This window comes from Acrocarpospora macrocephala (assembly GCF_009687865.1).
GTDB lineage: Bacteria > Actinomycetota > Actinomycetes > Streptosporangiales > Streptosporangiaceae > Acrocarpospora > Acrocarpospora macrocephala.
In genome coordinates this window covers 1-57268 of sequence record NZ_BLAE01000054.1, presented here as the reverse complement: position 1 = coordinate 57268, position 57268 = coordinate 1, and the positions used below count along the sequence as shown (strand labels likewise).

Annotated in this window: 51 protein-coding genes and 1 pseudogene (1 of these 52 cut by a window edge); 25 read left to right on the top strand and 27 right to left on the bottom strand. The window is 67.8% G+C overall.

Annotation, left to right across the window (positions count from 1 at the left end):
• The 5 genes from Amac_RS38270 to lanKC all read right to left on the bottom strand — a co-directional run.
• Positions 1-1535, bottom strand: the 5' portion of a protein-coding gene (locus tag Amac_RS38270) for an ATP-binding cassette domain-containing protein (RefSeq protein ID WP_155359309.1). 124 nt of this gene lie to the left of the window's left edge; only the first 1535 of its 1659 coding nucleotides appear in the window; it begins with the start codon at positions 1533-1535; the stop codon falls past the left edge of the window.
• Positions 1532-3157 (bottom strand): ATP-binding cassette domain-containing protein, encoded by a 1626-nt coding sequence (locus Amac_RS38265; protein ID WP_155359308.1) that lies wholly within the window; start codon positions 3155-3157, stop codon positions 1532-1534. The genes Amac_RS38270 and Amac_RS38265 overlap by 4 nt, the downstream gene beginning before the upstream one ends.
• 65 nt (positions 3158-3222) lie before the next feature.
• A complete protein-coding gene (locus tag Amac_RS38260; protein WP_155359307.1) occupies positions 3223-3360 on the bottom strand; it encodes a SapB/AmfS family lanthipeptide in 138 nt (45 codons plus the stop codon).
• Between the two features lie 48 nt (positions 3361-3408).
• Entirely contained in the window at positions 3409-3543 is a 135-nt protein-coding gene (locus tag Amac_RS38255) for a SapB/AmfS family lanthipeptide (protein WP_155359306.1), read from the bottom strand.
• 58 nt (positions 3544-3601) lie between these two features.
• Positions 3602-6079, bottom strand: a complete 2478-nt coding sequence (gene lanKC, locus Amac_RS38250) for a class III lanthionine synthetase LanKC (RefSeq protein ID WP_155359305.1) — start codon at positions 6077-6079, stop codon at positions 3602-3604.
• Positions 6080-6545: 466 nt separating this feature from the next.
• On the opposite strand from lanKC, the gene Amac_RS38245 reads away from it, so the two are divergent.
• Complete coding sequence (locus Amac_RS38245; protein ID WP_307729811.1) at positions 6546-7046, top strand: CoA-binding protein; 501 nt, start codon at positions 6546-6548, stop codon at positions 7044-7046.
• On the opposite strand, the gene Amac_RS38240 is transcribed toward Amac_RS38245, so the two are convergent.
• Positions 7043-7645: a DsbA family oxidoreductase gene (locus Amac_RS38240; RefSeq protein ID WP_155359304.1), complete on the bottom strand. Its 603-nt coding sequence runs from the start codon at positions 7643-7645 to the stop codon at positions 7043-7045. The two genes, Amac_RS38245 and Amac_RS38240, sit on opposite strands and share 4 nt — an antisense overlap.
• Before the next feature lie 196 nt (positions 7646-7841).
• A pseudogene (locus Amac_RS38235) lies at positions 7842-8378 on the bottom strand (SDR family NAD(P)-dependent oxidoreductase); the annotation flags it as partial.
• Between the two features lie 102 nt (positions 8379-8480).
• Here Amac_RS38235 and Amac_RS38230 point away from each other — a divergent pair.
• Positions 8481-9329 (top strand): helix-turn-helix transcriptional regulator, encoded by an 849-nt coding sequence (locus Amac_RS38230; protein WP_155359303.1) that lies wholly within the window; start codon positions 8481-8483, stop codon positions 9327-9329.
• A gap of 48 nt (positions 9330-9377) precedes the next feature.
• Here Amac_RS38230 and Amac_RS38225 read toward each other — a convergent pair whose 3' ends face one another.
• From Amac_RS38225 to Amac_RS38195, 7 genes are all read right to left on the bottom strand, one after another.
• Positions 9378-9677: a helix-turn-helix domain-containing protein gene (locus tag Amac_RS38225; RefSeq protein ID WP_155359302.1), complete on the bottom strand. Its 300-nt coding sequence runs from the start codon at positions 9675-9677 to the stop codon at positions 9378-9380.
• A 49-nt stretch (positions 9678-9726) separates the two neighbouring features.
• Entirely contained in the window at positions 9727-11103 is a 1377-nt protein-coding gene (locus tag Amac_RS38220) for an aminotransferase class V-fold PLP-dependent enzyme (RefSeq protein ID WP_246268984.1), read from the bottom strand.
• A gap of 82 nt (positions 11104-11185) precedes the next feature.
• The gene (locus tag Amac_RS38215) at positions 11186-12181 is read right to left on the bottom strand and encodes a LacI family DNA-binding transcriptional regulator (protein ID WP_155359300.1); all 996 of its coding nucleotides are present in this window, start codon (positions 12179-12181) and stop codon (positions 11186-11188) included.
• Positions 12178-13602, bottom strand: coding sequence for a GH1 family beta-glucosidase (locus Amac_RS38210; protein WP_155359299.1), 1425 nt, complete (start codon positions 13600-13602; stop codon positions 12178-12180). The genes Amac_RS38215 and Amac_RS38210 overlap by 4 nt, the downstream gene beginning before the upstream one ends.
• Entirely contained in the window at positions 13599-14420 is an 822-nt protein-coding gene (locus Amac_RS38205) for a carbohydrate ABC transporter permease (protein ID WP_246268983.1), read from the bottom strand. Before Amac_RS38205 ends, Amac_RS38210 begins: the two co-directional genes overlap by 4 nt.
• Entirely contained in the window at positions 14417-15385 is a 969-nt protein-coding gene (locus Amac_RS38200) for a carbohydrate ABC transporter permease (RefSeq protein WP_174900277.1), read from the bottom strand. Before Amac_RS38200 ends, Amac_RS38205 begins: the two co-directional genes overlap by 4 nt.
• A gap of 177 nt (positions 15386-15562) precedes the next feature.
• A complete protein-coding gene (locus Amac_RS38195) occupies positions 15563-16861 on the bottom strand; it encodes an ABC transporter substrate-binding protein (RefSeq protein ID WP_155359297.1) in 1299 nt (432 codons plus the stop codon).
• 344 nt (positions 16862-17205) lie between these two features.
• On the opposite strand from Amac_RS38195, the gene Amac_RS57530 reads away from it, so the two are divergent.
• Complete coding sequence (locus Amac_RS57530; protein WP_155359296.1) at positions 17206-19350, top strand: discoidin domain-containing protein; 2145 nt, start codon at positions 17206-17208, stop codon at positions 19348-19350.
• A 54-nt stretch (positions 19351-19404) separates the two neighbouring features.
• Here the strand turns inward: Amac_RS57530 and Amac_RS38185 are convergent, their stop codons facing one another.
• Positions 19405-19596 carry a hypothetical protein gene (locus Amac_RS38185; protein WP_155359295.1) on the bottom strand — a complete coding sequence of 64 codons (192 nt, stop codon included), beginning with the start codon at positions 19594-19596 and terminating at the stop codon, positions 19405-19407.
• A 42-nt stretch (positions 19597-19638) separates the two neighbouring features.
• On the opposite strand from Amac_RS38185, the gene Amac_RS38180 reads away from it, so the two are divergent.
• From Amac_RS38180 to Amac_RS38160, 5 genes are all read left to right on the top strand, one after another.
• Positions 19639-20016 carry a ribosomal maturation YjgA family protein gene (locus Amac_RS38180; protein WP_155359336.1) on the top strand — a complete coding sequence of 126 codons (378 nt, stop codon included), beginning with the start codon at positions 19639-19641 and terminating at the stop codon, positions 20014-20016.
• Between the two features lie 150 nt (positions 20017-20166).
• Positions 20167-21456 (top strand): BtrH N-terminal domain-containing protein, encoded by a 1290-nt coding sequence (locus Amac_RS38175; protein WP_155359294.1) that lies wholly within the window; start codon positions 20167-20169, stop codon positions 21454-21456.
• A gap of 72 nt (positions 21457-21528) precedes the next feature.
• Positions 21529-21996 (top strand): hypothetical protein, encoded by a 468-nt coding sequence (locus Amac_RS38170; protein ID WP_155359293.1) that lies wholly within the window; start codon positions 21529-21531, stop codon positions 21994-21996.
• Between the two features lie 152 nt (positions 21997-22148).
• Complete coding sequence (locus Amac_RS38165) at positions 22149-22598, top strand: hypothetical protein (protein WP_155359292.1); 450 nt, start codon at positions 22149-22151, stop codon at positions 22596-22598.
• Positions 22599-22609: 11 nt separating this feature from the next.
• Positions 22610-23488 carry a sugar kinase gene (locus Amac_RS38160; protein WP_155359291.1) on the top strand — a complete coding sequence of 293 codons (879 nt, stop codon included), beginning with the start codon at positions 22610-22612 and terminating at the stop codon, positions 23486-23488.
• On the opposite strand, the gene Amac_RS38155 is transcribed toward Amac_RS38160, so the two are convergent.
• Entirely contained in the window at positions 23489-26431 is a 2943-nt protein-coding gene (locus Amac_RS38155; RefSeq protein ID WP_170322864.1) for a GcvT family protein, read from the bottom strand. It abuts the gene before it with no gap.
• A 72-nt stretch (positions 26432-26503) separates the two neighbouring features.
• Between Amac_RS38155 and Amac_RS38150 the strand changes: the two genes are divergently transcribed.
• The gene (locus tag Amac_RS38150) at positions 26504-27403 is read left to right on the top strand and encodes a choline/ethanolamine kinase family protein (RefSeq protein ID WP_170322863.1); all 900 of its coding nucleotides are present in this window, start codon (positions 26504-26506) and stop codon (positions 27401-27403) included.
• Positions 27404-27428: 25 nt separating this feature from the next.
• Positions 27429-28967 carry an amino acid permease gene (locus Amac_RS38145; protein WP_155359288.1) on the top strand — a complete coding sequence of 513 codons (1539 nt, stop codon included), beginning with the start codon at positions 27429-27431 and terminating at the stop codon, positions 28965-28967.
• A 49-nt stretch (positions 28968-29016) separates the two neighbouring features.
• On the opposite strand, the gene lipB is transcribed toward Amac_RS38145, so the two are convergent.
• From lipB to Amac_RS38125, 4 genes are all read right to left on the bottom strand, one after another.
• Positions 29017-29646, bottom strand: coding sequence for a lipoyl(octanoyl) transferase LipB (lipB, locus tag Amac_RS38140; protein ID WP_155359287.1), 630 nt, complete (start codon positions 29644-29646; stop codon positions 29017-29019).
• Between the two features lies 1 nt (position 29647).
• Positions 29648-29833, bottom strand: coding sequence for a PspC domain-containing protein (locus Amac_RS38135; protein ID WP_155359286.1), 186 nt, complete (start codon positions 29831-29833; stop codon positions 29648-29650).
• An 87-nt stretch (positions 29834-29920) separates the two neighbouring features.
• Complete coding sequence (locus tag Amac_RS38130; RefSeq protein WP_170322862.1) at positions 29921-30928, bottom strand: lysylphosphatidylglycerol synthase transmembrane domain-containing protein; 1008 nt, start codon at positions 30926-30928, stop codon at positions 29921-29923.
• A gap of 169 nt (positions 30929-31097) precedes the next feature.
• Positions 31098-32060 (bottom strand): hypothetical protein, encoded by a 963-nt coding sequence (locus tag Amac_RS38125; RefSeq protein ID WP_155359284.1) that lies wholly within the window; start codon positions 32058-32060, stop codon positions 31098-31100.
• A gap of 73 nt (positions 32061-32133) precedes the next feature.
• Between Amac_RS38125 and Amac_RS38120 the strand changes: the two genes are divergently transcribed.
• The 13 genes from Amac_RS38120 to Amac_RS38060 all read left to right on the top strand — a co-directional run bounded on the left by Amac_RS38120 (position 32134) and on the right by Amac_RS38060 (position 45680).
• Entirely contained in the window at positions 32134-32736 is a 603-nt protein-coding gene (locus Amac_RS38120) for a TetR/AcrR family transcriptional regulator (RefSeq protein WP_155359283.1), read from the top strand.
• Positions 32737-32778: 42 nt separating this feature from the next.
• Positions 32779-33357 (top strand): LURP-one-related family protein, encoded by a 579-nt coding sequence (locus tag Amac_RS38115; RefSeq protein ID WP_174900276.1) that lies wholly within the window; start codon positions 32779-32781, stop codon positions 33355-33357.
• A 607-nt stretch (positions 33358-33964) separates the two neighbouring features.
• Entirely contained in the window at positions 33965-35071 is a 1107-nt protein-coding gene (rho, locus tag Amac_RS38110; protein ID WP_373869918.1) for a transcription termination factor Rho, read from the top strand.
• Between the two features lie 423 nt (positions 35072-35494).
• Positions 35495-37954, top strand: a complete 2460-nt coding sequence (gene hrpB / locus Amac_RS38105) for an ATP-dependent helicase HrpB (protein ID WP_155359281.1) — start codon at positions 35495-35497, stop codon at positions 37952-37954.
• An 85-nt stretch (positions 37955-38039) separates the two neighbouring features.
• Complete coding sequence (locus Amac_RS38100) at positions 38040-38423, top strand: VOC family protein (protein ID WP_170322861.1); 384 nt, start codon at positions 38040-38042, stop codon at positions 38421-38423.
• A 210-nt stretch (positions 38424-38633) separates the two neighbouring features.
• Complete coding sequence (locus Amac_RS38095; protein ID WP_155359280.1) at positions 38634-39161, top strand: PadR family transcriptional regulator; 528 nt, start codon at positions 38634-38636, stop codon at positions 39159-39161.
• A 14-nt stretch (positions 39162-39175) separates the two neighbouring features.
• Positions 39176-39904, top strand: a complete 729-nt coding sequence (locus tag Amac_RS38090) for an ABC transporter ATP-binding protein (RefSeq protein WP_218041536.1) — start codon at positions 39176-39178, stop codon at positions 39902-39904.
• 2 nt (positions 39905-39906) lie between these two features.
• Complete coding sequence (locus Amac_RS38085) at positions 39907-41721, top strand: FtsX-like permease family protein (RefSeq protein ID WP_246268982.1); 1815 nt, start codon at positions 39907-39909, stop codon at positions 41719-41721.
• A gap of 315 nt (positions 41722-42036) precedes the next feature.
• Entirely contained in the window at positions 42037-42864 is an 828-nt protein-coding gene (locus tag Amac_RS38080) for an SCO4651 family lipoprotein (protein ID WP_155359278.1), read from the top strand.
• 74 nt (positions 42865-42938) lie between these two features.
• Entirely contained in the window at positions 42939-43229 is a 291-nt protein-coding gene (locus Amac_RS38075) for a hypothetical protein (protein WP_155347450.1), read from the top strand.
• A gap of 38 nt (positions 43230-43267) precedes the next feature.
• Complete coding sequence (locus Amac_RS38070; RefSeq protein WP_155359277.1) at positions 43268-44119, top strand: SPFH domain-containing protein; 852 nt, start codon at positions 43268-43270, stop codon at positions 44117-44119.
• Entirely contained in the window at positions 44112-44291 is a 180-nt protein-coding gene (locus tag Amac_RS38065; RefSeq protein WP_155359276.1) for a type II toxin-antitoxin system antitoxin, read from the top strand. Before Amac_RS38070 ends, Amac_RS38065 begins: the two co-directional genes overlap by 8 nt.
• Before the next feature lie 57 nt (positions 44292-44348).
• A complete protein-coding gene (locus Amac_RS38060) occupies positions 44349-45680 on the top strand; it encodes an amidase (protein ID WP_155359275.1) in 1332 nt (443 codons plus the stop codon).
• Between the two features lie 4 nt (positions 45681-45684).
• On the opposite strand, the gene Amac_RS38055 is transcribed toward Amac_RS38060, so the two are convergent.
• The 4 genes from Amac_RS38055 to Amac_RS38040 form a co-directional block, all read right to left on the bottom strand.
• Entirely contained in the window at positions 45685-46551 is an 867-nt protein-coding gene (locus Amac_RS38055) for an aldehyde dehydrogenase family protein (RefSeq protein ID WP_155359274.1), read from the bottom strand.
• Positions 46548-47963, bottom strand: coding sequence for an aldehyde dehydrogenase family protein (locus Amac_RS38050; RefSeq protein WP_155359273.1), 1416 nt, complete (start codon positions 47961-47963; stop codon positions 46548-46550). The genes Amac_RS38055 and Amac_RS38050 overlap by 4 nt, the downstream gene beginning before the upstream one ends.
• Before the next feature lie 3 nt (positions 47964-47966).
• Positions 47967-48905 (bottom strand): deoxyribose-phosphate aldolase, encoded by a 939-nt coding sequence (gene deoC, locus Amac_RS38045; RefSeq protein ID WP_155359272.1) that lies wholly within the window; start codon positions 48903-48905, stop codon positions 47967-47969.
• A gap of 161 nt (positions 48906-49066) precedes the next feature.
• Positions 49067-50011, bottom strand: coding sequence for a hypothetical protein (locus Amac_RS38040; RefSeq protein WP_155359271.1), 945 nt, complete (start codon positions 50009-50011; stop codon positions 49067-49069).
• A gap of 161 nt (positions 50012-50172) precedes the next feature.
• On the opposite strand from Amac_RS38040, the gene Amac_RS38035 reads away from it, so the two are divergent.
• Positions 50173-50340 (top strand): hypothetical protein, encoded by a 168-nt coding sequence (locus tag Amac_RS38035; protein WP_155359270.1) that lies wholly within the window; start codon positions 50173-50175, stop codon positions 50338-50340.
• Positions 50341-50452: 112 nt separating this feature from the next.
• The gene (locus Amac_RS38030) at positions 50453-53311 is read left to right on the top strand and encodes an ATP-binding protein (RefSeq protein WP_155359269.1); all 2859 of its coding nucleotides are present in this window, start codon (positions 50453-50455) and stop codon (positions 53309-53311) included.
• Here the strand turns inward: Amac_RS38030 and Amac_RS38025 are convergent, their stop codons facing one another.
• From Amac_RS38025 to Amac_RS38015, 3 genes are all read right to left on the bottom strand, one after another.
• On the bottom strand, positions 53312-53878 hold the full coding sequence (locus tag Amac_RS38025) for a TMEM165/GDT1 family protein (protein WP_155359268.1): 567 nt from the start codon (positions 53876-53878) through the stop codon (positions 53312-53314).
• 196 nt (positions 53879-54074) lie between these two features.
• The gene (locus Amac_RS38020) at positions 54075-55115 is read right to left on the bottom strand and encodes a UDP-N-acetylmuramate dehydrogenase (RefSeq protein WP_155359267.1); all 1041 of its coding nucleotides are present in this window, start codon (positions 55113-55115) and stop codon (positions 54075-54077) included.
• An 82-nt stretch (positions 55116-55197) separates the two neighbouring features.
• On the bottom strand, positions 55198-55761 hold the full coding sequence (locus Amac_RS38015; RefSeq protein ID WP_155359266.1) for a hypothetical protein: 564 nt from the start codon (positions 55759-55761) through the stop codon (positions 55198-55200).
• Positions 55762-57268 lie beyond the last annotated feature (1507 nt).

Below are 57268 nucleotides of genomic sequence, written 5' to 3'. Positions count from 1 at the left end.
CGGGCGCGCAGGGCCGAGGTGAGGCGGTGAGCGATGACGATCAGGGTGCCGCCCCGGCGGGCGAACGCCTGCTCGGCGCGGGCTTCGGCGGCCAAGTCGAGATGGCAGGTGGATTCGTCCAGGATGGTGAGCCGCGTCGGCGACAGGTAGGCGCGGACCAGGGCCAGCAGCTGCCGCTCCCCCGGGGTCAACAGCCCCGCATGGATCTCGGCCTGATACCCGCCGAGCCGTCCGACCAGCTCCCGCGCACCGACCGCGTCCACGGCTCCGTCGACCCGGGACGCGGACGCGACTGACAGATAGGTGAGGTTGTCCCAGAGCGTCCCGCGAAAGACGTACGCCTCCTGCGGGATGAGCACGCGCGCGGCGGGATCCACCCGATCCGCGGCCATTCCGCCGACGGTGACCGCACCCTCATCGGGCCGGACCAGCCCGGTGATCAGCGCCGCGAGTGTGGACTTACCAATCCCGCTGGGCCCGACGACCGCGAGATGTTCCCCCTCCGCCACAACCAGATCGAGACCGGCGACAACAGGGTCCGCGTGGGGCCCATACCGAAATGTCACCCCCGACAGCTCAACCCGTACATCCGGCGGCATGACCCGCTGCGGACCCTCCACCGGTCGATTGCCCAAAAGACGCTCCAACGTCACCACAAGCCGCACTCCGCTCACCCCGAGCCCTTCCACTAATCCGCCCAGCGCGGGCGTCAGCGACTGGACAACGGCGGCCAGCACTCCGACGACCACACCCGGGCTCGCCCCCAACCCCGGCGCGAAGCCCAGCACCAGCATCACCGGCAACCAGCCACCCAGTCCGAGCGAGAACGTCCGCACGGCGGTGACCCGCGCGAGCGCCCGGGCCGCCGCCGCCTGCTCGTCGATCCGGCGCCCGACCAGCGCGACCGTACGCTCCTCGTCGCCGCAGGCCACGACATCGCGCAACCCGCCCATCGCCATCGTGACCACCTCGGTGGTCCGCTCATCGGCGATCAGGAACTCCCGCTGCCGCCGGGCCAGCGCGGGCAACGACAGCAGGAACAGCGCCACCCCCGCCGCGATCGGCGGCAGCACCAGCACCAGCACCTCGGGCATCAGCGCCGCCATCCCCAGCACGACGCTGACCAGCGTGAACACGAACGACCGCAGCACCCCGAGCACGGTCGCGAACGCGTCCCTGGCCACCTCCACCTGCAGATTCGACCGCGTCACCGCGGCCGCCTCCACCCGCGCCCCGACCAGGGCGTCCTGCACGACCCCCGCGATCAACCGCTCCCGGAACGGTTCCACAATCCCGGCCAATGCCAGCAAGGCCTGCCTAGCCCCCACCGCCGCGACAACCCACGACAACCCCAGCACTCCAACCCAGATCACCCCGACCTCGGGCCGCCCGCCCCCGAACCCGTCATCGATGGCCCCCGCCAACGCCAGCCCGACCACGAACGACGGCGCCACTTCCGCCACCGACCACGCGGCCAGCCGCCACGCCCGCCCCGGTTCCCGCGCCACAGAACGCCACAACAGCTGAAATGTCATGACGCCTCCGCCTGGAAGACGGATCGGTAGTCCTGGTTGCGCCACAGGCGGGCGTGGTGGTCGTAGCCGCGTACCCGGCCGCGTTCCAGCCAGATGACCAGGTCGGCGCGGGCCGCCATGGCGGTCCGGTGGGTGACGATCAGCCGGGTACGGGAGTCCCCGGCCAGAGCGACCCCCACCTGATGCTCGGTAATGGTGTCCAAACTGGACGTGGCGTCGTCGAGCACCAGCAGCCGATCGCCGTGCGCGAAGGCACGCGCCAGCCCGATGCGCTGCCGTTCGCCGCCGGACATGGGTGCATCGGCCAGCGGGGTGGCGTAGCCGGAGGGGAACCGCCGGATGAACGTGTCCGCTCCCGCCGCGCGGGCGGCTTCCTCCGCCGAGGGTCCGATGGTGTCGGCGACCGTGTCCCCGACCAGGGCGGGGCGCTCGAAGGCGTACCCGATCGCTTGCCGCAGCGCCGTACGGGACAGGAGGGTGAGCGGGACGTCATCGAGCAGGATCTCGCCGCCGACCGGGTCGGTGAGGCGTCCGGCGAGGGCGGCGAGGCGGGATTTGCCGGAGCCGGAACGGCCGACGACGGCGACGGCCGTGCCGCCGGGGATCTTGAGGTCGGGGATGGTGAGGCCGGGGGCCATGACGTTGTGGAAGGTGAGGGCGCCGGGTCCGTCGGGCAGGTGCCGTACGCCATGGAGGGCCGGGCATTCGTCCAGAAGCGCGACCATACGGCGGGCGGCGGCGCGGGCGCGGGCGACCTGGCTGACGTAGCCGAGGGCGGAGCCGAGGCCGGCGCCGAGGACGACATAGCGGGCGGCTGCGTACAGTTCGCCGGTGGTGAGGTCGCCGGCGGCGAGGCGGAATCCGCCGACGCCGAGCACGCAAACCTCCAGCAAGGGGATCACGACGGCGGCCTGCACGCCCGCCTGGGCCCGGACACGCCACAGTTCCAGCGCGTGCGCGCGCACCTGGGGCAGCGCGGACAGCACGCGGCGCGTCTCCTGCGCGGCGGTCCCGGCGGCGGCGATGGTCCTGGCCCCGGCGACGGCGTCGACCAGCCGCGCGGCGATGTCCGCCTGCGCCTCCTGATAGCCCCCCGCGAGCGCGGTCGAAACCCGAAGGAATGTCCGCAACACCAGCACGATGACCGCGAGCCCGGCCACCAGCGTCAACGCCAGCCAAGGATCGATGAGCAAGAGCGCCACCAGGCTGCCCACCGCCGGGATGAGCATCGTGGCGCCGGTGATCGCGGCATCCGGGGCACGGCCGACCTCTTCGGCGTTCATCCCGATCCGGGTCACCAGATCGCCTTCCGGAATCGACCGGGTCAATCCCGGCCCGACGCCTATCACATGCCGTACCAGCCGATGCCGCAGCCAAGCCGACGCCTGCGCCCCGCTCGCGCCCCCGGCCCACACCCCGAACGTGTCACAGACGACCAGCAACGCGACAACCGCGACGCTCACCGCGAGCCAGCCCCCCGAACGGGCGTCAGCGGTCCGGCCCAGCGTGTACGGCAAGGCCAGCGCGAGCACCCCCCCGACCACCGAGGTCACGGCCAGCACCCCGACAGCGGGCCCGCCGCGCCTGATCACCCCGGTCACGAGCTGATCCGCGGTACGCACCCGGGGTTCTCCTTCCAGAAGGGCCGAGCCCTGAGCTGGGGCAGCTCAGGGCTCGGGGACTCGTGCTAGTGGCAGAGCAGGAGGCTCAGGTTGCTCGGCGTGTTCGACTGGCAGCCGAGCAGGGTCAGCGTGCTCCCGCCGCCACCGCCGTGGCCGTGGCCGCCGCCGGGAACTTCCATCGCCTGAAGGTCGAGAAGAACCATGGTCGTGCTCCTTCTTTATCGGGGGGTTCATTGAGTTATGCGTGAGCTCTAGTGACAGAGCAGAAGGCTCAGGTTGCTGGGGGTGTTCGACTGGCAGCCCAGCAGCGTCAGCGTGCTGCCGCCGCCGTGGCCGTGGCCGTAGCCACCCGGCACCTCCATGGCCTGAAGGTCGAGAAGAACCATGTGCGCGTGTTCACCTCCTTCGCGATGCGAGTCGGTACGGGTGCCGCTCGGCGTCCGGTCACAGGGGCGCCCCTGAACCGGTGTGCTCGCCGGGCGGTCGCAGGAAGGGGAGCGGAGCGCCGCTCACGGCGAGCAGCACGCCCGCGGTCCCGGTGGCGAAATCCATCGAGAGGCGGAGCAACTGGTCGCCGGGGAACGCGAGTCCGTCCCGGTAGGGAAGGGCATGCCAGTCCAGGCCGGGGATCAGATCCGGTTCGGCGAGGACGAGTCCGGCCCGGCCGGCGAACAGGCCGGGCTGCACGAAGTAGCCGCATCGGGTGACGAGCAGGAGCGCGTCGAGGTCGGCGCGCAGTTCTTCGTCGGGACGATGGGTGAGGAATCGGTCCAGCACGAGGGCGATCCCGACCGAGCCTTCCTCCAGGTAGGGCAATGTCCGCCAGCCCTGGTTCACTTGGAGGGAACCGTCCTGGGTGCGGATGCATCGCCGCAGGTCCTGTCGGAGTGCGCGTTCGGCCAGGTCGAGCAGGGCGTGGTCGCCGCTGTGCTCGTAGGCGTGCAGGAACAGCAGCGCGGATCCGCTGGAACCGTGCATGAGCCCCGCCCGAGGGTTGGAGCCACCGCTTAGTTCGGGCACGTCGTCGGGTAGCCGGGCGGCGCAGGTCTCGATGACGGCTTGCGCGTCCAGGCCGAGGTGCAGCAGGTTCAGCCCGATTCCGGCCAGGCCGGTGGACAGGCCGGCGTCCAGTCGCCGCCAGTCCTCGCGCATCGCGCGGTCGACCAGGTCGAGCGCGATGTCTCGGTGCCCGAATCGATCGAGCGCGTGGGCGATGCCATGCAATCCGTCATAGAAACCCAGCGGAGTTCCAGGGGCGGGTTGTGATGCCCGGGCCAGCAGCCAGTCCTCGTATTCCGGGTATCGCCCGGCTCCAGCTGCGTCCAGCGCGTACAACACACCGGCGGCGCCGTGCGCGAAGTTGAGGCCGCCTCCTGGGCGGAACTGCGCGATATCTCCAGGGAAGAGCCGATCCCGACGACCGGGCGTGGCAGTGGCCAGAATCGCCCGGACCATCGCATCCGCGCCGGACGGCCACTCGGTCGCCTTGAAGGAGAGCGCATCCGCGTCAGGGTTCGCGCCCTGGATGGTTCGCAGGGCGGTGGTGATGATCTCTGGGGGGACCGGGAAGGTGGTGGTGATCAGGTGGGCCAGTTGGGTGATCTTGTTGTTGGCCAGGGGGAGCATGATGGTGGCTTGGGGGGCGAACAGGCCGAAGCAGAGGCAGGCGAGTGAGTAGAGATCGACCTCTGCGCCGCGGCGGTTCGGGGGTGCCTGGAAGGCGGGGTGAGCGAGCAGGGAACGGCCCTGGTCCTCGACCGGCATGGCCACTTCGAAGTCGATGAGGACCACGCGACCGGTCTCGGTGACCAGGATGTTGTTGGGGTGCAGGTCGCCGAAGACCACGCCGCGCCGGTGCAGCGATTCGACCGCGTCCCGGACTCGGGGCAGCATCTCCAGAACCCACGCGGTGTATTCGGCGAGACTCTCCGCCGAGCAGTTGGCCCTCGTCAGCGGATAGCGGTGAACCAGCTGGCGCTGCAACGGATTCCCGTCGACGAACTCCATGACGAGGAAGTGGTGCTCGCCAAGGGTGAAATAGTCACGATATTCCGGGACAGCGTCCAGGCCCCTCAGGCGCTGGAGCATGTCCCGCTCGTGCTGGAGCCGAGCCACCGCATCCCGCCCGCCGGCGTCCAGCCCCGCATGCGGCCTGGCCTCCTTGAGCACCACTCGCTCGCCGGTACGCCGATCCCACCCCAGATACACCCCGCCACCGTTGGAAAAGTGCATCACCGCCTCGATCTCGTACGGCAACCCGCCGGTCGTGACCGCATTCCGAGCTTCGAGTTGGGGCTTCAGGAATTCGGGCAACTGAACCCACGGCGGAACGACGAACGAGGGACCGCGGACGTCGGGAACGAGCTCGCTGTCGGCGTTCTCGATCGCGGTAACCTGCTCGCCGCTGTCGTCAAGGCAGTAGCGCGGGACGAAGCCCCCGTAGCGGACATACAGCGGCCCGTCCGCGTAGCGAAGGTCGCTGAGGATGTACGGCCCTTCGACGCCACGCAGGAGCGTATCGAGCTCCTTGAGCGCAAGCTCCAGCTCCGATTCATGCGGATAAATCGTGACAAGCTTGCCGCTTGCTCCCCGGGGGGCGGCTTTCGAGTTGAGCATGGTCACAACCGGCGCACTGCGCAGGAACTTGAACGGGATGTCCCTGGGCACGCAGTAGTCCCACACCGCCCCCAGCACCCGATCCGCGTCTTCAAGCCGGGCCGAAACGTGAATCTTCCAGCCCTGCATCGCGATCTGCCGGACACCCGGCGCGTAGTGCATCCACGTGTCGGTCGGCTGATGCTCCCACCCGACCGGCACCTCCCGGCCGGCTACCGGGAAATCAGCATGTTCCGACTGCCGATTATCCGGCGAATCATAAAAAAGCCGATCCGCCAGGCAATAAAGCTCATACTGGTCATTCACGGCCATCTCCCTGCTTTCCTCTACAGAGAGAATTCCGGATAACCCGATGAGTTCCTAGTTACAAATTCAACCAATGACGTATGGGCAAACATCACGGGTGAAGCCATGAACCAGGCCCCGACCTGCGACCCAACCGAAGATGAATGCTACTCACAACCAGGTTGACTCTCGATCAATCTTGCAGTCCACCCACATCGCCATCCATCTATTTGTCCAATTATATGCGAACGAAAGCGCGATCTACGGACAGTCGGGAAAAGTCGAACGAGCCAGCACACAGCCACAAGAAGGACCTGCTGAAACGTTCACGAAATCACCCAACGAGGGAATTGCCACCTTTGACCGCTCAACGTGCACGGAAGGTCCCACCAAGGGCTTCTCCGGACTCGTACCGCTTCGATCGGGTTTGACACGCCGTCAGAGGCGCAGCGACTCGAACGGCCCCCGGAATCCCCGGGGCCGGATCATGACCAACCCCCCAGAGGGGCTGTACCGCACCCAAATAGCCCCGGAAATCCGGATGTTCCGCGACATCCCGCATGTTGCAGAGACCATGGAAGACCGTTTCGCCGACTTGGGTGTCATCCGGCGGCTCCTCCACGACACCCAGACCTGGGCCTTCGTCGGACTAGCCAACAACCCCGACCGAACCGCGTACGACCAGGCCAGACTCCTCCAGCAACGCGGCAAGACCATCATCCCCGTGCACCCCCTCGCCGAGCCCGTCCTCGGCGAAAAGGGCTACCCCACCCTCACCGACATCCCCACCCCCGTAGACGTCGTGGCCGTCTACCGCCGCTCCCTCCACGCCCCCGAAGCCATAACCCAGGCAATCACCATCCACGCCAAAGCCGTCTGGCTCCCCCTCAACGTCATCGACATCCCCGCAGCCCGCCGCGCCCAAGCAGCAGGTTTAGAGGTAGTCATGGACCGCTGCCCCGCCGTCGAATGGGCCCTCCGCCGCTAGGCCTCGAACGCGGCGAAGAAGGCCTCCTCCGGCTGTTCGCCGGAGAGCGTGAGACCGGTGTCGAAGCGGAAGGCGGGGACCGAGTCGGCGGTGAAGCCGAGCCCGCGTACGCGGTCGAGCTCGGCGCGCAGTTCTGTTGCGCCGCCGTCGGACATCCGTACGCCCGTTTCCTCGGCCAGCATCACCAGGATGTCGTGGTCGGCGACGTTGAGCGCGTCGGTGAAGTAGGCGCGGAACAGGCGCTCCGCCATCCGTTCGCCGCGGCCCTGGGCGGCGGCCTGGGCGATGAGGCGGTGGGCGTCGAAGGTGTTGGTCGACACCACGCGCCCGAAGTCCACCTTCAGCCCGTCCTCGGCGCCGAAGGTTGTCATGGTCTGGACCTCGCGCGCGGCGGCCTCACCGCGGTCGCGCTTGTGCGTCTCGAAGAGGGGCTCGCCAGCGGGATCGGCGTCTGGCCGGTGCTGGAACGGGAGAAAGACCGTCTCGACCTCGCCGCCACTCTCGCGGTAGCGCTGCGCGGCCCGGCTGTACCGGGTGAAGACGAGATAGGAAAGCACGCACGCGACATCGAACACGATCTCGACCCGGCGCTTGTTCATCGCGGGATTCCTTTCGTTGCATCGGACTACCAGGGAAGCGGCCGGTCGCGGCGAAGTAACCACCGGTCGGGCCCTCCTTGTCGATCATGGCCATGCGTACGATGATCTCCGCGCCCTCCGCCACGGTCTGCGCGCCGGAGTGGCCGTTGAAGTCGGTGGCTGTGTGCCCGGGGTCGACCGCGTTGATCCGCATGGCCGGGTATGCGTGTGCGTACTGCGCCGTGACCATGTTCAGCGCCGCCTTGGAGGCGCTGTAGACCAGCGCGGGGACCCAGACTGGCACGACCTCCGTGTACGCGTCGGGGTCGGCCGCGACGGCCAGCGAGCCAAGACCGCTGCTGACGTTCACCACGACGGGCGCCGGGCTCCGCTGGAGCAGCGGCAGGAACGCGCGCGTGACCCGGACCACGCCGAACACGTTGGTGTCGAAGCACGCCTGCATGTCCGCGGCGGTGATCTCGCCAGCTGACTCGATGGAGCCGATCACGCCCGCGTTGTTGACCAGGACGTCGAGGTGCCCGGCCGCCACGCGGACCCGGTCCGCCGCCGCTCGCACGGAGTCGTCGCTGGTGACGTCCAGGAGCAGCGGGCGGCCACCGGCCCGCCGTGCGGCCGCCTCTCCCCGCCGGGCGTCGCGGGCCCCGAGAAACACCTCGTGCCCGGCCTGGACCAGGCGGCGGGCGGTCTCCAGGCCCAGCCCCCTGTTCGCCCCGGTGACAAGTGTCGTCGTCATGCCCCCAGCCTGGGCGCCGCCCGTACGAGCAGGAAGTGTCTGCTTCTTCCTGGGAACGGCGGTACCAGGCAGTCGGGTGCGCACCACCCATATGGTGGGCGAATGAGCAACGAGCTGGGCGCCGCGCTACGCCGCTGGCGGGACCGGATCGACCCGGTCGCGGTCGGGCTTCCCGCCGGGCGCGCGCGCCGGGCGGCCGGGCTGCGGCGCGAGGAGGTCGCCCAGCTGGCCGGCATGTCGGTGGACTACATCATCCGCCTCGAGCAGGGCCGGGCGACGGCACCGTCCGAACAGGTCATCACCGCGTTGGCACGCGCACTGCGGCTGTCGGACCAGGAACGTCGGCACCTGTTCCTGCTGGCGGGGCGGCTCGCGCCCGCGAACGATCGCATGCCGTCGCACCTCACGCCCAGCGCGCAGCGGCTGCTCGACCAGATGGAGGGCACCCCGGTCAGCGTGTTTGACGCGGCCTGGACCCTGATCGCGTGGAACCGCTTGTACGCCGCGCTGCTCGGCGACCCCTCCGGCCTGCGCGACCGCGAGCGCAACGTGCTGTGGTGCCACTTCACCGAGGCGCCCACCCGCATCACCCACTCAGCCGAGCAGGGAGCCAGGTTCGAACTCGCCGCAGTCGCCGACCTCAGGGCCGTAACCGCCCGCTACCCCCTGGACCCCGGCCTGACCTCCCTCGTCGCCGACCTGCGGCGCGCCAGCCCCCGCTTCGCCACGCTGTGGACCTCACACGAGGTCGGCACCCACGTGATGAACACCAAGACGATCCACCACCCCGATGTCGGACCGCTCGCGCTCGATTGCGACGTCCTGACCGTGCCGGGCACCGACCTGCGCCTCGTCGTCTACACCGCCCCACCAGTCTCCGACACCGCCGACAAGCTCCGCCTACTCGACGTGATCGGCACCCAGTCGATGGCGTCCGACGGGCACTTCTAGTCCAGTGGTACCGGGGGTTCCGGTAGGGCGGTTGTGGTGCCAGCTCGACTAACTGGCCTCACGAAGCGGGTGGAGTTGCACGCTGAGGCGCAGTTCCAATGCCTCGGCGAGGCGTTCCAGCATAGGGATGGTGGGCATGGTGCCACCCGCCTCGAACCGCGCCACAGCCGGCTGCTTCAACCCCGCCCGCTCGGCCAACTCGGTCTGGGTGAGGCCAAGCTCCTCACGGCGGAGCCGTACGGCTTCGCCCAGTTCGAAACGGACCCGGGCGGCCTCGTAGGCGGCCCCGGCCCCGGGACGGCTCATGATCTCGGCACGTTTCTCGGACCACGCCTTACGCTCGGCCATGCCACTCACTCCTCGTCCACCGTGTGAGCCTCGGCGATACATGGATATCTCAGCAACGCAGGCGAGGGGCGAGATCTGCGTAGTCCGGGACTCGGTCTAGGTATTTCGCTGTTGCGAAGTCGATGAAGCGGTCGATGTCTGCTGCGTTGGAGGCTAGGCCGAGGGATACGCGGACGGCGCCGCCGCTGGGGAGGCCTAGGGCGTGGAGGTAGTCGTCGAGGGTTAGGTCGGCGTGGAAGTAGGGGCCGGCGAGGAGGGATTCGTCGATGGCGAAGGCGCGTTCGCCGGCGCCGGGGTTGCAGAAGCAGCCGGTGCGGAGGGAGATGCCGGCGGCGGCGGAGGAGCGGGCGACGTCGCGTTCGTCGATGATGTCGCCGTCGGGGGTGCGGAAGTTGAAGGTGACGGTGGCGCCGCGGTCGCGGGTGGTGGTGGGGCCGTAGACGCTGACGAAGGGGGCGCCGTTGCGGTGGCGGAGGGTGGTGAGGCGGTCGAGGAGGATGCCGGTCAGGGTGGTGACGTGGGTGTGGATGGCGTCGATGCCGATGCTCGAGATCCAGCTGAGGCCGATTTCGACGTCGGGGATGGAGAGGAAGTTGAGGGTGCCGTCTTCGAAGGCGCTCTCATCCTCGTTGAAGACGTGCCAGTTGCCGTACGCGCTGACGGCTTTGATCGTTCCACCCGCGAACCATGGCCGGATAAGTCGAGACAAAGCCTCGCGGCGGGCGATCAGGCAGCCGACGCCGGTCGGGTAGCCGAAGATTTTGTACCAGCTGACCGGTACGAAGTCGGGATGGATCTCGCTGAGGTCGAGGCGGTTGGCGGGCACGAAGGCGGCGGCGTCGAGCAGCACGTCGTAGCCTCGCGCCCGGGCTTCGGTGACCCACCGAAGCGGATGCTGCACTCCGGTGAAGTTGCTCTGCGCGGGGAAGGCGAGCAGCCCTCGGGTCCCGTCCAGCGCGTAGAGCAGTTCCCCTTCGTCCACTCGCAGCTCAGGGCTGACCATGCCCACGGCCGTGACCTCAGCGCCACGCGCTCGCGCGTACTCCCGAATGCCGTTGACCGAATTGTGGTTATCACTGGTCAGCACGAGCCGGGCGTCCGGCCCGAAAGGGTAAGCCTCCCCCACCAACCGGCAGGCGCCGGTGGCGTTGGAGGTGAAGATCACCGCGTACTCGTCGGGTGCGGCGTTGAAATAGGCGAGGATGGCCGCCCGGGTGCGATCCACCAGCGCGGTCGCCGCGCTGGAGGTGGGATTCTCCGAATGCGGATTCCCGTAGCATCCGCCGATGACACGTTCGGCGTGGGCGCGGATCTGGTGTCGCGAGGGCAGCCCTGACCCCGTGTAATCGAGGTAGACGTGCCCCCGCGCGTCAAGATAGGAGTATTCGGCGTCCCGCAGGTCCACCAATCCGAGCTTTACGGACATATGCTCCCCAAGCGTCCGTGAATGCATCAATACCACTAATATCAGCTCGAATTGGTAGAATTTGCTTACTACAGGGTGAGACCTAGCTGGACTCCCTCACCACCAGTTCCGTCGGCATGATCACCGGATCTGTCGACCCGCCCTCGAACAGGCCGAGCAGCTGGCTGACCACCGCCAGCGCCTGAGCGGCCATCGGACTACGCACCGTCGTCAACGGCGGATCGGTGTAGAGCGCGGCCTCGATGTCGTCATATCCGACCACCGCGACATCGTCCGGCACCCGCCGCCCGGCCTGCCGCAACGCGCGCAACGCCCCGATCGCCATTAAATCGTTGGCCGCGAACACCGCGTCCAGCCCCGGATCATCCTCAAGCAACTGGCACATCGCCTGATCACCGGAAACCCGGGTGAAGTCCCCAACCGCGATGATCGACCGCCGCCCGGTGTCGCGGAGCGTGTCCCGATAGCCGGTCAACCGATCCTGCGCCGCGATCATGTCCAGCGGCCCGGAGATCGTCGCGATCCGCCGCCGCCCGCGCCCCAGCAGGTGCCGGACCGCCTGCGCGGCCCCGTCATAGTTGTCGTTGTCCACATACGGCACCGAAGGCGCCGACACCGGCTTCCCGAAGGACGCGATCGGCAACCCCATCCGCACCAGAGCCGCCGGCAGCGGATCGGCGCCGTAGAAGGACACCAGCATGACCCCGTCCACGTGCCCGGCGGCGATGTACTCCTGGACGCGCAACCGGCTCTCGTCCGAGCCCGCCAGCATCAGAACGACCTGCTTGCTGGCCGCCTCCAGGGCCCGGCTGGCGGACCGGACCACGGCGGAGAACATCGGATCGTCGGAGAACAGCCCGGCGGGCGGGTCGGAGACGATGAGCGCGATCGAGTTGGTCCGCTGGGTGACCAGGCTGCGCGCGACCGAGTTGGGCACGTAGCCCAGCTCGTTGACCGCGCGCAGCACGACCTCGCGAAAATCCGGAGTGACCGTCGTGTCGCCGTTCACGACCCGGGAGACGGTCGACTTGGACACACCGGCCCTGGCGGCGACCGCCTCCAAGGTAGGACGTTTCATGCAATTCCGTTTCGCTGGATGACCCCGCGATACCACAGCGCGCTGTCCTTGAGCAGGCGGCGCTGAGTGCCGTAGTCGACGCGGACGATGCCGAACCTCAGGTGGTAACCCTCGGCCCATTCGAAATTGTCCAGCAATGACCAGACGAGGTAACCCCGCAGATCCGCCCCCGCCTCGATGGCGGCGTGCGCGGCGCGCAGATGGCCGTCCAGGTACGCTACCCGGTCGGCGTCCGGGACCCGGTCGCCCACCACGACGTCGTCGAAGGCGGCGCCGTTCTCGGTGACGATCAGCCCGACTTCGGGGTAGTCCTGGCTTAGCCGTACGAGCAGGGAGGAAAGCCCTGACGGGATGATGGGCCAGCCCATCGCGGTGGACGGCACGTCCAGGCTGGCGAAGCCGATGCCCTCCGAGCCCGGGTATGCCTCGTTGGCCGGAGTGCCCGGGGCCGCCTCGACGATGCACGGGTTGTAGTAGTTGATCCCGAGCAGGTCGATCGGCTGGTTGATGATCGCCAGATCGCCGTCCTTGATGTGGTCGAGGCCGCCGTGCCGGGCCGCGATCTCCAGCACCTCCGGCGGGTACGTCCCGCGCAGGGCCGGGTCGATGAACTGCCGGTTGAGCAGGGCGTCGATCCGGTCGACCGCCTCCCGGTCGACGTCGGAGATCTCCGCCGCGGGGTCGAGCGCCTGCGCGGGCGTCACCACCGGGGCCAGGTTGAGGGTGAGCGCGAGCTCCCCGGTCAGCGCCTGCGCGGCCAGACCGTGCGCGAGCAGCAGGTGGTGCGAGGCCTTGAACGCGTCCGCCTCCGACTGGCGCCCCGGCGCGTGCACCCCGCTGCAGTAGCCGAGGAACGCCGACACCCACGGTTCGTTCAAGGTGGTCCAGGTCCGCACCCGATCCCCAAGCCGCGCATGTACGGCCTGCGCGTAATCACCGAACCGGTAAGCCGTATCCCGATTGGCCCACCCACCCCGATCCTCCAGATTCTGCGGAAGATCCCAGTGATAAAGCGTGACATAGGGCGTGATCCCCGCCCCCAGCAACTCGTCCACAAGCTTGTCGTAGAAGTCCAGGCCGCGCGGATTGACCGGCCCGGACCCGTCCGGCACGATCCGCGGCCACGCGGTGGAGAACCGGTAGACGCCGAGCCCGAGCCCGGCCATCAACCCGACATCCTCCCGGTAGCGGTGGTAGTGATCGCAGGCCACGTCGCCGGTGTGCCCGTCGGCCACCCGTCCGGGCGTGCGCGCGAAGGTGTCCCAGATCGACGGCCCGCGGCCGTCCTCGCGCGCGGCCCCCTCGATCTGGTAGGAGGCGGTGGCCGCGCCCCAGATGAAGCCGTCCGGAAAGACCACGGAATGACCCTGTGTCGAGGGCTCGACCTTCCCGTGCCCCCGAGTCTCGATGGTCGACGTCATCCCTTGACCGCTCCCTGCATGATTCCTCCGATGATGTGTTTGCCGAGCAACGCGAAGACGAGGACCAGCGGCAGCGTGCCGAGTGCCGTACCGGCCAGGCCCATCACGTAGTCGTTGACGTAACCCGCGGCGAGCGTGGACAGGGCCACCTGCACGGTCGGGTTCTCCGGGGTGAGCACGAGCAGCGGCCACATGTAGTCGTTCCACGCGTTCATGAACGTGAGCATGCCGAGCACGGCCGCGGCCGGGCGGGCGGCCGGGAAGACCACGTGCCAGACCAGGCCCCAGGTGGTGCAGCCGTCCACCCGCCCCGCCTCCAGCAGCTCGGTGGGCAGCGCGCGGGACAGGTACTGCGTCATGAAGAACACGCCGAACGCGTTGACCAGGCCCGGCACGATCAGCGCGTAGATGCTGCCGGTCCACTCCAGCTTCACCATCAGCATGTAGAGCGGGATCATGCCGAGCAGCGAAGGCACCATCATGGTGGCCACGGTGATCAGCAGCAGCGCCTGGCGGCCGCGGAACCGCAGCTTGGCGAACGCGAACCCGGCCAGCGTGGAGAGGAACATCACCGCGACCGCGATGGACCCGGACACGATCACCGAGTTGAGCATGGCCAGCGCGAACGGCACGGTCTCGAAGACCCGGCCGATGTTCTCGAAGAAGTTGCCGCCGGGGATCATCGGCGGCGGCACCTGGGCCAGCGCGGCGTTGTCCCGGGAGGCCACCACGACACTGAAATACAGCGGCAGCGCGGTGAAGAAGGCGACGCCCAGCAGGGTGAGATAGGTGAGCCGCATGCCCTTCGCAGCCCTCATCGCAGATCCCCCTTCGTCCTGCTGGTCAGCAGGAAGTTGATCCCGGCGATCACGATGATGAACAGGAACATCATCCAGGAGATGGCCGAGGCGTAGCCGAAGTCCAGGCGGGCGAAGTTCTCGTAGATGAACAGCGCCAGCGTCTGGTATTGCCGGTCCTGACCGCCGGTCACGCTGTAGGCGCCGAACAGCAGCGGCTCGGCGAAGATCTGCATGGCGCCGATGGTCGAGGTGATCACCACGAAGATCATCGTCGGCCGGATCATCGGAATGGTGATCTTGCGCAGCTGGGTGAGATTGCTCGCGCCGTCGATGGTGGCCGCCTCATACAGCTCTCTGGGTACGGCCTGCATGGCCGCCAGCAGAATGAGCGCGTTATACCCCGTCCACCGCCACATGATCATGGTCGAGATGGCGATGTGCGAGGTGCCCGTCCCGGCCCGCCAGTCGATCTCCCCGGCCCCGAACAGCGACAACACCCAGTTGAGCAGCCCGAAGTCGCGCCCGAAGATCTGGCTGAAGATGACCACCACGGCGACCACGCTGGTCACGTTGGGCAGCAGCAACGTGACTCGGAACAGCGTCTGCGCCCGCAGTGGCCGGTTCAGCAGATGTGCCAGCCAGATCGCCAGCAGCAGCTGCGGCGCGGTGGACAGGAACCCGATCGACAGCGTGTTGAAGGTGGCGTTCCAGAAGTAGGAGTCCTGGACGACCGCGATGAAGTTGTCCAGGCCGAGGAACTCGTGCTCGTCCTGGAGCAGCGTCCACTCGTGCAGGCTGACCCAGGCCGTGTAGAGCAGCGGGAACAGCCCGAAGGCGCAGAACAGCAGAAAGAACGGCGCGACGTAGGCATACGGCGAGCCTTTGACGTCGGCCTGGTAGCGCCAGTGGCGCCCGTTGAACCTGCGCCGTTTCCCGGGGGGACGCGGCGGCGCGGCCGGGCGGTCCGGGGCACGCGTGGCCATACCCGCTCCTTTCTGTGACATTGGCCGATCCTTCGGATCGGCGGGCTTGGCCGCCTTCAGCCTGTGTCTTCCCTCGTCACTCCGGGCCGCTTCGCGACCCTGCGTTCCTCAGTCCAGACACAGGCGCGGCCAAGCCGAACTGGGTGGCCGGGGAGAATGACCGGCCACCCTGGACAGTTACTTGATCTTTTCCGCGTCCGCGACCGCCTGGGCCCAGGCCTCTTCCGGCGCCTGGTTCTGCAGTTCGACCCGGCTCAGGCCGTTGCCCATGGCGAGCAGCACGTCACCGGACTTGGGGCCGGTGTGCTGGGGCTTGAGCGCCTTCGCGGCGTCGGTGAAGATCTTGCCGATCGGAGCGTCGCCGAAGTACGGGTTGACGTAGGTGGACACCGCCGGGTCCTCGTACAGGGCGGGCAGGGAGGGCAGCGCGCTGGCGTCCTTCCAGAGGGTGAGCTGGCTCTCCTTGCTGGTCAGGAAGTTGATCAGCTCGGCCGCTTCCTTGGGGTGCTTGCCCTGCTTGGGAGCCATCAGGTGGGTGCCGCCCTGGTTGCCGCCGCCACCGGGCACCGCGGCGATGTCCCAGGTGCCCTCGCCGGGCTTCTGGTCCTTGATCACGCCGGTCTTCCAGGCCGGGCAGACCATGGTGGCGAAGGTGCCCTTGGCGATGCCGGTGGTCCACTCGGGGGTGAACGCGGTGAGCTTGCCGGACAGCTTGTTCTGGATCATCGAGACGCCCATGTCGAAGGCCTTCTTGACGTCCGGGTTGGTGGCCACGACCAGGTTGTTCGAGGCGTCGTAGAAGCCGACCGGAGCCTGCTCGACCATGGCCCGGAAGTGCTCACCGGGGCCGTCGGTGAAGGCGGCGTCCTTCACGCCGCCGGCGACGAACTTCTTGCCGGTCTCGACGTAGGCGTCCCAGGTGGGCCACAGCGCCGAGACCTCGTCGCGGTTGGTGGGCAGGCCGGCCTTCTTGAACAGGTCGGGGCGGTAGCACATGGCCAGGCCGCCGACGTCGGTGCCGAGGCCGAGCAGCGTCTTGCCGTCGGCGGCGAGGCCGAGCTGCCACTTCCAGTCCAGGTATTCCGACTGGCGGGAGGTCAGCCCGTAGTCGGCCAGGTTGTAGAACTTGTCCGGCACCTGCTGGAAGGTGGCGATGAACCCGCCCTCGATCGCGACCACGTCGGCCGCGCCCGCGCCGGTGGCCAGCTGGGTGACCAGGTTGTTGTGGTGGTCGTTGAACTGGGACCGGCGCTCGGTGATCGTGACGTTCGGGTGGGTCTTCTTGAACTCTTCGTACAGCGGCGCGTAGTGGAAGTCGCTGAACAGGGCGACGGTAAGGGTGACCTTCTCAGCCGGCTGGGAGGCGGACGCGCCACCGCTGGGGGCCGGGTCCTCGCCACCGCAGGCGGCCAGGAGGGATGCGGCGATCAGGGGCACGACGAGCCGCGTCACGCGGCGGCGAGGGAGAGTGGACATGCCGTTGGAACCTTCCTATTTATGATCATGAAGAGAACGTTCCCTGGAGTGAGGTTGGTCCTGGCTCCGGAAACTTGTCAATGGGTTCCGAGATAACGATCGTCGTGACCTCTAGGGAACGTTCCCCTGATTTTTCCGACATATCCGCATGTCAGCGGGGTGAAATTGCGATCTTCCGGGCAGGGGAAAGCGTTCTCTCGCACGTCTCGCCGGTTTCTCACATGTTAATTCAACACTTGACAGTAGTACTGAATCGCGAGCACGCTCAGTGTCCGAGAGCGCTTCCCCGCACTCGTCGGCCCGGCGCGGCCTGTCCTGGTTTGGTGCTCCGTCGAGGAGGTTCCATGCATGCACGCGTCCGATTAGGACTGCTTGCCGCGTTCGCGCTGATCGTTACCTACGTTGTGAGCGTCCCCGCAGCCGCGGCCGACACCCTGCTTTCCCAAGGCAAGACCGCCACCGCGTCCTCCTCCGAGGCCGCGTTCACCCCCGCCGCCGCGGTGGACGGCAGCACCGGCACCCGCTGGGGCAGCCTGTTCACCGATCCGCAGTGGATCCAAGTTGACCTCGGCATCCAGGCCACCGTCTCGCAGGTCGTGCTGAACTGGGAGGCCGCGTACGCCCGCGGCTTCGAGCTGCAGATCTCCGCCAACGGCACCACCTGGACGAGCATGTACAGCACGACCACCGGAGCCGGCGGCGTGCAAACCATTAACGTGTCCGGGACTGGGCGCTACGTCCGCATGTACGGCACCCAGCGGGCCACCGCCTGGGGTTACTCCCTCTGGGAATTCCAGGTGTACGGCAGCCCGGTCGGCACCAGTGGCTGCGGCACCGTCAACGCCGCTCAGGGCAAGCCCGCCACCGCCTCCTCGACCGAGAGCGCGGCCTTCCCGGCATCGTCCGCGTTCGACGGCAACCCGGGCACCCGGTGGTCCAGCGCGTTCAGCGACCCGCAGTGGGTTCAGGTGGACTTGGGGTCGTCTGTGGCGATCTGTGGGGTCACGTTGAGTTGGGAGCCCGCGTTCGCGAGGGCGTACCAGATCCAGGTCTCCACCAACGGGACGACCTGGACGAACATCTACTCGACCACCACCGGGCCGGGCGGGACCGAGAACCTGGACGTCACCGGGACCGGGCGTTACCTGCGGGTCAACGGCACCCAGCGGGCCACCGCGTTCGGCTACTCCCTCTGGGAGGTCGCGGTCCGCACCGGCTCAGGCTCGTCCCCCTCGCCTTCCCCATCACCCTCGCCCTCACCTTCTCCGTCCCCCTCACCTTCCCCGGGCACCGAAGTCCTGCTTTCGTATGGCAAGCCCGGCGTCGCCTCCTCGTCACAGAGCGACGGCAACTGCTTCGAGTGCATCCCCGCACGGGCCTTCGACCGTGACCCGGCGAGCCGCTGGGCGACGAGCTCGACGACCGGCTGGGTGGATCCGGGCTGGATTTATGTGGACTTGGGCGCAGTCGCGCAGATCAGACGGGTCGTCCTGCAATGGGACCCGGCCTACGCCCGCGCGTTCCAGATCCAGACCTCCAACGACGCCACCAACTGGACCCCGATCTACACCACCACCACCGGCACCGGCTTCAAGCAGACCCTGAACGTGACCGGCTCCGGACGTTACGTCCGCATGTACGGCACCCAGCGCGCCACCCCCTACGGCTACTCCCTCTGGGAGTTCCAGGTGTACGGCACCGGCGGCGCCCCCATCACCCCGCCCCCGCTGCCCCCAGACCCGCGCAACCCCCCGCTGCTCGTCTGGAGCGACGAGTTCAACGACCCGGCCGGCACCAAGCCCAGCGCCGCCCGCTGGCAGGCCGAAATCGGCCCCGGCGTCAACAACGAGCTGCAGTACTACACCAACCACGACAACGCCTCCACCGACGGCGCCGGCAACCTGGTGATGGAAGCCCGCAGGCAGACCGTCGCCGGCTCGTCCTGCCCCGGCGGCCCGTGCCAGTACACGTCCTCCCGCATCAACACCTACGGCAAGTTCAGCTTCACCTACGGCAAGGTCGAGGCCCGGATCAAGGTGTCCGGCACCACCGGCCTGTGGCCCGCGTTCTGGATGCTCGGCGCCGACTTCTTCGACCAGGGCCGCCCCTGGCCGTACGTCGGGGAGATCGACATCATGGAGCACATCGGCCGCATACCCAACACCACCTACTCGACCATCCACGCGCCCGCGTACTTCGGGGCGGGCGGATTCGGCTCGCCGTACACGATCGCCGGGGACTTCGCCAGCGACTTCCACGTGTACGCGGTGGAGTGGAACAGCACCGGCATGAAGTTCACCATGGACGGCAACACCGTCCACACCGTAGACCGAGCCTCGCTTGAGGCGACCAGAGGGCCCTGGGTCTTCGACCACCCGTTCTTCATCATCCTGAACAACGCGGTGGGCGGCGACTGGCCAGGACCCCCCGACGCGACGACCGTGCTCCCGCAGCGCATGCTCGTGGACTACGTGCGCGTCTACCAGTGACGGCCGGAGGTGCCGGTACGGCCGCGCCGGGCCGTACCGGCACCGAAGGCATAACTACTGCTTGTTGAGCAAGCTCTGGCGGCGGAGCTCCATGTTCTCCGCCAGGGCGTCCAACTGGTCCGCGTTCGCGATCAGCATCGCCACCTCGGCCGGGTCCGTCGGACCTTCGCCGATCTGCTCGCGCAGTTCGCGCGCCTGCCTGCGGAGGCTGGCCAGTTCCTCTTCCACCTGCTGCAACTCGTCCATGGATAGGCCCTACCCAGCGGATGCGGGATCATCTATACCGTGATGAGACCTTGGCTCGCGGTGCCCGTCGTGCTGGTGCTGGGTCTGGGGGTGCGCGCGTTCACCGGCGGTGATTTCGCCAAATACGCCGGAATCGCCCTCTACACGACGCTGATCTACGCGCTGCTGGCCTTCTGGTTGCGGCCTCTTTATGCGGCTTTGGCGGCTACGGGGATCAGCTGGGCGGTCGAGTTCTTCCAGCTCACCGGCATCCCGGCGGATTTGTCCGCACATAGCGTCCTGGCCCGGTTGGTCCTCGGCTCCACCTTCAACGCCCCGGATCTCTTCTGGTACGCCGTTGGCGCGGGCTTGGGCGTGGCGATCGTCAAGGGTCGGATGGTAGAAAAGGGGCAGGGCGACGTCTCGCGCCCAACCTCCTGACCGGTGGTCCACGCCCATCGGCTTTCGCGGAGGCAAAGGGGATCGCTGTCCTTGGGGCGTTTCCTGCCGGCTGCGCAGATGTCAGGCCACAGACGTCCGCGACGGAGCGTGGGCCCGTCGTGAGGTGTCATCAGGCCTGATGGGACGCAGATGACCGAGGGCAAGACTTTCAAGCGCCGGGTTCGCGAGCGCATGGCCAGGACCGGCGAGGCGTACACGACCGCGCGGCGGCACGTGCTCGGCGCGGCCAAGCCGCCGGTGGATCCGGCCATCCTGCGGGGATATCCGGCCACCGGGGGCGGCGTGCACCACGATTCGGCGCTGCTGGGGCGGGTGCTCCGACAGGCGGGCGTGGTCGCGCCGCACAGCGGCGAGCCGTACAGCGAGGCGATGCTGGCCGGGCTGGGCGGCGGCATCGGATTCCTTTACGCGATCTTCGAGTACACCGAGATGACGACGATGACGATCGTCACCCAGCATCATCCGGAGCCGTTCATCCCGGCGGCGCTCACGCGGGCGGGCATCGGCTACGAAATCCGGCAGACCGGCAGCGCCAAGATCGCCGAACGCCACCTGCGCGAGGTTCTCGGCGACGGCCGCGCCGCCATCTGCCGGGTCGACCGCCACGCGCTGCCCTGGCATCCCGGCCTGCCGTTCGGCGACGGCTACGAGATCGCCGTCATCGGCCTCGACGGCGACACCGTCTACGTGGACGACGAGCGCACCACCCCCGAGCGCATCCCGCTGTCCGCGCTGGAAACCGCCTGGGCCCGGCACCGCAAAGGCAAACACCACCTGCTCGCCCTGCAACCCAGCACTCCTTCGTCGATCCAGGATGCGATCCGGGAAGCCATCGCCACCACGATCGCCCACCTCACCGGCCCGGTCCTCAACAACTACTTCGACGTCAACATGGGCCTATCTGGCATGCGCCGCCTGGTCGAACAACTCGGCGACACCACCGGCAAGAAAGGCTGGTCCGCCCGATTCGCCACCCCGGGCGCGCTCTTCTCCGCCCTCGCCCGCCTCCACGTCTGCCTGGAAATCGAGTACGGCTCCCCCGGCGCCACCCGCCCCATCTACGCCGACTTCCTCGACGAAGCGGCCCCCCTCATCGACCCCCGCCTCACCGAAGCCGCCACCCTCTACCGCCAATCCGCCACCGCCTGGTCCACCCTCGCCTCCACCGCCCTCACCCCACTGATCCCCCAACTCCCCCGCTTCGCCGAAATCCTGGAGGAATACATGACCCTCCAAGTAACCCAAGGCTCAACAGCAACTCCCCAACTCGCCGCCCTCGCCACGGAATCCTTCGACCTCGCCACCAAGGCCGAACCCCTCACAAACGAGGAACGCACCGACCTCTTCACCCAGCTAGCCGACCACGCGGCCCAAGCCCTCACCCTGGAAGGCCGCGCGATAACCGTCCTACGCGACTAACCGTTTGGGGCAGTGGTTTCGGGGCAGGCGGGGTTGGCCCACGTCAACCACATCAGTTAGGGGTGAGAGATCATGGTTTTGCTGGGCCTTCTTCTGATCGTGGTCGCGGTGGTGGTCGCGGTCCAGGTGTTCATGCTGGATAGCACGGTCACCACCAGTGTTTCCGTCCTGGATCGGACGTTGAGTTTTACGTCGGTCGAGGTGTTCGTGGCCGGCGCCGCCACCGCGGTGGCACTCCTCCTCGGGCTGGCCCTGGTCGTGGGCGGGATGCACAGGTCCGCGCTGCGACGACGGCGTCGGCGTGAGGCGCACCTGGCCGAGCGTAACCGCGTCTCGCGGCTGGAAAGTGAGAAGCGGGACCTGGAGAAGCGCCTGGACACGGCCGATCGTGACCACACCGGAGTGGACGATCAGCCGGTTCCCGCGCAGACCCGGACAGAGGACGCCACGCTCGACCCCGATGGAACGCGGGTTCCGCCGGATTCGGACAAGCTCGTCGCCGGTGCCCGGCACGCGCACCGGCCCGACGAGAACCACTAGACCGCCAACCGGCCTCCGCCGGGCACGGATGCGGCTCTCGGTGCGGGAGCCGCACCCGTGTTGCGGGAGCCGTGCCCTTGAGGCGGGAGAGCCGTGTTGCGATTTGGGCAATTATCGCCGTTATGCGGGGAAACTTGAGATCATCCTGAGGTATGGAGCCAACAACGGTGGCGGAGAGTTTCGCGGCCTACTTCCGGCCCTGGGCATTGGCCCTGCCGCAGGTGGCGGTGGACACGCGCGCGGACGGAACGCTCCACGCGCGTGGCTGGGCGGTGCGGTGGCGCTGGCTGCCGGAGGGAGCCCTCGAGTTCCGCGCGACCAATCGCATGAGCAACGACCGCTGGCAGACGCTGTTCCCCGACGGCACGAGCCAGCAGGAATCAACCCCGCCCGAGATGTACGCCGATGACGACGTCGAAGCGCGGCGGGCATACCGGCAGGCGTGGAAGGCGTACAAGGCCGCGTTGGACGAGCGGGATATGCACCCGCGCGCGACCACGGACGCGCCCAAGAAGTGGGACTCGGAGAACCAGCTGCTCTGGAGTCTCGACGCTGACTCGTCATGGAAAATCGAGACTCTGCCGCCGCGACCTGAGATCTAGGAAAGCCGTACATGAGCGACGTGTTCACGCTGGGCGAGGTGCTGGGTGTCATCTCGGCCGAGCGGCTCCGACACGATATGACCGCACGATTGGACTTGGAAGGCGCCGAGCTGACCGTCGCCGTCGGGCTGGCGCGGCTCGGGCATTCTGTGGGATTTCTGGGGCGGGTGAGTGATGACGAGATCGGCGTACGGACGCTTACCGTGCTGCGTGGGGAAGGCATCGACACCAGCCATATGCGGGTGGACGAGACCGCGTCGAGTGGGATCGTGTTGCGGCAGCGGCGGATTGGGCGGGTCGCGCACGCGGTGAACTACCGGGATGGGTCCGCGGGGTCGCGCCTGTCTACCGGAGATGTTCCGGCGGAGGCGATCCAATCCGCGCGCATCCTGCATGTCACCGGAATCACTCCGGCGTTGAGCGGGTTCACCTGGAGTGCGGTTCATCACGCCGTCAAGCTGGCCAAAGATGCCGGGGTGCTGGTGTCGGTGGATGTCAATCATCGGGCTTATCTGTGGGAGAGCGTTGAGGAGGCCCGCGAAGGGCTCACCGAACTGGCCGCCTCCGCCGACGTGCTCTTCTCCAACCAGGACGAGCTCGGGCTGGTCGAAACCGCCATTGGATCGCTCCGAGAACTCGTCGTGACCCGCGGATCCAAGGGCGCGAGCGCCACCGTCGACGGTTTCCGCTACGACACCCAGGCGGCTCCGGTGACGGTCGTCGATTCGACGGAGGTCGGCGGAGCGTTCGTGGCCGGGTATCTGAGCGCCTTGCTGGACGATTCGCATCCGTCGGATCGGCTCAAGCGTGGCATCGCGGTGGCCGCTTTCGCGGTGGCCAGTGCGAGCACCTGGCAGGGCCTGCCGAACCGCGACGAACTCCCTCCGTGATCATTTCCAGGGAGTGGCGCGAATACGGTGATGGCGGGGGTCATAAACCGGCCCGAACGTAACGTCCGCGCCGACCCATTTCCCGTTGACGCCCACCTCGACGCGGGTCGTTCCCGGCGGCACATAGGCGTAAGCGATCGACCGATCGACCCGATACCCATATCCGCCGCTGGTCACCCGCGACACAGGCGTGCCATCCAACCGCACCGGCTCGCCGCCGAGCGCGACATCCTTACCGCCGTCCAGCAACAGGCACGCGAGTTCACTCTCCGGCCGCTTCATTCCCGCCCGCCGCTCGGTACGGACCGCAAACCCCAACCCCGCTTCCAACGGAGTGGTCTCCGGAGTGATATCCGACCCCCAAACGCGATACCCCTTCTCCAGCCGCATCGAATCGATCGCCCGATACCCCCCGGGCCGCATCCCCTCCGGCACACCCGCCGCCATCAGCGTGTCCCAAAGCGTCAGCCCATACTCAACGGGACAATACAACTCCCACCCGAACTCCCCCACAAACGTCACCCGCTGCGCCAGCACCGGCACATACCCCACACTGATCTCCCGAGCCTTCATATACCCAAAGCTCAGATCATCCCCGGTCAACCCCGCCAGAATGCTGTACGCCTTCGGCCCCCAAAGGCAGTAACACGCATAAGCCGACGTCACATCCCGAACCTCAACGCCATGACGCCTGAGCAACGCCATATCATGCCCACCAAACGCAGTCCCGGTCACCAGCCGAAACCGATCCTCCCCCAACCGCGTAACCGTGACATCCGCCTCAATCCCATCCCGCCCATTAAGCAACTGCGTATAAACAACCGACCCAACAGCCTTGTCGATATCGTTACCCGCAATCCGCTGCAACGCCCCCAGCCCAGAAATCTCCAACTTCCCAAAAGAAGTCTGATCAAACAACCCCGCCGCATCCCGAGTCGCCAAACACTCCTCCCGAATCGAAGGAGACCAGAAACGACCCGCCCACCCACCCGGTTTATACCCGGAGCTCCGCTCCAGGGCCCTCTCCGTGGCTTCGCCCGAGGCGTCATCCACCAAAGGACCCACGGAAGTCCGATCCAACAAATCCCTATCCGAGGAAGCTCCCCCCGACAAAGCTCCATCCGAGGAATCTCCTACCGAAACTCCATCCGGGACAGCGCCATCCGAGGAAACTCCATCCGGGACAGCGCCATCCGAGGAATCTCCTCCCGGCGCAGCTCCACCGAGCAGAGCTCCACCCGACGCAACCCCACCCGACAATGCTCCGCCCGACGCAGATCCGGACGAAGCCGGATTTGTCGATGCGTCTGAGGTTCCCGATGGCTCTTCGGTCGAAGATCCCTGGTTCCGCAGAGAATTGGGCAAGTCGTACCAGTTGACTCGTTCCCAGCCTGCTTTTTCGCCGAATTCGGCGCCCAGTTCCGCATGCCGTACCCACGCGGGAGAGCGGCGGAGTGGGCGGGCGGCGGTGCGTTCCTCGCCGGGGTAGGCGATGTCGTAGTACTTGCTGTAGGAGTCGAGGGCTTTCGCGCGGGCCCAGGTGGCCGAGCGGGCGTGGGTGCCGAAGCGGGCGATGTCCATGGCGAACATGTCGTATTCGGGCTGGCCGTCGACGATCCACTCGGCCATGACCTTGCCGACGCCGCCGGCCGCGGCGAGGCCGTGGACGCAGAAGCCGGCGGCGACCCAGAAGCCGCGGACGGAGGTCTCGCCGAGGAGGAATTCGCCGTCGGGGGTGAAGGCTTCGGGGCCGTGGACGACCTTGACGATCTGGCCGTTGGAGCGGAGGGAAGGGAGGCGGCGGCGGGCGGACTCCCAGGATTCCTCGAATTTGGGCATGTTCGGGGGGAAGAGGGCGCGAGGCTGGGAGAGCGGGTTAGGGTCCTCCCAAACATCCGGAGTCCGGATATATCCCCCGACGAGAATGCCGCCACCCTCTTCACGGAAATACACGATGTTGTCGGGATCCCGAACCGTCGGCGCCGTCACCGGAACCCCGGAAGGCGCGGTCACCACATACTGATGCTTGATCGGCACAACGGGCACATCGACCCCGGCCATCCGCCCGACCACCCCGGCTGCGGCACCTGCGGCATTGACCACCGTGTCCGTCCGAATGACCCACTCCGAACCAGGCGCGATCTCACCCCGCCCGTCGAGGTCTTGCCGGTGCCGCTCCTCCTGCGGCCGCGAGCCAACTCCACTCCGGGCAGACCCACCAGCGTTGGGCTGAGTTCCCCCAGCCGATTGACGACCCTCCGACCCGCGAGAGCCGGATCCGCCGACATCCGACCCAGGAAGCGCCGATCCGTGGACATCCCACCCTGGGGACGCCGAGCCGCCGACACCCGACTCAGTGGACCTGCGGACCCTGACCCCCCGGACGCGGCCGTTTTCGACGTCGATGCCCGTTACCTCAACGCCCGTAATGATACGAACGCCGAGCTTGCGGGCCCCTTCCGCCAACGCCCGCCCCAGCCGGGCCGGATCCAGCCAGCCATCACCAGGAAGCCAGAGCGATGCCAGAACGTCGTCCACGGCAAGCAGCGGCATGCGGTCATACGTCGCCGACGCGTCCAGAAGATCCATGTCCAGGCCGTATGTCTCGGCAGCGCCAGCCTGGCGGAGGAGTTCCTCGTGGCGTTCGGGGGTGGTCGCGAGGCGAAGTCCACCGACCCCGTGCCAGCCGGGATCCAACCCGGTGAGATCACGCAGTTCTGGGTAGAGACCAGCCGAGTACATGATCATGCGGGTCTGGGTGACCGTGGACCGCAACTGGCCGACGAAACCCGCTGAGTGCCAGGTCGTGCCCTCGGTCAGGTCATGGCGTTCCAGCAGGATCACGTCCTGCCAACCCAGCCGGGCGAGGTGGAAGGCGACGCTGCATCCAGCTACCCCACCACCGACCACAACCGCCTGGGCGTCTGCGGGAAGTTGCACCATTGGTACCGTCCTGTAACGCCTGGGCTCCACAATCGGATCAATGGTCTGAAGGTAGACCAAAAGGAGCCGGGCATGCCAGATGCCGTCAAGGACGCGCTGGAGATGGTCGCGGCCTGGGCCGGGCGCCCGGTCAGCCATACGACGATCAAGGGTGGGCTCAGCCACCACATCGCCCGGGTGGAGACCGAGGACGGCGACCGCTGGCTGCTCCGGGTGCTCGATCCCCGGATCGCCGCGACAGGCCTGGGCATCCCGCTGGAGCAGGAGATCGCCAACACCGTGCTCGCCGCGTCCACAGGCGTCGGCGCGCAGGTGCTGCACGAACTGCCGGGCGCGCTCATCCTGGAGTACATCGACGGCGTGACCCTCGACGCGCCGGCCGTACGGGATGAGATCGGCAAGATCGCGAAAGCCTGCCGGGCCCTGCACGCGGGCCCCCGGTTCGGCAATGATTTCTCGATTTTCCGGAAGCACGCAGATTTTGTGGCCCTCTGCAAGGCCAACAGCCTGAAGCTCCCCGACGGATACGAGGACTGGACCCCGGCCGTCGCCGAGATCGAGCAGGCCCTCGCGGTCCGGCCGATGAGAACCGTCCCCTGCCACAACGACCTGCTGCCGGAGAACTTCATCAAGGCCGGCGGCGTGGTGCGAATCGTCGACTACCAGCTGTCCGGCAACAACGACCCCTGCTTCGAGCTCGGCGACCTGGCCGCCGAGGCCGATTTCGACCCCGACGACGTCGAGCGCCTCACCCTGGCGTACTTCGACGACGCCGCCCCGGCCGCACGAGTCCGGCTGAATCTGATCATGTCCAACCTGACCTGGACACTCTGGTTCGTCGTGCACCACGGGCTGACTCCGCAGCACCGCGACTTCGACTACAACGCCGAGGCCGCCGACAAGTTCGCGCAAGCCGTACGCGATCTCAAAGACCCCGGCTTCGGACGTCTGATCGACGCCGTGCGCCGGTAACCCCCCAAGGCATGAGGAGGCCTACATGGCGCAAGCCCTCGACGACGACGCCAAACGACTCGCCGAACTCGGTTACAAACAAGAACTGTCGCGGACCTGGAGTGGGTTCTCCAACTTCGCGATCTCCTTCTCCATCATCTCGATCCTCGCCGGGTGTTTCACCACGTTCGGCCAGGCCTGGAACAACGGCGGCCCCATCGCCATCTCCTGGGGCTGGCCGATCATCTCCGTCTTCATCCTGATCATCGGTCTGTGCATGTCGGAGCTGGTGTCGGCCTATCCGACGGCGGGCGGCATCTACTGGTGGGCCGCCAAGATGGGCAAGCCGATCCACGGCTGGTTCACCGGCTGGTTCAACCTGATCGGCTTGATCGCGGTGACCGCGTCGGTGGACTACGGCTGCGCCACGTTCCTGAACATCACTCTCGACCGGTTCTTCGGTCTTGAGGTGTCGCTGGTCAACACCTTCATCCTGTTCGCCGTCGTGCTGGTGCTGCACGCTCTGATCAACATCTACAGCCACCGGCTCATCTCGATCTTGCAGAACGTGTCGGTGTGGTGGCATGTGTTCGGTGCCGCGGTGGTGGTCCTGATCCTCATCTTCGGTCCGGACTCGCACCAGTCGATGTCGTTCGTGTTCACCGAGACGATCAATAACTCGGGCTTCAGCAGCGGCAGCTTCTGGATCTACGTGCTGCCGCTCGGGTTCCTGCTCACCCAGTACACGATCACCGGTTTCGACGCGTGCGCGCACGTATCAGAGGAGACCCAGGGCGCGGCCACCGCAGCGGCCCGCGGCCTCTGGCAGTCGATCTTCTACTCCGCGATCGGCGGCTGGATCCTGCTGCTGGCCTTCCTGTTCGCGGCCACCAACGTGGACGAGATCAACGCCCAGTTCGGCTTCGTGGGCGCGATCTTCGACACGGCCGTGCCCGGCAACCTGGCGAACGCGATCTTCGCGATCTCCACGATCGGGCAGTTCTTCTGCGGCATGAGCTGCGTGACCTCGATGTCGCGAATGACGTACGCGTTCTCGCGGGACGGCGCGATCCCCGGCTGGCGGCTCTGGTCCAAGGTGGACCGGAACAGGACCCCCGTCAACGCCATCATCTTCGGCTGCGTGGCCGCGCTCATCCTCACCCTGCCCGCCCTGTACAAGGCCCCGACCGGCACGCCGCTGGCCTTCTACGCGGTGGTCTCGGTGGCGGTGATCGGCCTCTACATCGCCTTCGCCATCCCGATCTGGCTGCGGCTGCGCATGGGCGACGCCTTCCAGCCCGGCCCGTGGACGCTGGGCGCCAAGTACAAGGTGATGGGCTGGATCGCGATCATCGAGATCGCGATCGTGTCGATCTACTTCATCATGCCGCTCGCTCCCGCGGGCGTGCCGTTCAATTCCGACAATCCGGCCACCGAAGCGGATGAGTCGTTCACCTGGACCGCCGTGAACTACGCGCCGATCGTGGTGGGCGCCATGGTGCTCGGGGTCGGCCTGTGGTGGGCGCTGTCCGCGCGGCACTGGTTCACCGGGCCACGCCGCACGGTCGACTCGATCGACGCCTGACCTTCTTCTTCTCTGGTACGGCTTCCGCCTGGCGGGAGCCGTACCGGCGTTATGAGGCCTGGAACTCCTTGGCGACCGTGGCGCGGACGGTGTCGAAGTCAGCGGCGCCGAGTTCGCGGGCGATCGAGGTCATGTCCACCTCCGGCATGCCGCAGGCGACGGCGAGGTCCCACGGGGTGAGGTCGCCGTTGACGTTGATGGCGAAGCCGTGGCTGGTGACCGCCTTGCTGGCCCGCATGCCGATGGAGACGATCTTGCGCCCGGCGGTCCAGACGCCGGTGAGCAGTTCCGAGCCCGGCGGGGTGTCCCGGCGCTCGGCCGGAACGCCGAGCACGCCCAGCGCGGCCACCAGCCGGAGCTCCACCTCGCGGATGTAGTCGACCACACCCTCGTTCGGGCCGAGCTTGACGATCAGGTAGCCGACCAGCTGGCCGGGGCCGTGGTAGGTGAGCTGGCCGCCCCGGCCGGTGGGAACGACCGGGATGCCGTGCGACGGGTCGGGCAGGTGCTCGGTCAGCGTGCGCCGCCCGACCGTGTAGACCTTGGGGTGGCTGAGCAGCCACAAGGTATCCGGCCGCGTGTCGTCCTGGCGTTCTTGGACCAGGTCGGCCATGCGCTCCATGGCCTTCTCGTAGTCGACCAGGTCATCCTGGATAAGGGTCAGCGACCGGTTCTGCATGTTATCGAGGATACGCCGGGGCCTTGGGTATGAAGACCCACATGATCAGGTAGATGATGAACTGCGGCCCGGGCAGGATGCAGGAGAGCAGGAACAGGAGCCGGACCGTGTTGGGCGACATGCCGTAGCGTTCGGCGATCCCGCCGCAGACGCCAGCGATCATCTTGTGGTGTCTGGACCGGTGCATCGTGGTTTCCTCCGTCTGGGGTTGTCAGTCACTCGGTCCAACGAACCGCCGCCAACCCCCGTTCCACCGGGGACCCTGACAAAACCCCTAGGGGTGCGCGCCGCGCTCGGTCGGCGGGAGCGCGAACGGGCTCATGCTCGCGCCCGCGCGCATCAGGAACCTGCCCACCACCTTGGCCGCGGCCCGCACCTCGTCGTGCAGGAAGGCCCACGCCAGCCAGCCCGCGATCAGAATCGCCCAGTACGAGATGAGCCGGTACAACGCCACGACCGCCCCCGCCGCGCCACCACTCGCTCCGGCCGCGAAGAACGTGGCGGCCATCCCGATCTCGACGACGCCGAGCCCGCCCGGAATCAACGCCAGCGCCTGCGCGCCCTTGGCGGCGACGTAGCCCAGCAACATCGTGTGCGGGCCGATGTCGACACCCACCGCGACGCAGACCGCCACCAGGCAGGCCACATCGAGCAGCCAGTTCAGCAGCGCGAGCCCGGCCAGGATGGCCCGATCCCGGGAGGCCGGGCGAATGGCGGCCCGAGCCGCGTCCAGCTGCGCCGACAGCTTCGGCATGCGCCGCCGTACCACGCCGACGAACGGGCGGGTTCGCATCACCATGGCGGCCAGCGCCACCACGGCGACGGCGGCGATCAACGTCGGGATCCGGGTCGCGGGCGAGCCGAGCAGCGCGACCAGGCTCAGCACCCCGAAGGTCACCCCCGAATAGAACGCGGCGAGCACCAGCGTGGCCGCGATGAGCGGCCTGCCCGCGCCCAGCCGGCTGAACTCTCGCGTGGTGTACGCGATGGACAGGACCGGCCCCGCGGGCAGCGAGTTCGAGAAGGCGTTACGCGCGTAGGTGACGGCCAGCGCGCGACCCAGGCTGATCTTGGTTCCGCCCAGGCCCAGGAGTCTGCGGAAGAGCCGGGCGAAGGTCGCCATGGAGACCGCCTCGGCGGCGACGGCCACGGCGAGCCAGGCGGGGTTGACATTGGTGATCGTGGCCCAGATCTCTCCAGGCTGGGGCAACTCGTCCCGCAGGACGAGATACGCACCGCCGCCTATAGCGAGAGCGGCGACCCATCTCCACCCGGTGGACATCTGCACTCCTTGAATCTCGCATGACTCTGCTGAGATGACGCTGAGGACACCTGTGAGATTGGCCATGCTTTCGCTGGTCTTCCCAGGGTGATCCTGGGCAGAAGGCCGGGCTATGCCAGAAGTTCAACAGTTGCCCGGCCCGACATTTCCGGATATTGGGTGACGTAAATCACGCCACGGGGACGGGCTGGGCGGTGGCGGCGTGGGCCGCGGCGCGGTGCCGTACGGGGATGAGCAGCAGGAGCAGGCCGACCAGGGCCCAGGCGGCCAGAACGGTGAGCGGGACGGTGAGGGCCGCGCCGTCGAAGAAGACGGTGTTGCGGATGGCCACCGTGCCCTGGCCGATCGGGAGGGTCTGGCCGATCGCTGCGTACCACTCGGGGATGAATCGGGCGCCGAGCGGGCCGCCGCTGGCGGGGATGCCGACCACGACGAACAGCAGGGCGGCCAGCCCGACGCCCGGGGTGCCCAGCACCCGGACCAGGCCCGCGACCACCAGGCCGAGGGTGAAGGTGACGGCGGCGGAGACGGCGGCCAGCCCGAGGTACGCCCCGGGGAGCGCGCCGAAGACCACGTCGGCCAGCCAGGCGTTGGCCAGCGCGACCGTGACCGAGGCGAGCGCGATGACAGCGAGCTTCTGGCCGGAGCTGGCTCCGGCGTGACCGGCCAGGACGGCGATGGCGATGCCGGGGATGACCAGGGCGAGCACGTAGAACATCCCGGAGACGCCGCCGGAGTCGCCGGGGGGCAGCGGGTGGGCGTCCTCGACCGTGAGCTGCTGGCCCTGGGCCTGGGCGACGCCGGTGAACACCTGGGTGATCACCGTGGACGCGGTCCGCCCGCCGGCGCTGGCGACGATCAGTTTGGCCTGCTGCGGGAGGAGCACGGCCTCGACCTCGCGGTCGCCGAGCGCGGTCCGCGCGCCGGCCTCGTCGGCGTAACTCGTGATCTCGAACGCGCCGGGCTTCTTGGCGGCCAGCCCGGCGTCGATCTGGGCGGCCATTTGCGCGGGCGCGACCACGCCCACGGGCACGCCATGGGGTTCGGGCTGGTGCAGCGCGCCCACGAACGAAGCGGCGAACGCGAGCCCGATGAGCGTCACCAGCACGACGGCCGGGAGCAGCTTCCTCATCGAATTCTCCTAGTGATGACTTCAACAGCGTTGAGTTCACCATAGACGAATTCAACATGGTTGAATAGGGGGTATGGAGACCGAGACCAAGAGCGGCCGGCGGCCAGGGAACACCCAGACGCGGGAGGCCATCCTGGAGGCCGCGATGACGTCCTTCATCGAGCACGGTTACGGCGGGACGACGATCCGGGGCGTGGCCCGCGCGGCCGGGGTGGATCCCGCCCTGGTCATGCACTTCTTCGGGAACAAGGACGGCTTGTTCGGCGAGTCGATCAGGAACGGGGGCATGCCGATCCGGCAGTTGGTCGAGTCCTTCGACGGCGACCTGGAGACGCTCGGGGAACGGCTCACCGCCCGCTATTTCACGCTTTGGGAGGATCCTGAGATCGGTCCACGGATCAAGGCGGTGGTCGTGTCCGCGGCCACCTCCCCTGCGGCGGCCGGGATCCTGAAAGACTTCATGATCCATGAACTGGCCGGGCCGCTGGGCAAGCACCTCGGGTCCGATCATCCCCAGCAGCGCGCGCTCCTGGCCGCCTCCCAGCTCATGGGCATCGTCTTCGCCCGTTACGTCATCCAGATCGAAATCATGACCGCCCTCACACTGGAGGAGATCGTGGCCTGTGTGGCACCTTCCATCCAGCGGTTTCTCACCGGGGATCTTCCCCTCCGCTGACTCCGTAATAGGGTGGCAAAGAGACCATTTACGGAGGTTCAAGTGGACACGGCGACCCTCCAGACGCAGACGCGGCTGATCCTGCGCCAGAAGATCACCATGATGATCAACCGTTACGTCGTCCACATCGCCGAGCCCGACGGCTCCGACGGTCCGGTCGTGGCCTTCGCCGAGCAGAAACGTCTGACGCTGAAGGAACAGGTCACCCTTTATACGGATGAATCGCGAGGTGAGGCGCTTGCCGCCTTCAAGGCGCGCAAGGTCATCGACCTGGCCAGCGGCTACGACGTGGTGGACGCGTCCGGAGTTCCCATTGGACTGTTCCGGAAGGACTTCGGCAAGTCGTTGCTCCGTTCCACCTGGCATCTCCAGCAGCCCGGCCTGCCCACCCTGACCGGCCAGGAACGCAACCCACTGGTGGCCATCCTGCGACGCTTCACCGACTCACTGTCGTGGCTGCCCTACCACTTCGACTTCAGCGTGGGCGCGTCCATCGCCTTCTCCGTGGAACGCCGCTGGGGCCTACGCGACACCTACGCCATCGACATCAACGACCCACGCCTCGACCGCCGCCTGGTCATCGCCATGGCCGTAGCCCTAGACGCCCTCCAGTCACGCTAACGATCCACACGAGGCCCCGGGAACGATCTCACGCGCCCTGATTAGCCGTCCGTCTGTGCGATCCCGGGAACGATCTCACGCTCAAGGCGCGCCAGCGGGTCGCGGTTGCGTCTGTGAGGGTGCCGGGAATGATCTTGCGCCCTCCCGGCTCGCACGGTTCCCTCCGTGACGGTGTGGGGAATGATCGGACGCCCTCCGAGCGCGCCAGCGATTCACCATTCCGCTCGTGAGGGTTCCGGGAACCATCTCACGCCCTCCGGGCGAATCATGGGACGCTCCGGGGAACGACCGACCCCAGGTGCCGGGCGATTCACCGTTGCGTGAGTTGGCGTTCGGGTGCGCCTTCACGTGCCGTGACCTGGGCGAGCAGTGCTGCTGGAGCCGTCAGCGGTCCGAGAATGGTGGGCGAATGGGGGTTGGTGGCCGCGTTTTGGGGAATACATCTCGCCGAGTGGCGTGTTATCGTCGACGTAGCTCGCATGTTTCTGGCCCGACTCTCGGGCACGTGCGACCGGCCGATCTGGCCGAGTTTGTGACCGCACAGCTTTGACTTCATTTCGCGATGCCTGCGGTCATGCCAACTTCCCCATATCCGCAAGGACAAATTATGACTCTTACCCAAACTCATGTGGGTGAGCCCAGGACGCGTTCCCGGAACAACGCGGTCAAACCCGCGGTGCTCCGCGAGGTCAGCGGGATTCTGGACGGCTCCACCCTGAAAACCGAAGGCTACCTGCGCGGTCCCGGCGACGTCACGGTCCCGAAAGACCTGCTCGTCGGGCTCAGAACCGGGGACGTGATCACCGGCACCGCCCAGGGCGGCCGGCTGATCTCGATCGCCACCGGGCCGCCGCGCAACCGTCCCGCGTTCGCCGACCTCACTCCTATCCATCCCACCGAACGGCTCCGCCTGGAGACCACCAAGGGCGTGCTGTCCACCCGGGTCCTCGACCTGGTGGCGCCCATCGGCAAGGGCCAGCGTGGCCTCATCGTGGCCCCTCCCAAAGCCGGCAAGACGCTGCTGCTCCAGGCGGTCGCCAACGCGATCACCGCCAACCACCCGGACTGCCATCTGATGGTCGTGCTCGTCGACGAGCGGCCAGAAGAGGTCACCGACATGCGCGAATCGGTCCAGGCCGAGGTCATCGCCTCCACCTTCGACCGTCCCGCCACCGACCACATCACCGTCACCGAACTCGCCGTGGAGCGGGCCAAGCGGCTCGTCGAGCTGGGCCACGATGTGGTCATGCTGGTCGATTCGATCACGCGGCTGGGTCGTGCGTACAACATCACTCAGCCCGGCGGCGGAAAGGTGCTCACCGGCGGGATCGACGTGCGGGCCATTCACCCGCCCAAGCGGCTGCTCGGCGCGGCCCGCAACCTGCGCGAGGGCGGCTCGCTCACGATCCTGGCCACCGCGCTGGTCGAAACCGGCTCCAAAATGGACGACAACCTCTTCGAGGAGTTCAAGAGCACCGGCAACATGGAGCTCAAACTCACCCGAAGCCTGGCCGACCGCCGCATCTTCCCCGCCGTCGACGTCACCGCGTCCGGCACCCGCCGCGAGGAACTCCTGCTCGACCCCACCGAGCTCTCCCTCGTCTGGAAACTCCGCAAGGCCCTCCACGGCCAGGACTCCTTCGAGCCCTTCCTCACCCGCCTGAAGGAGACCTCCTCCAACGCGGAACTCCTCCTCGGCCTGCGCGCCGCCTGAGAAAAGGACCATTTAGCGGGCATTTCCTGCCTGGGTCGGGCCAACGAAGCGGCCGAGCCGCTCAGGCCCTTCCTCACCCGCCCGAAGGAGATCTTCTCCAACGCGGAGCCCCTGCTCGGCATGCGCGCCACACGAGAAAGGGCTGCTACAAACCCTCCTCACCCGCCCGAAGGGGATCTCCTGCTCGGAATGCGCGCCGCATGAGACGGGGCTGTCACAAGCTCCTCCTCCCGCCCAAAGGGGACCTCCTGCCCGGAATGCGCGCCGCGTGGGAAGGGAACTGCTTCACGCCCTTCCTCGCCAGCGCGAAGGGGCCTCCTCCGTTGTGGACCTCCTGCTCGCCCTGTGCACTGCCTGACAATAGGACTCGTTCGTTGCTCACCCGGTCGAAGGAGATGGGCGCTGCCTGATAACAATGGGCGGATGCGCCCCGAGTGGTCCGAGCTTCCTGTCCGGCATGTGGTGCCCGATGTGGTGGGTGCGCTTGGGTCGGCTGGAACCGCCGTGCTCACTGCGCCGCCGGGGACCGGGAAGACGACTCTGGTGCCGCTTGCGCTTGCGGGGTTGGTGCCTGGGTTGTTCTCTTCGGGTGGGCGGGTGGTCGTTGCGGAGCCGCGGCGGATCGCTGTGCGGGCGGCGGCTCGGCGGATGGCGTGGCTGCTTGGGGAGAAGGTCGGGGAGCGGGTCGGGTTCACGATTCGGGGGGAGCGGCAGGTCGGTCCGCGTACGCGGGTGGAGGTGGTGACGACCGGGGTGCTGCTTCGGCGGTTGCAGCGTGAGCCTGAACTTGACGGGATCGATGTGGTCGTCATGGACGAATGCCACGAACGCCATCTCGACGCCGATACCGCGCTCGCGTTCCTGATCGATATTCGGGAGGCTCTTCGTCCGGATCTGCGCCTTTTGGCGACGTCCGCTACTACCGACGCGACGCGTTGGGCTCGGCTGCTCGGGGGCGCGCCGGTCATTCATACCGAGGGTGCCACGCATGCGGTTGAGATCGTCTGGGCTCCTCCGGTCCAGCCGGTCGCGCCGCCGCACGGGCTGCGTGTCGATCCGGCCTTTCTCGCTCATGTCTCCGATGTCGTACGGCTGGCGCTGGCCCGGCACGAAGGGGACGTGCTCTGCTTTCTGCCGGGGGTGTCGGAGCTGGGCAGGGTGGCGCGGATGTTGCCTGACGTCCAGGTTCTGGAGGTTCACGGGCAGGCGTCTGGTGCCGTCCAAGATGCGGCTTTGAGTCGTGGTGTGGGGCGGAGGGTGATTCTGGCGACGTCGGTGGCGGAATCCAGCCTGACCATTCCTGGGGTGAGTGTCGTGGTGGATTCGGGGCTCGCTCGGGAGCCTCGGATGGATCACGCGCGAGGGCTGGGGTCGCTGGTGACCGTACGGGCCTCGAAGGCGTCGGCCGCGCAGCGGGCTGGGCGGGCTGGGCGCGAGAGGGACGGGTTCGCCTATCGGTGCTGGTCGGCGGGGGAGCATGAACGGCTGCCCGAGTATGCGCAGCCGGAGATCGCGCTTGAGGATCTCACCGATTTCGCGCTTCAGGCGGCCTGCTGGGGAGATCCCGACGCGGGCGGGCTGGCGTTGCTCGATCCGCCTCCCAGTGGGGCAATGATCGCCGCGCGGGACACGCTGATCGCTCTTGGCGCTGTGCACGGCGGCCGAGTCACTGAGCGGGGCCGGAAAATGGCCGACATTGGAGTACATCCCCGGCTCGCCCGCGCACTCATCGACGGCGCGAACCAGGTCGGAGTCCGTCGGGCCGCCGAAATTGTCGCCCTGCTCGCCGACCGGCTCCCCAGTTCGGCATCCGACGACTTCGTCGCCGTCCTGCGCTCGGTCCGGCGGGGAAACGACAGCCTCTCCGACCGCTGGCGCCAGGAGACCCGCCGTCTCACCCAGGCCCTCGGCTCCCCGCCTCCAGGACAGCGCGTTGGACAAGATGACCAGGTTGCTGGGCTGGTGGTGGCTTTGGCGTATCCGGAGAGGGTGGCGCGGCGGCGTGGTGAAGGGGGCTTTGTTATGGCTTCTGGGACGGGGGCTGTGGCGGGGGCGGGGTTGAGTGAGGCCGAGTGGCTGGCTGTGGCGGTGGCCGATCGGGGGGTGGGGAGTTCGGTGGCGCGGGTTCGGCAGGGGGTGGTCATCGACGAGGGGATCGCGCGGATCGCGGCGGCGGCGCTGCTGGAGGAAGCGGAAGAGATCGGCTGGCGGCGGGGTGAGATCCTCGCCAGGAGGGTCCGGCGGCTGGGGGCGATCGAGCTGTCGTCGGTGCCGCTGGTGGATGCCGATGTACGTCCGGCTGTGCTGGACGGGCTGCGCCAGGAAGGGGTGGCGTTGCTGCGGTGGACTTCGGACGCGCGTGCGTTCCGGGAACGTCTGGCGTTCTGCCACCGGATCGTCGGGGAGCCGTGGCCGCCGGTGGACGATACGGCTCTGGTGGATGCGGCCGAACAGTGGCTGGAGCCGGAGCTGTCCCGGGTCCGGCGGCGGAGTGATCTGGCGCGGATCGACGTGCTGGCCGCGTTGCGGCGGCTGGTGCCCTGGTCGGCGCGGATCGAGGATGTCGCGCCTGAGCGGGTCGAGGTGCCGAGCGGATCGAAGATCAGAATCGACTACTCCGGGGAACGGCCGGTGCTGGCGGTCAAGGTGCAGGAGCTGTTCGGCTGGGACGACGCCCCACGGATCGCGGGAGTGCCCCTCACCGTGCATCTCCTGTCGCCCGCGGGGCGGCCCGCCGCGGTGACGTCCGATCTCGCGTCCTTCTGGCGGGAGGGATACCAGGCCGTCCGCGCCGAACTCCGAGGAAGGTACCCGCGCCACCCCTGGCCGGAGAACCCGATCGGCGCCACCGCCACCCGCCGGACAAACCCCCGACGCGCCTAACAGTGGCTGATCTGGGCCGATGTGAGCTATCCGGCCGGGGCAGTGCCTGGTAGACGTGGTTGAGCCGCCGCGACAGGATACGCGCATGCGATCTCGAACGGCCGGTATGTGGTGGGGCACCGCTATTGAAGCGCCCGATCCCGGTGCCTTGGCGCGGTTCTACTCCGAGTTGCTTGGTTGGCCCATCGGCCACGAGGAACCGGGAACGTCGATTATCGCCGCCCCGCAGGGATCCATCTACCTGGTGTTCCAGCAGGCCGCCGATTACCGGCCCCCCGTCTGGCCGCCCGTCGACGGCGAGCAGCGTCCGATGATGCACTTCGACTTCCAGGTCGGCGACCTCGATTCCGCTGTCGCCGACGCGATCGCCCTGGGAGCCACGCTGGCCGCGGCCCAGCCGCAGGAAAACGTCCGAGTGCTCCTCGACCCGGCCGGCCACCCCTTCTGCCTCTGCCTCGACGAGGACTAGCAGCCGCGGCTGCGCGTAGAGGTCCTACCGTCCGCACGTTGAGGTCACCGGCCAAGAGGAATACAAGGGAACCTGCCGACGACCCGGGCTCTGTCAGCCGGGCCGCGCCGGCTTCGCCAGCCGCAGCGGTCCCTGCAACTGGTACGGCGCGGGCTTGCCAGCGGCGGGGATAACCGTTAGACATAGGGGCTAACGGTTATAGGGGGTCCAATGCAGCAGGAAGTGGTGCTGGCGATGCTGGCCAAAGAGCCATCGCACGGCTACCAGCTGCGTGCGCGGCTGCGCGACGCGCTCGGCCCTCTCGGTGACGCGATGAACGCTGGGCAGGTCTACGTCACGCTGGCCCGGCTGGAAAAGGCCGGCCTGTTGGCGGTCGAGAAGTCTGCCGATGACGCCGACCGGTCGGATCGCAAGGTGTACGCGCTCACCCCCGACGGCCAGCAGCGAGTCGCCGAGTGGATCGCCGAGGTGGGCTGGCCAAGACCCGACCTCGCGGAGTTCCATCTCAAGCTGATCGCGGCCGCGTGGGCCGGGCTGGCCGACCCGCTCACCATCGTCGACACCCAGCGCCGCGAGCTGCTGCGCCGGCTGCGTGACGCCCAGCGCGCCGCCATGGCCGAGCCGAAGCGCTCAGACGCGGCGCTGTTGCTGGAGGGCATCGTGCTCCGGCTGCAGGCGGACCTGCGCTGGCTCGAGGCATGCGAGAAGAACTGGACCCACCGAAGGAGCGGATCGTGAGCAACGCCGCCGACATGCCCGTGCTTCGCGCCCGCGGGTTGCGAAAGGAGTACGGCAAGGGGGAAGGATTGGTGCGCGCCGTCGACGGGGTCGATCTCGACATCGGCGCCGGCGAGACGGTGGCGGTGATGGGGCCCAGCGGCTGCGGGAAGTCCACGCTGCTCCACCTGCTCGGAGGGCTGGACCGGCCCTCGGGTGGAGAGGTGTCGCTGAACGGCCATCGCATCGACGACATCGGCGAGAAGGCCCTGGCCCGGCTGCGGCGAACTGCCGTCGGCTTCGTCTTCCAGTCCTTTCACCTGATGGAGGAGCTCACCGCCGTGGAGAACGTCGAGCTGTCGGCACTCCTGGCCGGACGCTCGCCGCGGGCCGCCAGACGGCGCGCGGAGGATCTGCTGGAGCAGGTCGGGCTCGCCGACCGGGCGCGTTTCCTGCCCTCCGCGCTGTCCGGCGGTCAGCGGCAGCGGGTCGCGGTCGCCCGGGCGTTGAGCAACGAACCGCTGGTCGTTTTCGCCGACGAACCGACCGGAAATCTGGACAGCGCCGCCACCATGGACGTCCTCCAGCTCTTCGAGGGCCTGCACGAGTCCGGTCAGACGCTGGTCGTCGTCACCCACGACGCGCGGATCGCGGCCACCGCAGACCGGATGATCTCGATGCGCGACGGCGCGTTGATAGACGAGACCAGGTTGACCGGTGGCACCACCGGGCAGCTCGGCGCCCTCATCGGACTGGAGGACTGAGGGTGTTGGGCCGCATCCTGCTCGTGGGCCGCCTCGCCGTACGCGACCTCCGGCGGCGCCGCATCGAGGCCGCGCTGCTGCTGCTCGCCATCATGGCGGCCACCACGACGTTGACGCTCGCGCTCGTCCTGCGCGACGCGGCCAGCGACCCGTACCAGAGCACCCGGGCGGCGACCCACGGACCTGACGTGGTCGCCGGCGTCTACCAGCCTGCGAAGCTTTCCGGCCTGGAGGAGTTGGCCGGCGCTGCCGGCGTCATCGACCACAGCGGGCCGTACCCGGTCGCCCCGGCGAAACTTCAGGCATCCGGTCGAACGTCAGATGTGCAGGTCGTGGGGCGCGACGCCGCGCCCGCGTCGGTCGACCAGCCCGAGCTGATCCAGGGCAGCTGGGTCCGCGATGGCGGCGTGGTGGTCGAGGCCGCCTTCGCCAATGCGCTCCATGTGCGCGTGGGTGATCCGGTCACTCTGGACAGCCGGTCGTTCGAGGTCGTCGGCGTTGCGGTCACCGCCGCCATGCCGCCCTATCCGGGCGCGTCCTGCATTGTCGCCATTGGTTGCGTAAACGGTGCCATTACCGACGAAGTGCCTCCGGGGTTGTTGCACAATCCCGGACTGGTCTGGCTCACCCAGGCGGATGTGCGGAGCCTCACCACCGACTCCCTGTCCTACGTGATGAACCTGAAGCTGGCCGATCCGGCTGAGGCCCAGGCGTTCGTGGCGAACCACGGCGAACATGGCGGCGCTACGCCTATGCAGCCCTGGGAGAACATCCTCGAAGACGCCACCGAGCTGGCCAGAGACTCCCAGATCCTGCTGCTGATCGGAGCCTGGCTGCTTGGCCTGCTCGCCGTGGCCGGTCTTTCTGTACTGGTCGGCGGCCGGATGGCCGATCAGACCAGACGCGTCGGACTCCTCAAAGCAGTCGGCGGCACGCCGAGCCTGGTCGCCGCCGTGCTGCTCGCGGAGTATGTCCTCGTGGCCATCGTCGCGGCCGCGGCCGGGTTGGCGGTCGGATCGCTGGCCGCTCCGTTGCTCGCCGAGTCCAGTGCCGGCCTCATCGGTAGCGCGGGCACGCCGTCGATGACCATGTCCACGGTCGGTCTGGTGACCGCCGTGGCACTCGGAGTCGCGGTAGTCGCGACCGTTGTTCCGGCCGTGCGCGCCGCCCGCTCCAGCACCGTCAACGCGCTGGCCGACTCGCCACGCCCACCCCGCCGCATCGGTTGGCTGATCGCGATCTCGGCGCGACTGCCCGTCCCGCTGCTTCTCGCCTTGCGGGTTGCCGCCCGCCGGCCGCGCCGGGTCGTGCTGGGGGTGGTCAGTATCGCGATCACGGTCAGTGGGATCTTCGTCGTCCTGGTACTCAACGCCTTCCTCACCACCCAACCACTCGCCGGCGGATACGCCGATGCTCAGGTGGAGGTGCTGCGCCAGGTACTCCTCGTCTGGATCGTCATACTGCTCTCCCTGGCGGCGGTCAACGCCATCGTCATCACCTGGGCGACGGTGCTCGACAACCGGCATTCGTCGGCGCTGGCGCGCGCCCTCGGCGCAACCCCGCGTGATGTGAGTACGGCACTGGCGGCCGCGCAGGTGCTGCCCGCGCTCGTCGGCGCTGTCGTGGGCGTCTTTCCGGGAGGCTTCGCACTGTTCGCCGCCATCAACGCGATCACCGGCGGCGACAGCGACAGGGCCACGCTTCCGTCGCTCTGGCAGCTGCTCGCCGTGGTGCTGGCAACCGTGCTCGTGGTGGCGGCGCTCACCGCTGTTCCCGCCCGCCTCGGCGGCCGCCGCCCCGTGACCGAGACCCTCTGAGCCGAACTCGCGTCGACGATCTCCGAGAAGGACGGGACGCGGGCGGTGGTCCATGGTCAACACGTGGCCGTTACTCGGTCGGCAACTCCAGCTTTGACGCAAAGTAATCGCCTGCGAACCCTCTGAAATCCGCATTTAGGGATATTTCATCCGAAATCGGTACATAACGTCCTTTGGCAGGTCAATTTCGCCGGACCAGGGGGATACATGGGACAGGCTCGTCTTCGACTAGCCGCGATCGGCACCTTGAGCGTGCTGGCCAGCGGCATCGGTGGGACCACAGCGTGGGCGAACCCCGCGCCACCGTCACCGGGCATGACCGAAAGTCCGCCTAGCGAAATGCCGTCGGAGGAGACGACGCCGCCGGAGGGGTCGGAGAGCCCGACCAGCAGCCCGACGGCGACCGAGGCCGACCCGACGACCGCACTGCGGCAGGCGCTGACCAAGTCGGCGCAGGCAACCAGCAACATCGGCAAGTTCACCTTCACCTCGGGCGACACCACGGCGAACGGCACGTACCAGTACCAGGCCAAGCCGTCCGTCGTCCTTGAGGCCAAGGCGACCGACCTCACCTTGAACGGCAAAGCGAGCTCCGCCAAACCCGAACTGATCGTGAGCGGCGGCACCGCGTACGTCAATCCCGACGGTCTCGCCCAGGGCGCCCAGGGCCCACCCTGGTGGAAGGTCGCCCTCGCCGACCTCAAGGGCCCGCACGGGCAGGCCATCCGCAAGATGTTCGACACCGCCACGGTCACCAACCCGGCCACCATCGAGAAGCTCGTCCACGCGTACGAGGACGTCAAGATGGTCGGCACCTCCGAGGTGGACGGCAAGACCGTCACCCACTACACCGCCAACTACAACGTGGACCTGGCCAAGGCCGCCTTCGGCGTCGCGTCCGCCAGCCCGATGGAGAGCCCAGGCGCCACGGGCGTCCACGAACTCCGGTCCGACATCTGGGTCGACGAGCACGGCATGGTACGCAAGTCCCGCTACCGCAACGAGGAAGGCGAGAAGCCGCAGTTCACGCTGACCTCGACGGTAACCGAGTTTGACAAGCCGGTCTCGGTCCAGCCGCCACCGGCCGACCAGACCAAGCAGGTCACGCCGCAGATGCTCAAGCAGTTCGGTCTGGGCGGCTGACACCCATCGCAGAAGGTACGCCCCCGAGGGGGCGTGCCTTCGCCTTGCCGGAGCGGACCCGGCATGATCGCCGCATGAGTGAGTGGCGGGTTCTCGTTGAGGAGAACGTCGGGCGGTTCGACCGCAAGGAATGGCGGATCTCGGACATCTACGAGGTCGACGGGGGTCGGGAGGAGGCCAGGTCCATCGCGTACGAGCTGGCGATGCGGCATCAGCCGAAACATCCAGGAGTGGAGGCGGATCGGGCGGTCTATCGGATCAACGAGGACATGTGGCTGACCATGGTCATCGGGGCGACGTCCCGGTTCCACTACCGGGTCACGGTGGCCGAACTTTTCGCGCGCGCGTCTACGGCGAAGGAGTGATAGCTTGGTGATATCACTTCAATAGCAAGGAGGAGCCGATGGAGCGACAGGCGTTCCGGGTCAACGGTTTCTGGGTGCTGCTGGCCATCGTCGTGGTGGCCGCGGCTCTGGTGGTGTTAGGCCTGTCCAGCGGGGAGGTCACCGCCATCGTCATCTGGGCCGTCGCGCTGGTGCTGGTCGGCGTGCTGGCCACCGGATTCACGGTGATCAACCCCAACGAGGCCAAGGTCATCCAGTTCTTCGGGCGGTATGTGGGCTCGGTGAAGGACCCCGGGTTCCAGTTCGTCATCCCCCTGACGGACCGGCGCCGCGTCACCCTGCGCGTGCGCAACTTCGAAACCACCAAACTCAAGGTCAACGACGCTGACGGCAGCCCCGTGGAGATCGCCGCGGTGGTCGTCTTCCGGGTGGTCGAGACCGCCAAGGCGTCGTTCTCGGTGGACAACTACGAGCAGTATGTGGCGATCCAGTCGGAAGCCGCCGTCCGCCACCTGGCCACCACCCATCCGTACGACTCGCATATCGAGGAGCGCACCAGCCTGCGCGACGGCGCCAGCATCGCCGAAGAGCTGACCACGGAGCTGCGCGACCGCACCGAGCTGGCCGGGATCGAGATCATGGAAGCCAGGATCACCCACCTGGCCTACGCGCCGGAGATCGCCCAGGCGATGCTGGTCCGCCAGCAGGCCTCGCAGGTCGTCGCGGCCCGGCGGCAGATCGTGGAAGGCGCGGTCGGCATGGTCCAGCTGGCGCTGGACCGGCTGAGCGCCGAGCATGTGGTGGAGCTCGACGAGGAGCGCCGCGCGGCGATGGTCTCCAACCTTCTGGTCGTGCTCTGCGGCGACCGCGCGGTCCAGCCGGTGGTGAACACCGGCAGCTTGTATGCCTGACGCCCGGCGCGAGCCGAAGAAACTGCTGCTGCGGCTCGACCCCGCCGTCCACGAGGCCATCGCCAAGTGGGCGGCGGACGACCTCAGAAGCGTGAACTCGCAAATCGAGTTCGCTCTGCGGCTCGCGCTCAAACAGGTGGGGCGCGGCCCTCGCGAACCCCGCGATGAGTGATGCATCGGCTTGGTTACAAGGCTTCACACCGCCGGGGGGTGGGGTCAGACTCTGGGCATGTCGTGGGTCGGTCGTACCGCTGTGGAGATCGCTGAAGCCGTGCGGAACGGGAAGGCCACGGTGCCGGGGGTCGTGGCCGAGCATCTCGCCGCCATCGAGGCGCGGGCGTCCGCGCTGGGTGCCTTCCGGAAGGTGCGGAGCGAGGAGGCCGTCCGGGAGGCGCAAGCCGTACAGGATCGGGATGATCTCGCGGAGTTGCCGCTGGCCGGGGTGCCGGTCGCGGTCAAGGACAACATCGAGGTGGCGGGCGAGGCCACCCGCAACGGCTCCGCGGCCACGCCCGCCGAGCCCGCGACCGCGGACCATCCCGTGGTGGCCCGGCTGCGGCGGGCGGGCGCGGTGGTCGTCGCCCTCACCAACGTCCCCGAGCTCAGCCTGGTCGCCTTCTCCGACAGCGTGTACGGCACCGCTCGCAACCCGTGGAACCTGGACAGAACGCCCGGTGGTTCGTCGGGTGGGAGCGCGGCGGCGGTGGCTGCCGGGCTCGTGCCCCTGGCGGTCGGCAACGACGGCCTCGGCTCGCTGCGCATTCCCGGCGCGTGTTGCGGCATCATCGCCATCAAGCCGGGTCTCGGCGTGGTTCCCGCGCCGACGCATGACTGGTTCGAGATGTGCGAGAACGGCCCGCTGACGACGACGGTCGCCGATGCCGCGCTCGCCCTCGGCGTCATGGCCGACGACGCCACGCTCACTCCCCGAGCTATCGATCTGCGCATCGCGGTGGCGCCCAACCCGCTGCCCGTCGGCCTGTCCATCGACAACGAGTTCCAGCGCGCGGTCGAGGAGGCGGGACACTCCCTCCGCGAAGGGGGCCACACCGTGGTGCCCGGCCGCCGCCTGCCGCCCATCGTCGGCATGTCGTCAATCGTGGCCTGGTACTCCTGCGCCGCCGAGGACTCTCAGGGCCTTCCCGTCGCCAAGCTGGAACGCCGGACCCGCACGCTGGCCGCCGCCGGTCGCACCGTCCGCACCCTCCACCTGGACGGCACCCGCACCCGCGACCGCTGGCGCGCCAACGGCGCCGACCTGTGGTTCGGCAACGCCGACGTCCTCCTCACCCCCACTCTCGCCCACATCCCCCCGAAAGCCCACCGCTGGGGGCGACGCGGCCTGACCAAGAACACCCTCCTCAACGTCGGCTACGCCCCCGTCACCGCCGCCTGGAACCTGGCCGGCTGGCCCGCCATGACCGTCCCGTACGGCCGCCACTCCACCGGCCTCCCCATCGGCATCCAACTCATCGCACCCCCAGGCGCCGAACCCCAACTCCTCGGCCTCGCCACCCACCTGGAATCCACCCGCCCCTGGTCCCGCCACGCCCCGAACTAACCAACTAGACGCCGATGGGGTGCCAGACGGTTTTGGTTTCGAGGAAAGTCGTCATGCGGGCGGTGCCCGGGTCGGCGAGCCAGTCGATTGTGTCTGTCGGGGGGCGTAGGACTCGTTTGAGGTTCTCTGCGGCGAGTTCTTCGCAGGTGAGGGCGAGTTCGGGGGATGCGCCGGTCAGGTCGAGGGCGTTGACGTCCATGTGGCCGGCCAGCCAGGGGGCGATTTCGTCGGGCTTGCCGGTGAGGATGTTGACGACGCCGCCGGGGAGGTCGGAGGTGGCGAGGACCTCGGAGAGGGTGATCGAGGGGAGGGGGGCGCGTTCTGAGGCGATGACGACGCAGGTGTTGCCGGTGACGATCACGGGGGCGATCACGCTGATCAGGCCGAGGAGCGGGCCCATCGGCGGGGCGACGATGGCCACGACGCCGGTCGGCTCGGTTGAGGAGAGGTTGAAGTAGGGGCCCGCGACAGGGTTGGCCGAGCCGCGGATGGCGCCGATCTTGTCGGACCAGCCGGCGTACCAAACCAGGCGGTCGACGGCGGCGTCCACGAGTTCGGTGGCCTTCTTGGTGGAGACGCCGTCGGCGGCGACGAGTTCGGCCGCGAACTGGGCGCGGCGGCTCTCCAGCATTTCGGCGATCCGGTAGATCACCTGCCCCCGGTTGTACGCGGTTGCACCGGACCAGCCCGCGAACGCCTTCCGGGCGGCTACCACGGCATCCCGGGCGTCCTTGCGGGACGCCTTGGACGCGTTGGCCAGGAAATCGCCCTTGGAGGAGGTCACGACATAGGACCTTCCGCTCTCCGATCGGGGAAACGCACCGCCGATGAACAGTTTGTACGTCTTGCGAACCGACAGCCGCTCACTCATCGAAGGTACGCCTCCAGCCCATGACGCCCGCCCTCGCGGCCGTACCCGGATTCCTTGTAACCGCCGAACGGCGACGCCGGATCGAACCGGTTGAACGTGTTGGACCAGACGACCCCGGCCCGCAGCCGATCCGCCGTCCACAACATCAGCGACGCCTTCTCCGTCCACACCCCGGCAGACAGCCCGAACGGCGTGTTGTTCGCCTTTTCCACAGCTTCTCCGGGCGTACGGAACGTCAGCACCGACAACACCGGCCCGAAGATCTCCTCCCGGGCGATGCGATGCGACTGCGCGACCCCGGTGAAGATGGTCGGCGGGAACCAGAACCCCCGATCGGGGATCGCGCACGCCGGAGACCACCGTTCGGCGCCCTCCTGCTCCCCCATGTCGGACAGTTCCCGAATCTTGGCCAGCTGAGCAGCCGAATTGATCGCCCCGATATCAGTGTTCTTGTCCAGCGGATCGCCCATCCGCAACGTGCCGAGCCGCCGCTTCAGCGAAGCCAGCAACTCACCCGCGATCGACTCCTGGACCAGCAACCGGGACCCGGCGCAGCACACATGCCCCTGGTTGAAGAAGATCCCGTTCACGATCCCCTCGACCGCCTGATCGAGCGCCGCGTCCTCGTACACGATGTTGGCGGCCTTCCCCCCGAGCTCGAGGGTCACCTTCTTCCCGGTGCCCGCCACCGACCGCGCGATCAGCCGCCCGACCTCGGTCGACCCGGTGAACGCGACTTTGTCGACATCCGGATGGTTCACCACCGCCGCACCGGTTTCGCCCGCCCCGGTCACGATATTTACGACGCCGGGAGGCAAATCCGCTTGCTGGCAGATCTCCGCGAACAGCAACGCCGTCAGCGGGGTCGTTTCCGCGGGTTTGAGCACGACGGTGTTCCCGCAAGCCAGCGCTGGCGCGATCTTCCAGGCCAGCATGAGCAGCGGGAAGTTCCACGGGATGACCTGGCCCGCGACGCCGAGGGGGCGGGTGCCGTACCCGGCGTATTCGAGTTTGTCCGCCCAGCCCGCGTAGTAGAAGAAGTGCGCGGCGACCAGGGGCAGGTCCACGTCGCGGGATTCGCGAATCGGTTTGCCGTTGTCCAGGGACTCCAGGACGGCCAGTTCGCGGGCGCGTTCCTGGATGATTCTGGCGATCCTGAACAGGTATTTGGCGCGTTCGGCGCCGGGCATCGCCGACCAGGTGGTGAACGCCTTGCGGGCGGCCTGGACGGCCAGGTCCACGTCGGCGGCCGAGGCGGCGGCGATCTCGGCGAGTTTCTCCTCCGAGGCCGGGTTGATCGTCTTGAACGCCGACCCCGACCCGTCCACGAACTCGCCGTTGACGAACAGCCCGTAGGACGGCTTGATGTCGACGACATCGCGCGACTCGGGCGCTGGTGCGTACTCGAACATCCTTTAGTCCAATGTGAAGTAGTCGGGGCCGGAGTAGCGTCCGGTGTCCTGCTTCTGCCGCTGCATGAGCAGATCGTTGAGGACCGACGAGGCGCCGAGCCGGAACCAGTCCGGATGCAGCCAGCCGTCGCCGGCAGTCTCGTTGACCAGCACCAGCATCTTGATCGCGTCCTTGGTGGTCCGGATGCCGCCGGCGGGTTTCACGCCGACCTTCCGCCCGGTCGTGGCGAGAAAGTCCCGAACCGCCTCCAGCATCACCAGCGTCACCGGCAGCGTGGCCGCGGGCTGCACCTTCCCCGTAGAGGTCTTGATGAAGTCGCCCCCCGCTAGCATGGCCAGCCACGACGCCCGCCGCACATTGTCGTACGTAGCGAGTTCCCCGGTCTCCAGGATCACCTTCAGATGCGCGCTCCCGCAGGCCGCCTTGATCGCGACAATCTCCTCGAACACCTTCAGATAGTCACCGGCCAGGAATGCCCCCCGATCGATGACCATGTCCACCTCGTCGGCCCCCGCCGCGACCGCCAGCGCCGTGTCGGTGACCTTCACCTCCAGCGACGACCGCCCGCTGGGAAACGCCGTCGCGACACTGGCCACCTTCACCCCGGAACCCCGCACCGCCTGTACGGCTTCCGCCACCAGATCCGGATAAACACAGACGGCGGCTACCCGGGGAACGTCCGGATTGCTGGGATCGGGATGGACTGCTTTGGCGCACATCGCCCGCACCTTGCCAGGCGTGTCCGCGCCTTCGAGCGTGGTCAGGTCCACCATCGAGATGGCCAGGTCGATCGCCTGCCGCTTGGCGGTGGTCTTGATGGACCGGGTGCCCAGCATGGCGGCGCGGGCGTCCGCACCCACCTTGTCGACACCGGGCAGCCCGTGCAGGAACCCGCGCAGGGCCGCGTTCGACGAAGCGACGTCGGTCGTCAGAGTTGACACCCCCCTAGCATCGCCGACCCGGACGAACGAATCCAAACCGGCTCGCCCCCGGCACGCTAGCCCCCCAACGCATCACCGCAGGTCAGACAGGAGAGAAGGGAACAGCCCGCCGATCCTGCGCCCGAATCTTTGGCACATCTCACGGGTGCCAACACCGCTGATCACCCCCCAGTTCGCGGATATGACAGCACATACTGCCCAGCCGCCCCCTCGGCGATCGCCCACATCCTCCCCGTCCCGGCCACATGGGCAATGCCTTTCAGCTCAGCCTGCGGCACCGGACTCAGCTGCCGCATCCACCGCCCGTTCCGCAGGTGAACCAGATAATCCCGCTCCGCCATCCACACCCCGCCGGCGCCATCCGCCGCGGCATGCGTGTACGCGCCGCTGGCCACCCGCCGCCCCATCCGACTCCACGAGCTGCCATTCCACCGCAGAACCACCCCTTCCGCCTTGGTCACGGATCCGACCGCATACGCCTCCGCAGGGGACAAAGCGACGATGTCATTGATCTCAATCGGCCCACCGGGCGCGACGGTGGCGGTCCACTTCGAGCCGTCCCAATGCTGGAAATGGGTGACCCGATCGATGCTGCTCACCGCCCACACATCCGAGGGCCCGGTCGCGGCATACGCGGTGACCGGCCGAGGCGTCGTGACCTTCCGCCAGACCCGGCCGTTCCAGCGCCACGACACATCCCGCATGCCGGCATCCGTCCACTGCAACCCCGAAGCCCAGACATCGGCGGGCCCGGCGACGACCGCCTCGGTCACATGCGCGTCCAGCGCCCCCAGCGGCTGATCCGTCCACCCCTGCCCGGTCCACCGCCCGGCCACAACCCCCGCAGAACCATCCGCGAACCGCCACATCTCCCGCCCGCGCCCCACGATCAGGTACGGCTCGCCGTCCTCCCCCCAAACCCGGCCATCCCAGTGCAGCGCGGTAGCACCGGCCCGTACCACCCAGAGATCGGAAGCCCCCGCCGACACTCCCTCAAGCGGCGTGGAGGCGGCCGGAGGCATGACCCGGAAGACCCGCCACTTAGTTGCTTTCACCTGCGGAGACAGCAGGGTCAGCAGCACCGCGAAGATCGTTAGAGAGGTCACGGAGCTTCATGCTGACGCGTCTAAGGCGGGGATACGGCGTGCCTTAGGGCGGCCTAGGCCAAAGGTTCAGCAAGAGATAGGGCATCCGCCTGATGTGGGCCTGGGGGCCTTAGCCCGAATCTTAAGTATGTAAGGAAAAAGCGAATCAAGGAGAACCTCAAATGGGTCCCGAACTGCACTACCAGCTGATCATCAACCGGGTCGCCGAGCTCCACCAGGAGGCCACCAGCCACCGTCGGGCACGCGAGGCGCAGGCGTCGAGGAAGGCTCACCAGCGGAGCGCGAGTCGTCGCCTCCGGGGTGGGTTCAACAAGTCTCGCACCTCATGACGACCGCATGCATGCCCGGCCGGAACCTCCCTCCCGGCCGGGCATGTAAGGCCCCTCCGTAGCCCGGTTCACCCGCAGAAAAACAGGGCGAACAGCCCATAGAAGGCATGACATGCTGGACAACATGGTGGGTCGAGCGGTTAGCCCCGTCTTCGTGGGACGGGTGGCGGAGCTGACGTTCCTGGCCGAAATATTCGACCAGGCGCGCAAGCAGACCGCCGCCGCGGTGTTACTCGGCGGGGAGGCCGGGGTGGGCAAGACCCGCCTGGTGAGCCGCTTCGCCGAACAGGCCGAACAGGACGGCGCCCACGTGATCGTCGGCGGTTGCGTCGAACTTTCCACCGAAGGCCTCGCGTACGCGCCGTTCACCGCGGCGCTGCGCCAGCTCGTCCGGGAGATGGGCGCCGCCGACGTGGCCGCGATGCTGCCCGAAGGCGCCGCCCGTGACCTGGCCCGGCTGTTGCCCGAATTCGGGGAGCCGAGCGGGGACACCGAGAGCGAAACCGCCAGGGCGCGGCTGTTCGAGCAGATCCTCACCCTGCTGGAGCGGCTGGCGGAACAGCGGCCGGTGGTCCTCGTCATCGAGGACATCCACTGGGCCGATCGATCCAGCCGCGATCTCATCGCATTCCTCAGCCGGAACATACGCGCCGTTCCGCTGCTGATGGTCATGACGTACCGGTCGGACGAGTTGAACCGCACCCATCCGCTCCGGCCGGTGCTGGCCGAACTGGCCAGGGTCGACGGCGTCTCCCGGGTGGAGGTGCCCCGGCTGACCCAGGACGAGGTGGCCGAGCAGATGGCCGGGATCCTCGGCCGGACCCCGGAGTTCGCCCGGGTGGGCAAGGTGTTCGAGCGCACCGAGGGCGTTCCGCTGTTCGTCGAGGCGATGGTCGAGTGCGACGGCGACTACTCCTTCCCCGACTCGCTGCAGGATCTGATACTCAGCTCGGTCGAGCGGCTGCCGGAGGAGACCCAGCGGGTGCTCCGGATCGCGGCCGCGGGCGGGATCCGGGTCGGGCACGAGCTGCTGGCCAGGGTCAGCGGCCTCTCCGACATCGACCTGGAGAACGCGCTCCGGCCCGCCGTGGCGGGCAACGTGATGCAGGTCGCGGACGGTGGGGCGTACGCGTTCCGGCATGCGCTGATTCGCGAAGCCGTACACGATGAGTTGTTGCCCGGGGAGCACGCCCGCATGCACGCGCGGTATGCCGAGGCGATCGACCAGGATCGTAGCCTGGTGCCGCCGGGGCGGGCGGCCATCGAGATGGCGCACCACTGGTTCTCCGCGCGGGACGATCTGTGGGCGCTGGTGTCGGCGTGGGAGGCGTCCGGGAAGGCGGCCAACGCGTTCGCCTACACCGAGCAGATTCAGCTGCTGGAACGGGTGCTGACCTTGTGGGACAAGGTGCCGGACGCGGCTGAGCGGATCAACGCCGACCACACGACCGTGCTGGAACGGGCCTCCGAGGCCGCGTACCTCGCCGCCGACATCGATGGGTGCATGAAGTTCGCCAAAGGCGCGCTCAGCGAGCTTGACGAGGCCGTCGCGCCGGAGCGGGTCGCCGCGCTCCTGGTCCGCCTGGTCAACTGCAAGGTCCAGAAGGGCAAGGACGGCACCCTGGAGGACCTGCGGAAAGCCGAACGGCTGGTGCCGCTGCCCAGCGAGACGCGGGCGATGGTGCTGTCCCGGCTGGGGACGCTGCTCATGCTCGGGGACCACGTGGTCGAGGGAACCGCCGTCACCCAGGAGGCGCTGCGGGTCGCGCGCTCGATCGGGGACGAATGCCAGGAAGCCGACCTGCTCATCAATCTCGCGCTCGGTCACTCCATCTCCGGCGATCTGCATTCCACGCTGTCCACCAACCGCCGCGCCCAAGCCATCGGGGCGCGCCACAAGTCCGGCCGTGTCGTCCTGCGCGCGCTCGCCAACAACGTGGACGCGCTGGAGAATCTCGGCCGGTCGGAGGACGCCGTCGAGCTGGCCGTCGAGGGCGAGAAACTGGCCAAGCAGTACGGCCGCTACCGGGATCAGGGCGTCTTCATCGCCAACAACCGCGCGGAGGCTCTGGAATCTCTGGGTCGCTGGGACGAAGCGCTCGCCGTCATCAAGCGCGCGTTGACCATGGACCCGGCGGTGCGCAATCGCTGGCATCTCACCCGGACCCGGGCTGGGATCCTGCTGGCCAGGGGTGACGCGGACAATGCCAAGGACGATCTCGTGGAAATCGGGGCGCTCTCCGGCCGGTTGGAGGAGTGGACCCAGGAGTGGACCCAGAACACCCGGCTCGCGCTCGGCTGGCATCTGCTCGTTGGCGACCCCATGACCGCGCTCGACAAGGCCGAGAGCGCGCTGATCAACCCGCCGTGGTCGCGTAAGGCCATGCTCGGCTGGCGGTTGCTGGCCCAGATCTACCGGGTCACCGACGCCGCCGCTCCCGTCAGCCCCGATCGCGCGGACGCGCTTCGGGCCCGCGCGGCTGATCTTGCCGCGCGCATGAACACCGACGGGCCGGTCAGCGAGATGTTCCGGCTGGAATGCCTCGGGGATTTCATCGGCGCCGCCGAGGGCTGGCTGCACCTCAACCGCCCCTACGCCCGGGCCAAGGCCCTCTTCCATGCCGCCACCACGGCCACCAACCGTGACTTGATCAACGAGTGGCTCCGCGAAGCCAGAACCATCGCCGTCGACCTCGATGCTGTTCCGCTGGTCACTCACGTCGACCTGCTCGCGCGTCGTACGGGCATCTCCCTCACCGAGGCTCCCGAGGAACCGGCCCTTCTCACCCCCCGTGAACTGGAAGTTCTCCGCCTGGTGGCCGAAGGCCGCTCCAACCGCGACATCGCCAGCCAACTCTCCATCTCCGCCAAAACGGCCAGCGTGCACGTCTCCAACATCATCGCCAAACTGGGCGTCTCCACCCGAGGCGAAGCCACCGCCGCCGCCCACCGCCTCGCCCTGCTGAGCTGATCAGAGGATGGCTTCGGCGATGAGGATGACGCCGAAGGTGGCGAAGGCGGCGGAGGCGCCGTATTTGATGAATTTTTCGGGCAGGTGGGTGCCGAGGAGGCGGCCGACCACGATGGCCAGGGCGTCGGCGGCGACCATGCCGACCGTGGAGCCGATCCAGGTGGCGAGCCAGCCGTGCTGGGTGGCGAGGGTGATGGTAGCGAGCATGGTCTTGTCGCCCAGTTCGCTGAGGAAGAAAGCGACCGTTACCGCGATAAGGACGGATTTGGTGGCCCGTTGAGCTTTGCGGGCTTCGTCGGCGGTTAGTTCGTCGCCGCGGAGGGTCCACAGGGCGAAGCCGAGGAAAGCGATGCCGGCGGCGATGGAGATGGCCGTGGTCGGAAGCGTGTCGCCGAGGAAGCCGCCGAGGGCGACGCTGAGCAGGTGGACGATCGCGGTGGCCAGGGTGATGCCCGCGAGAACCGGCAACGGCCGAAAGCGGCTCGCGAAGGTCAACGCCATAAGTTGGCTTTTGTCGCCGAGTTCGGCCACGAAAATCACAATGAGGGAGATCCAGAACGCTTCCACGCGGAGGTGGCCTTCCCGTTCACAGCAACCGGACCGCGTTCCACTGGGGGCATGACTTCGGTCCGGCAGCTTGGTATCGCTGTCGGACCGAAGGTCTCGTCCGCCACGAGGGCTCCGGGACCGGACGCGTAGCGCGTCAGCATGTCGATCGCCGGATTCTGGACTACTCCCCTTCGGGTTTTTTCACTCTAGCCCATCACAGGCGCACACCTACCATGACCGGTTCGTTCACTAATGTGACCCCGAACTTCTCCCGCACCCCGTCCCGGACCTCCCGGGCCAGCGCCAGCAACTCCTCCGCGCTCGCCGCCCCCGTCGGATTGGTGAGCGCGAGCGTGTGCTTGGTGGAGATCCGTACCGACCCGCGCTCGTACCCCTTCGGGAACCCCGCGTTCTCGATCAACCACGCCGCCGGAACCTTGACCCGCTCCCCCGGCATGTCCCACCGCGGAAACTCCGGCGCCCGCAACTCAAGCTCCGCCGCCTCGGCCGCACTCAAAATGGGATTGGTGAAGAACGACCCCGCACTGATCGTGTCCGGATCATCCGCATCCAGCACCATGCCCTTCCCCCGCCGCAACCCCAGCACCGCCGCCCGCGCCTCCGCCAACGGCACCCGAGCCCCTAACTCGACCCCCAACGCCAAAGCCAGTTCCTTGTACGCCACCGGCCCCGACAACCCAGACTCGACAAGATCGTAGGTAACCGCCAGAACGAGATGCCGCCCCTGATCCCCCTTGAACGCACTGTCCCGATAAGCGAACCCGCACGCCGCCGCCGGCAAATCCCGCGTCTCCCTGGCAAGCCGGTCATACACCCGCACCGACGAGATCGTCTGCGCGACCTCCTGCCCGTACGCCCCCACGTTCTGAATCGGCGTCGACCCGACAAGCCCCGGAATACCCGACAGGCACTCAACCCCGGACAACCCCTCGGCCACACACCGCGCGACCAGCCCGTCCCAATCCTCCCCCGCCTGTACGGTCACCCGCCCCGCCCCGCCGAACTCCACCCCCGCCGACGCGACCTTCACCACCAGCCCCGGAAACCCCTCATCACCGAGCACGAGATTGCTCCCGCCCCCCAGCACCAGGACCTGCTCCCCAGCCCGATCAGCCCCCGCCACGATCTCAACCAACTCATCCTGCGACCCCGCCGACACAAACGCCCGCGCAGCCCCACCCAGCCGCAACGTCGTATACGGCGCAAGCCGCACCCCTACCAAACGATCAGCCATACCCATCCTCGATCGCCCCAAAGTCGCCGCCCAGCCTAGCCGCCATGCTCTCCCGCAGCCGCCGCACTCCCGACCGCAACTGCTAGCCGTTCGTGGTCTCGCGCAGACGTTTGAGCACTCGGTCGTAGGTGCGGCGGGATTCCTTGTCGCGGTAGTCCGGATCGACGTCGTGGTAGCCGCGGTGGCGTTCCTCGCGGACCGGGAGATCCTTCTCGGGGACCACGAGCGTGCCCGGCAGGCTGAGGGAGAACTCCAGGTCGGCGTTGCGGTAGAAACGTGCTCGTTCCGGGAAGCCGCCCACGCCGAGCGCGGTCACCCGGCGGACGGCGAACAGATGGCCGAGCAGGGCTTTGACCTGGCCCGGGCCGGCGTCCTCCCACTTATGTCCTTCATTGGCGGGATTCACCCCACGCCAGCCCGCGGCTTCGACACCGTCAGCGTCCAGCTCCTGCACCAAGGGCGTGATCGCGTCCCCTTCGAAGACCGTGGACGTCTCCAGCACGACATGAATGTCCGCGGTGTCCAGATGCAGCAACTTGGTCCGCGCGGCACCCCAACCAGCAGATCCCTCCCGCCAGTGCGGCTTTTCCGCGACATGCCACTCTTTGATGCGATCCGGGTAACGCGCAGCAAGCTCGTGCAGCATCGCCCCAGCACCATCCACGTCACCCAAATCCAGCGCCACAATCTGCGCCGAGGTATGAGCAATCACCGACTCCACACAGGTCTGAAGATCTTCAGGCCACCCATCCACCAGAATCCCCACCGAAACAATCGGCGGCACGCCCGATTCATCCGCACCCGCGCCAGTAACCTCACCAAGGTCACCGGTAGACCGACCATGACCGGACTGAAGTTGGCCAGACCCCACCTGCCCAGGCTGCGGTTGGCCGGACCGACCCTCGCCGGACCCCACCTCGCCAGACCGACCTTGATCGGACCGACCTTGATCGGACCGACCTCGACCGGACTGCGACCGATGAGACGGATCATGGTCAGATTGCACGTCGCCAGACTGACCCTGGCCGGACCCCACCTCACCTGACCGACCTTGGCTAGGCCAACCTTGATCAGTTGGCGCCTCACCGGACTGGCCCTGGCTGGACTGGCCTTGCCTGAGCTGGCCCTGGCTGAGCTGACCCTCGCTGAGCTGACCCTCGCTGAGCTGACCCTCGCTGAGCTGACCCTCGCTGAGCTGACCCTCGCTGAGCTGGCCGGGTTGAGGCCCGGTCGGTTGAACTTGGCTGGGTTGTGGGGCCTTGCCACGGTCCGCGCGTTCCTGTGGGGCACCTTCCTGTGCCGCGGCGGCCCTCTGTGCTTCGACGGCTCTTTCGTGGTCGGCGATGACCTGGTCGATTCTGGAGGTAGCGCTGCTGCCGTCCCACAGGAGCTGGGAGGCGACCATGGACGGTGTACCGGCCGCTGTCAGCGCGGTCTCGATCATGCCGCCGGGCGCCGTTGGGTCTTCTGCGGCGGTGATTGTCTCGTTGGCGGCGCGCGCGTTCTCGGCCTGGGATGGCGTGAGCGCGGGCCCGCCGGCCTTGTGTGATCGCTCCGGGCGGTCGCCTGCTCGTTCGGCCGAGGCTGCTTTGTCCCGAGCTTTCGCCCAGTGACGCGCCTTGTCACCTGCCCCGGTGAGGGTTCCCTTGGCCCGCACCCCACCCTGGTCAAGTCGCGAAATATCCACAATGACGGCGGCGACCGGAATCGACTCCACCGTCGGCCAGACTTCGAACGGTGGTTTGGCGGTGAGCTCGAAGCCGCCGCCGGGCGTGTCGTGCACGATCCAGCCCGCAGCCGCAATCTCATCCCGCAAATGATCGGCAGACACGAAGTCACGCTCCGCCCGCGCCCGCGCCCTCCGCTCGGCGAGTTCAACGACATCACGTGAAGGTTCCGTCACTTAAGTGACGCTACCCAGCCAAATCCGAAACTACCGCGACCAGCCACCCGCCCTGGGGAAATCACAGCGCCGCGCCCCCAACCGCCTGACCAGGGAAGCAACACCACCTGAACAGGAGGACTACACCGTCCCATCAGGAGAGCCCCACCACACCGGCCAGCCGCCCTGAGGGGATCACAGCGCCGCACACCAACACCGCCGACCACCTGATCAAGGGAGCCACGCCACCCGAACAGGAGCAACAAACCGG

Excerpts from the sequence above, each read along its gene's own strand:
- Amac_RS38260 (WP_155359307.1), bottom strand. The coding sequence starts at position 3,360 with ATGGTTCTTCTCGACCTTCAGGCGATGGAAGTTCCCGGCGGCGGCCAC.
- Amac_RS38255 (WP_155359306.1), bottom strand. The coding sequence starts at position 3,543 with ATGGTTCTTCTCGACCTTCAGGCCATGGAGGTGCCGGGTGGCTACGGC.
- Amac_RS38245 (WP_307729811.1), top strand. The coding sequence starts at position 6,546 with ATGACCAACCCCCCAGAGGGGCTGTACCGCACCCAAATAGCCCCGGAA.
- Amac_RS38240 (WP_155359304.1), bottom strand. The coding sequence starts at position 7,645 with ATGAACAAGCGCCGGGTCGAGATCGTGTTCGATGTCGCGTGCGTGCTT.
- Amac_RS38230 (WP_155359303.1), top strand. The coding sequence starts at position 8,481 with ATGAGCAACGAGCTGGGCGCCGCGCTACGCCGCTGGCGGGACCGGATC.
- Amac_RS38225 (WP_155359302.1), bottom strand. The coding sequence starts at position 9,677 with ATGGCCGAGCGTAAGGCGTGGTCCGAGAAACGTGCCGAGATCATGAGC.
- Amac_RS38220 (WP_246268984.1), bottom strand. The coding sequence starts at position 11,103 with ATGTCCGTAAAGCTCGGATTGGTGGACCTGCGGGACGCCGAATACTCC.
- Amac_RS38215 (WP_155359300.1), bottom strand. The coding sequence starts at position 12,181 with ATGAAACGTCCTACCTTGGAGGCGGTCGCCGCCAGGGCCGGTGTGTCC.
- Amac_RS38210 (WP_155359299.1), bottom strand. The coding sequence starts at position 13,602 with ATGACGTCGACCATCGAGACTCGGGGGCACGGGAAGGTCGAGCCCTCG.
- Amac_RS38205 (WP_246268983.1), bottom strand. The coding sequence starts at position 14,420 with ATGAGGGCTGCGAAGGGCATGCGGCTCACCTATCTCACCCTGCTGGGC.
- Amac_RS38200 (WP_174900277.1), bottom strand. The coding sequence starts at position 15,385 with ATGGCCACGCGTGCCCCGGACCGCCCGGCCGCGCCGCCGCGTCCCCCC.
- Amac_RS38195 (WP_155359297.1), bottom strand. The coding sequence starts at position 16,861 with ATGTCCACTCTCCCTCGCCGCCGCGTGACGCGGCTCGTCGTGCCCCTG.
- Amac_RS57530 (WP_155359296.1), top strand. The coding sequence starts at position 17,206 with ATGCATGCACGCGTCCGATTAGGACTGCTTGCCGCGTTCGCGCTGATC.
- Amac_RS38185 (WP_155359295.1), bottom strand. The coding sequence starts at position 19,596 with ATGGACGAGTTGCAGCAGGTGGAAGAGGAACTGGCCAGCCTCCGCAGG.
- Amac_RS38180 (WP_155359336.1), top strand. The coding sequence starts at position 19,639 with ATGAGACCTTGGCTCGCGGTGCCCGTCGTGCTGGTGCTGGGTCTGGGG.
- Amac_RS38175 (WP_155359294.1), top strand. The coding sequence starts at position 20,167 with ATGACCGAGGGCAAGACTTTCAAGCGCCGGGTTCGCGAGCGCATGGCC.
- Amac_RS38170 (WP_155359293.1), top strand. The coding sequence starts at position 21,529 with ATGGTTTTGCTGGGCCTTCTTCTGATCGTGGTCGCGGTGGTGGTCGCG.
- Amac_RS38165 (WP_155359292.1), top strand. The coding sequence starts at position 22,149 with ATGGAGCCAACAACGGTGGCGGAGAGTTTCGCGGCCTACTTCCGGCCC.
- Amac_RS38160 (WP_155359291.1), top strand. The coding sequence starts at position 22,610 with ATGAGCGACGTGTTCACGCTGGGCGAGGTGCTGGGTGTCATCTCGGCC.
- Amac_RS38155 (WP_170322864.1), bottom strand. The coding sequence starts at position 26,431 with ATGGTGCAACTTCCCGCAGACGCCCAGGCGGTTGTGGTCGGTGGTGGG.
- Amac_RS38150 (WP_170322863.1), top strand. The coding sequence starts at position 26,504 with ATGCCAGATGCCGTCAAGGACGCGCTGGAGATGGTCGCGGCCTGGGCC.
- Amac_RS38145 (WP_155359288.1), top strand. The coding sequence starts at position 27,429 with ATGGCGCAAGCCCTCGACGACGACGCCAAACGACTCGCCGAACTCGGT.
- lipB (WP_155359287.1), bottom strand. The coding sequence starts at position 29,646 with ATGCAGAACCGGTCGCTGACCCTTATCCAGGATGACCTGGTCGACTAC.
- Amac_RS38135 (WP_155359286.1), bottom strand. The coding sequence starts at position 29,833 with ATGCACCGGTCCAGACACCACAAGATGATCGCTGGCGTCTGCGGCGGG.
- Amac_RS38130 (WP_170322862.1), bottom strand. The coding sequence starts at position 30,928 with ATGTCCACCGGGTGGAGATGGGTCGCCGCTCTCGCTATAGGCGGCGGT.
- Amac_RS38125 (WP_155359284.1), bottom strand. The coding sequence starts at position 32,060 with ATGAGGAAGCTGCTCCCGGCCGTCGTGCTGGTGACGCTCATCGGGCTC.
- Amac_RS38120 (WP_155359283.1), top strand. The coding sequence starts at position 32,134 with ATGGAGACCGAGACCAAGAGCGGCCGGCGGCCAGGGAACACCCAGACG.
- rho (WP_373869918.1), top strand. The coding sequence starts at position 33,965 with ATGACTCTTACCCAAACTCATGTGGGTGAGCCCAGGACGCGTTCCCGG.
- hrpB (WP_155359281.1), top strand. The coding sequence starts at position 35,495 with ATGCGCCCCGAGTGGTCCGAGCTTCCTGTCCGGCATGTGGTGCCCGAT.
- Amac_RS38100 (WP_170322861.1), top strand. The coding sequence starts at position 38,040 with ATGCGATCTCGAACGGCCGGTATGTGGTGGGGCACCGCTATTGAAGCG.
- Amac_RS38095 (WP_155359280.1), top strand. The coding sequence starts at position 38,634 with ATGCAGCAGGAAGTGGTGCTGGCGATGCTGGCCAAAGAGCCATCGCAC.
- Amac_RS38090 (WP_218041536.1), top strand. The coding sequence starts at position 39,176 with ATGCCCGTGCTTCGCGCCCGCGGGTTGCGAAAGGAGTACGGCAAGGGG.
- Amac_RS38080 (WP_155359278.1), top strand. The coding sequence starts at position 42,037 with ATGACCGAAAGTCCGCCTAGCGAAATGCCGTCGGAGGAGACGACGCCG.
- Amac_RS38075 (WP_155347450.1), top strand. The coding sequence starts at position 42,939 with ATGAGTGAGTGGCGGGTTCTCGTTGAGGAGAACGTCGGGCGGTTCGAC.
- Amac_RS38070 (WP_155359277.1), top strand. The coding sequence starts at position 43,268 with ATGGAGCGACAGGCGTTCCGGGTCAACGGTTTCTGGGTGCTGCTGGCC.
- Amac_RS38065 (WP_155359276.1), top strand. The coding sequence starts at position 44,112 with ATGCCTGACGCCCGGCGCGAGCCGAAGAAACTGCTGCTGCGGCTCGAC.
- Amac_RS38060 (WP_155359275.1), top strand. The coding sequence starts at position 44,349 with ATGTCGTGGGTCGGTCGTACCGCTGTGGAGATCGCTGAAGCCGTGCGG.
- Amac_RS38055 (WP_155359274.1), bottom strand. The coding sequence starts at position 46,551 with ATGAGTGAGCGGCTGTCGGTTCGCAAGACGTACAAACTGTTCATCGGC.
- Amac_RS38050 (WP_155359273.1), bottom strand. The coding sequence starts at position 47,963 with ATGTTCGAGTACGCACCAGCGCCCGAGTCGCGCGATGTCGTCGACATC.
- Amac_RS38035 (WP_155359270.1), top strand. The coding sequence starts at position 50,173 with ATGGGTCCCGAACTGCACTACCAGCTGATCATCAACCGGGTCGCCGAG.
- Amac_RS38030 (WP_155359269.1), top strand. The coding sequence starts at position 50,453 with ATGCTGGACAACATGGTGGGTCGAGCGGTTAGCCCCGTCTTCGTGGGA.
- Amac_RS38020 (WP_155359267.1), bottom strand. The coding sequence starts at position 55,115 with ATGGCTGATCGTTTGGTAGGGGTGCGGCTTGCGCCGTATACGACGTTG.
- Amac_RS38015 (WP_155359266.1), bottom strand. The coding sequence starts at position 55,761 with ATGCTGCACGAGCTTGCTGCGCGTTACCCGGATCGCATCAAAGAGTGG.